The sequence below is a fragment of the Armatimonadota bacterium genome (genome assembly GCA_013314775.1).
Classification (GTDB): domain Bacteria; phylum Armatimonadota; class Zipacnadia; order Zipacnadales; family JABUFB01; genus JABUFB01.
Genome location: JABUFB010000008.1, coordinates 173,014 through 230,684, shown reverse-complemented (window position 1 = coordinate 230,684; position 57,671 = coordinate 173,014). Strand labels below are relative to the sequence as shown.

Below are 57,671 nucleotides of genomic sequence, written 5' to 3'. Positions count from 1 at the left end.
CACGAGTTCGCCCGCAAGATGCTGAGCGTCCGCGGCGCTGCCGCCGTTACCGCAGAAAGCTACGAGGCCGCCGGACCTGAGACACTCGGTCACAGCCTTCGCGAAGACCTGGATCTCGCCACACATCGTGTCGCCGATGTGCGCCTTGAGGGCTGCGCTCTCAGCAAGTTCCGACTTGATCTGGTCCTGTACGGGCTGCACATTGATCACCTCCGCGGGCGCGCACCGGATCTCAGAACCGTGCGAAGAACTGGGTTGCCCAATAGTCCCCGTTCGCATTGACGGACAGGCCGATTCCCACGTGAGTGAACTTCTCGGTAAGAATGTTCGCTCGGTGCCCGGGACTGTTCATCCAGTCCGAGTGGGTCTCACGGGCGTTCTCCACGGTCAGGCTCCACAGCCCGGTTCCGTACCGCCGGGCGATGTTTTCGGCGATGGAGTACGTCTCGGCCTCCGGATATGCCCGGCGGAACCGGTCAAGGATGGTGCGCAGGCCATCCACCGGCGATTCATGGGCGAAATACTTCAGGTCGCGCATCTCCTCGCTGTGCTGGCGCGCAATGACGCACAGGCGCGGGTCCGGAACGCACATCGGCAGGTTGTTCTCCATGCGCGTGCGGTTGAGCTCGATAACCAGCACAGCTTCGCACTCCACGAGCAGTTCGCGCTCCCGGGCCTTTACAGCGTCACAGCCTTCAGGCAAGGGCGGAAAAGAGGACCGCTGAACCGCCCAGTAGTGAGGCAAGGCAGCGGGCAGGTCGCCCTGACGGTGGCAGACCACAGCCATCCACTGGGTGGCTGCGATGTACCCCGGCGCAAGCTCCAGTGCGCGCTCAAAGGAATTGCGAGCGGCATCGAACTTGGCCTCACGGTAGAAACTGGTGCCCTGATTGACCAGGCGGCGCACCGCGTCGCCAGGCTCAGGCTGACAGCAGGCCAGGGCGCACGCGATCAACAGAAGGAAGCAGAGCAGTGATCTATTCGTCGCGGGTCATCCTCTCAGCCCCAACCGATGCAGCGCCGATTGCTCCCACCATCTGGGGCGCTTCGACGCGCAGGGGCTCAAAGCCCAATTCGACTGCAAGGGCGGCGATGATTCCGTCATTGAGCGCAACCCCGCCGGTGGCCATTACCGGCTCCCGGACGCCCACCTGGTTTGCCAGCGCCATGGCCCGCTGGGCAACGGCACGGCAGAGCCCGGCGGCGATGTCCTCGCGCGCCACCCCATCGGCAAGCAGGCCCACCACTTCGGATTCGGCGAAGACCGTGCAGACGCTGCTGATCGGCGCCGGCGAATCAGAGTGCAGGGCGAGTTGCCCCAGTTCCATGAGTTCCACATCGAGCGCCCGAGCCATGAACTCCAGGAACCGCCCGGTACCGGCGGCGCACTTGTCGTTCATGGCGAATGTCTCGGGCTTCCCGTCCGGCGCCAGCGCGATAGCCTTGCTGTCCTGGCCGCCGATGTCGATCACCGTGCGCGTCTCGGGGGCCAGCACATGTGCGCCCTGGGCATGGCAGGTGATCTCGGTCACCCGCAGGTTGGATTCAGCCAGCGCAAACCGGCCATAGCCTGTGCCCACGATGCAGGCGATCTGTCCACGCTCCAGCCCAGCAATCTCCAGCACGCGTGCGAGAGCGCGAGCGCCCGTCTCCGACGGGCTCCAGCTTGTGGGCTCCTGCCAGGTGGCGACAACCTGCATGGCGACCGCATCCAGCACCGCCGCTTTGGTCGTCGCGGAACCCACATCCACGCCAACGGTGATCATCGCAGGAACTTGAACCAGAGATAGATACTGGACAGGATGATCCCCTGAAGCGTGATGGGGATCCCGTATTTCATGAATCGCACGAAGCTCAGTGGGTGCCGGGAACGTTCGGCAATCCCCGCGACCACCACGTTGGCGGACGCGCCCACCAGGGTGAAGTTGCCACCCAGACACGCTCCGAGTGACAGGGCCCACCACAGTGGCAGGATGTCCGGCGCGTGGGCGATCTGGAAGAAGTCGGCGTTTGCGGCGTCCGGGTGCAGGTTGAACGCCATGTCGTGGATAACCGCGTTCATCGTGGCGACAAAGGGAATGTTGTCCACGATGCCCGAAGCGATTGCGGAGAACCACAACACGCCCATGGTCAGGGCGAACCGCTGGCCGCCGTCGAGGCCGCCCGAGATGTCATCCCCGCAGGTCAGGCTGATGATCCCCTGCCCGACCAGCCGCACCACGCCGGTCTTCACCAGCGCACTGACCATGACAAAAAGGCCGACGAAGAAGAAGATCGTGGGCCATTCAACTTCCTTGAGTGTCTCTTCCGGGTCGGCCCGGGGCATCAGAAGCAGTGCCGCGGCGCCGGCGAGAGCGATTGTCGCAGGCTCGAGCCCCAGCTGCCCATGAAGCCCAAATCCGATGAGCACCGCGCCGATAACGAACAGGCAGCGCTTCAGGAGGATCTTGTCGGTGATGGCCCGGGTTTCGTCGAACTCCATCACCTGTGCGGCCTGTTCAGGCGTCACCTTGAGGCTATTGCGAAATGTGAACCAGATCGTCGCGAGGAAGACCGCAATAATCGCGAGGACCACAGGTCCGTTGATGATGAGGAAGTCGTTGAAGCCTATCCTGGCCGATGAACCGATCATGATATTGGGTGGGTCCCCGATGAGCGTAGCCGTGCCGCCAATGTTCGAGGACAGAACCACCGCAATCAGGAACGGGACGGGATCGACCCCGAGGCTCTCGCAGATCAGGATGGTTACGGGGGCGATGAGCAGCACGGTCGTCACATTATCCAACCCCGCCGAGAGTGCGGCGGTGGCGATGGACAGGTAGATCATGATCAGGACCGGGCTGCCCTTGGCGAGCTTGGCAGCCTTGATCGCTATCCACTGGAAGACACCGGTATGGCGCGTGATGCTCACAATCACCATCATCCCGATGAGCAGAAAGATGGTGTTCCAGTCGGTGCCTTCCACTTCCTCATGCCCGTGGAAAGCCGTATGTTGGTCGATGAGTCCGAAAACGAGCATCACTGCAGCCCCGGCAAGGGCCACTTTGGTCTTGTGGACCCGTTCCGAGGCGATCACGATGTAGGCGAAGATGAACAGCGCCGATGCCGCCGACTGGGGAAGCGTGAGGCCGATTGTCAGGAGACCCAAGAATAGCCCGGAGGTGACAAGCGGAACCACGACGGCCCATAGCGGGGCGAATCTCAGACGGCGCAGGAGCAGGGCGGCGATTGGGACAAAGAGCGCGGCCCCAAGGTAGTCGTACAGGGTCACGCCTGCTCACTCCCGTTGCTCTCAATGGTGGGGCGCACGATGATATGCATGAGGTCGCGCCGGCTGATGATCCCCACAAGCTTGCGGCCCTCAACTACGAAGCAGCGGCGTACGTGCTCGCGAATCATGATGCGCGCCACCTCGACCACCGGCTCGTCAGGCGGGACCGCGCGCAGCATCTGGGGGCGGAGTACGGAGGCGACGTGAACGCTGTCCAGGTCCTGGCCACCGGGTATCGGGAAAGTTACGGATTTCGGCAGAAAGCTCAGATCGACCGAGGACAGGTACTCGGGCAGGGTCAGGGCAAGGATATCTGACTCCCCGAACACTCCCAGCAGGTTCCCGTTCTCATCGAGAACCGGGAGTGCCGAGTGGCCGCTCTCCAGCATGACTTCACCCGCGCGCCGAGCGGTGTCGGTGCCCAGGAGTGACACGACTTCGGTCTTCATGATATCGCGTGCAACCATCAGGCCACCCACAGGAATCCAGATAGTCAAAGGCGGAGCCGCATGCAGCTCCGCCGAGCACTCACGGGGGGATTATAGCAGCAGGTCGTGCAGTGGGTCAAACGGTGCAGCAGCCGGGGGTCTGACCGCCGTAAGTAGGTGGGTTTTTGCAGGGAGGTCACCCCTGTATCGAGAACTGTGTGTGCCAGACCAATACAGACCGATACAGGGGTGACCCGTCATGGTTCCACGCGAACAGATGCAGGACCTGCTTGATGGCTTCCGCGCTTGGTGCAAAGAACATTTGTCGGTGAACAGCGTGCAGGAAGCGGAAGAAATGGCGGTCACGATCGGTCGCCAGGTGGCTCAGGTAGTCGTGGAAGAAGGGGTAGAGCAGATCAGCCATCGCGCGAGTTACGAGGGTTGCAGTATCGCCTGCTCGTGCGGTCGTCGGGCGAAATTCATTGATTACCGCCCCAAGTATTTGATGACGCTGGCAGGTACGGTGAAGGTCCTGCGCAGCTACTACTACTGCCGTGGGTGCAAGACGGGACACATCCCGTGGGATGCTCGGCAGGGAGTAACGGGCCTACAATGGACGCCTGCTGTGAAGGCGTTAGCGGGGCATTTCATTGGTCGTGTCACGTATCAGGAGATGTGCGAGCTTGTGGAGTTGACAACGGGTCTGCACATGGTGGAAAGCTGCGCGGAAAAGGTCAGTTATGAGCTTGGTCCGAAGCTGCGGGAGCAGGAGAGGGAACAGATAGCGGCGGTGTTTGATGGGGAAGTTCTGCCCCTTGTGGCGCAAGCCCCAAGACGTGTGTACGTGGCTGTGGATGGCACTCACGCGCATATTGACGGTCAGTGGCATGAGATTAAGGCGGGGGTGATCTACAGAGGGGAACCGGACGCGGAAGGGAACGATGAGGCCATCCACAGCTACTATGTCGCGGCCCAGGAGCCTGCGGAGCAGTTCGCAGAACGAATGTATGCGGCGGCGGTTTTCCAGGGCGTGGAGCAGGCACAAGAGCAGGTGGTGATCGGGGATGGGGCGGAGTGGATCTGGAATCTGGCAGCCCACCATTTCCCAGACGCGACGCAGATCGTGGACTACTGGCACGCCTGCGAGCACATCTGGACACTGCGACGGGCCTTGTATGCGCAGGACAGTGCGGCGGGTGATCGGTGGGCCCGGGAGCATTGCCGGAAGCTGCGTGACACGGGTCCACGCAGCCTGCTGCGTTCCTTGAGACGAATGAAAGCGTCGACGCCAGAAGCAGCCGCGGTGATACGCACCGAGACGGGGTATTTCACCCGGCACCGCAAGCGCATGGCCTACCCGCAGTTCCGCGCCCGAGGGATGATGATCGGCAGCGGACCGGTAGAAGCGGCGTGCAAAGTTGTGATTGGGCATCGGATGAAGCGGGCGGGGATGCGCTGGACGCGATCGGGTGCCGATGCGGTGCTGGCGATCCGATGCGCCCTACTCAACGGTGACTACGACCGCCTCAATAAAGCCGCAAGAGCAGCATGAAACGTCAATCTACCAACAAAATCGAGTCCGACCCAGAAGCCGGACCTCGCGCCCGCGTCTATCCTTCTTCCACACCCGCAATCCCCGCGAAATCACCCGCATCCTCGAGCATTCCGACAATGCGCCACACCGCCGGATCGCCGGTCTCAACGGCCTCCACCAGTCCCCCGGCGAGTTCAACGAAGCCTCGATCAGCATACACAGCGCCAGGCTCAGGCACGGCTGGGAGTTCCCCGGCGATGCGCATGAGATCCAACCCCGGTCCGGCGCATGAAAGGGACTGCGCACTGAGCATCACCGTGGGAGCCGAATGTCCGCCCACAGGATCGGAGTGCACCACCCGGAGCGCCGTCGCTGCTGCCCAGAGGGCGTCTTCATCCCCGCCTCCGCTCCATCCGACCACCACCTGGCCATCCGCCTGGCCGAGGATCTCCCCATCATTGCGCAGAGCCGTGGTCACCACGCGATCCACCAGCGCAGGAATGTCGGGAGATGACTCGCCCGGAGCGGGACTGGGCGGACGGACGAACATCAGCACGGTCTCCCGGGTCTCGGCGGGATCACCGGCACTCTCGCAGCCGGGGACTGCGTGTCCAAGCTGGGTGCTCGCGTAGTTCACCAGCGACCGGCGCAGGGCTCCGCCGAGACGCAGGGCCTCACGCAGATCCTGCAGGGAATCGCCCATCTCCCGCAGTTCGCCCCGACCTTCGGAGAACAACGGCAGGTCCAGTTCGCCACCCGAGAGGCGCTGCATTGAGATCGCCAGGCGCTCCAGGGGGGAAGTCATTCGGCGCACCCAGCCGGACGCAACGGCGATGCCCAGGGCCACCAGCACCAGCACCAGCACCAGGTTGCGGATCGCGATTTCCGCCAGCACCCGGTTGGCGATGCTGCGCTTGCACCCAATCTCCACGTACGGGCTGCGTTCAGCTTCGTGCCCGTTGCCCCGTAGGGTTGCGCGCACCGGGATCAGGTCCTGCCGCCGCCCGAGTTGCCCAGCGCGGGACATTGCTACCAGCTGTTGCGCGGCGCGCGGGTCAGTGGGCCGGTACGGACGCCCATCGCGGGTCACCAGCGCGATATCCTCATTCACCGCGAAGGCGATCACATTGTCGTTTTCGTCCGCCACCACGATGTAGACAATGTCCACCGAGAACAAGTCATCCCGCAGGCGATGACGCACAACGCGGTCGATGAACTGCTGGAGCGAATTGCGCGATATCGGGTCCTCCAGCGATGTCAGCTGAACCAGGACCGCCGCCACCTTGCCCATGGTAAGCCGCGTCTGCTGCCGGACGACGTTGTTGGTGTGCCGGATGGACAGGAGCGTTGAAGCGAGGAGTGTCGCGACGATGATCGAGGCGATGATCCACGTCAGTCGCGCCCGGAGCTGGCCCCGGGTAGGCGGCTCAGGTGCAGCGGCAGGGGCAGGCTCCTCGAGCTCACCCGGGACTGCAGGCGTTTCCCGGGCAGTGCGAATCACCAGCAGGTAGCCGCCGGAGATCAGCACGCCCATACCCGCCACATGGTACAGGTTCAGGGTCTCGCGCAGCACCACCCAGGACACGACCGCGGTGACCACGGCTCCCAATATCTTCAGGCTGACCGCGACATGCACCGGTATCTCGGCGGTGCCGCGGTAATACAGATACATGGACAGGGCTGTGCTGACACCGCCGAGAAGAAGCAGTAGGAAAACGCCCCTCGGGTCGAGTTCCATCAGGTCGGGCCACGAACCGTTCACCAGGGATACACTGGCGGTCACGAGCAAACCGCCGCCGAACCGCCAAAGAGTAACTGTGGAGGGGCTGAAGCGACAAAGAGCGCTCTTTGCGAGGATCTCGGCGGTAGCACGGGTGATACCGGCCAACAACGCGAGACCATCCCCAAGAAGTCGTGTTCGGGCCTCAGAGACACCAAAGGTGAGCTCGCCGAGGCCGATCAGTGCGTCAGCGCCGACCATCGCGCCAACGAGTAGCAGGCGTACGGAACTGACCCGTTCGCTCAGAGTCAGGTAGCCTAGGAACGCGACAAAGATCGGCGCGGTTTTCGAGATGGAATTGACGACGCCGGCGGAGGAAAACTCCAGGGCCGCGGTGAAAAGCAGCGCACCCACGCCCGAACCCAGGGCGCCCACGAGGAACAGTCCAAGCCAGTCCTGGGGTCGCGGCCGCTCGGTGGGCCCATCGCGGCGCTTGTGGGGGATGCCGAAGGGTATCATCAGCGCCACGGCCAGTAGATAGCGGGCAGTGACAACTGACTCCCGGGAGAGGCCGTCCATGAGCAGTAGCTTGGTCAGGACGGGAGACAATCCCTGGAGGATGACACCGGCGACCACGAAGTAGTACGGCGTCAGACTGCGCTGCGTGTCCACCGGCCTCCTGTGTGCGTCACTCAGCTTTCGAGTGCTTGCCGGATGCGCGGGCCTCCGGCGGTCGCGCCAGACTGCTCTCCTCCAACCAGGCGCGCTTGCCGGTTGCGAGGCGAATCTCGGTCCATATCCCCGACCGCCGGATCGGCTCCACCTGCGTGCCGGCCTGCAGATTGCCCGTGACCTCGAAATGCCTCCCCGGGCCGGACCGCATGGTTGCCGGGTCGCCGGTCACAAAAGCGGGGGGATGCCTGTAGTCGTGGTCCCACTTCGCCCAAGCCGAGGCGCCTGTAACCACTGTCGCCAGCGCCAACACCAGGAACACCACCCATAGACGGCGTTGCGGGCCTTCACGCAGGATGAGCAACACACCGGCCACTGTGAGAGCGAGTAGCGCCAGAAGCGCCGCGCCGGCCAGTTCGTTCACCGTGAATCGGAGCACAAGCCCCCCGGCTGCCGCCATGAGCCACGAACGCGGGACCTGAGGCGCTGCGTCGGCACGCATTGCGGTGAGCTGCTCCATATTCGACAGCAGATCAGGGTCGCGCGGCGCGATCCGTCTCGCGGCCCAGTATGCGGCCATTGCCTGACCGGGCTGGTGGGAACGCGCGCGAGCATTGCCCAGATTATAGAGCACATCGGCCCCGTCCGCGCCCAGTTCGACGCACCGCGCGTAGCCGGCCGCCGCCGAGGCGAAGTCTCCTTTGTCGTAGGACTCGTTGGCCCGGGCGAAGATCTCGGCGACATCAACGGAGCTCGCGCAAGCAGACCAGGGCGGCAGGGCGGCCGTCGATGCCGCCAGCAGGAGTGCGAACCGCAGCAGAAGACGGTCAGAGGCGATCATCGGTCCATCGCCTTCTCAAGAGCGTCGATCAGTTCCTTGGCCTGGTCAATAAGCGCCGCCGGTTCCAAGGTTGCGGCGCCCCCAGGGGCGAAGCGCATGTCGCCGCAGGACGATAGAAGCGTGGTGACCCGCCCCACGACAGGAGACGCCAGGCCGCGCCGTTCCAACTCGGACGCGATCTCCTGGAGCGCGATGCCGGTCGCGGGCAGAGCAAAGCGGTCGGCAAGGTACTGCCGGACCGTCTCCGCGACCGCATCCACCACGGCATTGCCGCGGAGCTTCTCCGCAGACGCAAGTGAGCGCCGAGCCTGCCTTGCCGCGGCGGATGCCCGGAAGCCTTGGGGGTCGGACAGACGCCGCTGCCGATTGACCCTGACCGCAGCGGAACCTGCCAGCGCGAGAGCGCAGGCAGTCAGCACTGTGGGGATCACGGGCGTCGAGGGCAGCGGCGGGTGTGCATGCAGACGCGGTCGGTCGGTGTGGATGTGCATCAGCGCGGTATCCCCCGCAGCCGATGTCGCTTCCTCAATAACCTCACCTTCGGTCACCGTCACCGAAACGGGAGCGCTCTGGGCGGTCTTGTATGCGCGAGCCGCGGGGTCGAAGTACCGCAGGCTAGCGCCAGAAATCTCCAGTTGTCCCGCGCGACGGGGCACCACGAGGTACTCGAATTCCGCTCGTCCACCCAGCAGCAGCCGGCCGCCCAGTGTGCGCGGCTCGGAAGTGCGTTTCTCGCCTGACTGGTAGACCTTGCACCAGTCCGGCACCTTGAGGTCGGGCGCCCGGACTGCCTGAATGTTCCCGGTTCCGTCCACGATGGCACGCACCGTGAGACCTTCGCCGGCTTTCACGCGCTGCTTGTCGGCGCTGATCTGGACTGTGAACTGCCCCACCGCACCGCTGAATCCCGCGGGGGGCGTCGGAAGCGGTTTCACCGACACGCGGACCTGGTTGCTTTCAAAAACCTCGCGCTGGTACACAGGGGGCAGCATCAGTTCCTCGGGTGCGGCCTTGATCGTGTGGCTGCCGGGAGTTGCAGGGAAGAGAGCCCAGCGGCGGGTCGCACGCACGTACTGGCGACCATCAACGGTGACGTATTCCGGATCGGGATCCGGAAGGGCCTCGGCGACAAATCCTTCGGCATGCGGCGCTTCCTGGCCCGGTCCATGCGGTAGACGGTAGGCAGTGTAGTATTCCACGATGGCGGTCAACTGCTGGTTCACGAAGGCCTCGCGGGGCTCGACGCGCAGGACGATGGCAAAAGCCTGATCACTGTCGAAAGGCACTGCGCCTGAACCTGACGGCGCCGGTTGGGGCGTAGGCCCGGCAGACTGGGCGCCACCGCCGGCGCCACGTTGGACGCTGACCGTGATCGGCTTGGCGCGCAGCAGCTGCCCGTCCACGACCGCGGTGGCGACCGGCAACGTGAGTTCGCCCGCCCGAAGCGGCTGGAGGGTATACGTCCTGCGGATGTACTTCGTCCCCTTCATATTGACGAGACTAAACCCGCTCTCCCGGCTGGGGACGCCGATGACAACGAAATCGGGGGATTCCTCGAGTTCAGGTTCCTCCACGTCCTGAGACGGGTCGCTGTTCACTGTTACGCTCATGTACAGCAGATCATCCGTGGAGAGCGAGAAACGGTTCACGTCGGTCTCTATGGTTGCCTCCGCCCAGCCTGGCGCCGGAAAGCAGCACACGGCCAAGGTGCTCGCGACCAAAGCCACGAGCGCCATGAAAGGGCGGTAGTCTGTTGAGCTTGCGGTCCGCAGAGTTACCAGTCCTTATCCGTGGGAGCAGGGGGGGTCATGGGTACACGGCGGATGATCTTCTGCACGTTCGCATCTTCCTGCGCCAGGGCCTTGAGCAATTGGTCGGCTTGTTCTTTGTCCATCGGGCGGGTCTCCCGGGCCGCATCCTGCTGCTTGTCCGCGTCTTGCTGGTCCCGGCCTTGCTGATCTTCGCCTTGCTGGTCTTCGGGTTTCGTCTCGTCCTTGTCCTCGCTCTGGTCCTGCGACTGCTGGCCTTCTTGCTTCTCCTTGTCCGCGTCAGTCTTCTGCTCCGGCTGCTTTTCCTGCTTCTGCTGATCCTTCTTGTCGTGCTTGCCCCCGGCGCCCTGCTGCTGTTGCTGCTGCTTGCGCTGGGCGAACTCCAGGTTGAACTTGGCCCGCTCGTCGGTGGGGTCCAGCGTCAGGGCCTTCCTGTAAGCCTCGATCGCTTCGTCCAGCTTGCCCAGGCGAAAGCAAGCGTTGCCGGCATTGTAGTGGGCGAACCGCGCCAATTCTCCATCGGATGCCTTGGCCGCTTCCGAGAAGCCTTTCAGTGCCCCGTCGAAATCTCCGAGTCGGTAGTCTGCGGCGGCGGCGTTGAAGGCCGCTTCGGCGCTCTCGGGATCAAGCTCCAGAGCTTTGTTATACTTTTCGCGGGCAGACTTGAACTCACCCTTACTGTACAAGCGATTGCCGGCTTCCACCAGCCTCGCAAATTCGCCTGGAAGGGACATGCCCATGAGCACGGGCATAAGCGCAAACATCGCGGGTAGCAGGCTGATCAGCTTTGAACGGGTCAATCTATACATGATTGCGCTCCCGTGGGCCGCGCCGGGGTGCTGCCGGTAGGAGTGATTCGATGACCAGAAGCAGGACGGCCAGGCCGAGTGGCCACTGGAAACGCTCGGCGTAGCGTGTGAACTGGTAAGATCCAACCTCAGCGCTTTCGAGGCTGGCGATGGCCTGATAGACCCGGTCGATGTTGATCCCGCTCTCGGAACTGCGAACGAAGACCCCGCCACCCTCCTTCGCAATCTCCGCGAGCACTTTCTCATTCATGCGCGTGATCACGATCTCGCCATTGCGGTCCTGCTTGAACCGCGACTTCACTGTACGGGGGCCATCATCATCGCCGAACAGTTCACTGAACATCCCCAGTGGGTCGCGAGCCGGGTCCGTTTTCTCCCTCTGGACTTCCTCAACCGGGATTGGGGCTCCTTCAGTGCTCCCGAGCGCGACAACATGGATCTGGATGCCTTTCGCCCTCACCTGCTTCACGTCATTGAGCGTGAAGCCCTCGTGGTCCTCGCCATCGCTAAACAACACGATGGCCCGGTACTTGTACTCGGCCTTTTCCAGAAGGCGCACCGCGGACGCCAGTGCCCCCCCCAGGGCAGTTCCGGGAGCAGGCGCGGAGCCGCGTTCGATGCTGGTCACGAACATCGCGGCCGCATCCGGGTCGATGGTGAGCGGCGAGTACATGTACGCGCTGCCGGCAAACACCACGATGCCGATGCGGTCGCCCTGAAGCCGGTTTATCAGCGCCAGTGCCGCCTGTTTGGCCGCCTCCAGGCGGCTGGGCTTCACATCCTGGGCCAGCATGCTGTCGCTGGTATCCAGGATGAAAACCACGTCTGCACCGCGAGCGGGGATCTTCTGGACCTCCGTGCCCAGCTTGGGACGAGCCGCGGCGATCACGAGCAGACACATCGCGGCCACCAACAGGAGCCCCTTGAGCAAACGAAGACGTCGGTGCCAGCGCCAGTCTGCCGGGCGGAACCTGTCCTGCAGGAAGGCGCCCAGGGCTGCCTGGCGTTTGCCGGCGGCGCGGAAGACTATCCACACCAGCAACAGGGCAAACCACAGAAGCTGCAGGACGGCCGGGTTGTTCCACGTGAAATACCCGTGCATAGGTCAGGGCGTCCTTCGCGCGAACACTTCCTCCAGCAGAATGCACATCACAAGAAGAACAACGCCGGGCCAAAGGAAGCGCGTGAACTCCTCCACCACCGGGCGCCGCTTCTTCAGCTCGAACTTGCTCTTTTCCATGGCGCGAATCTCATTGTAGATCGACTGCAGGGCTGTGGCGTCTGTAGCTCGGTAGTACTTGCCGTTGGTGATCTGTGCAACTTTGCGCAGAGATTCTTCATCAATGTCTGTCATCTGAAGGGTTCCGTCAGGATTGGTCAGGTAGCGTTTCCCGAACAGTCCGTCCCCGATGGGGATGGGTGCTCCGCCCTTTTTGCCGACACCCACCGTGTAGATGCGGATCCCGAGAGCCGCCGCCGCACGTGCTGCAGTGATGGGGTCGATTTTCCCACTGTTATTGACCCCATCCGTCATGAGGATAATGACGCGGCTCTTTGCCTTGGAGTTTCGCAGACGGTGGGCCGAAGTGGCGATGGCCATGCCGATGGCCGTGCCGTCTTGTATGATCCCCTGCTCCACTCCACGGACCAGTTCAGCGACCATCTCATTGTCCAATGTCAGAGGACACTGGGTGAAAGCCTGTCCGGCGAAGATCACCAGGCCCAGGCGGTCATTCACGGTCTGGAGTGCGAAACGTTCCAGGGTCTCCCGGGCGACCACAAAGCGGTTCTTGGGTTTGAAGTCTTCCGCAAGCATGCTCCCGGAGATATCCAGGGCGAGCATGATGTCGATCCCCTGACTCGACTCCTTGTCCACAGAAGCCGGCCGCTGCGGGCGCGCAAGAGCAATAATGAGCAAGATCAAGGCCGCAATCTTGATCCACGGCACACTCGCCGACAGGATCCCGCGAAGGGAGACGCCGTCGCTCAAGTCCGCGACGCTGGAGAAACTGATACCGCTTTGGCGGTTGCGGTAAGGGCGCAAGGCCCGCCAGACTAGCAGAGGCACCGCGAGCAGCCCGAAAAATGCCCAGGGAGAAGCGAAGAACATCAACCCGCGTCCTCCTCTTCAGGTTTCGGGTCTGAAGCTCCGGCGATCCAGATAGCTTCGCGCGCGGTCGCCAGGGCCGTGCCGGCGTCTGCAGGACCCACGGGAATACGACCGAAGCGCACGCGGTCGGCTTCTCTCAGCACCGCCATCAGGGGCTGCACGAAGCCCGGATCGGCGCCTGCCCGCCACAAATCGCGCAGCAGGCTTGCGGTCGTGCCCTCGTTGGCGGGCAGATCATATCGCGCCTCAACAAACTCGCGCAGTATTTCCACCAACTCCGCATAGTGCCCGGGGCAGTCATCGAGTGCGGGAAGATTGCGTCGCTCCAGCTCGGCCAGACGAGACAATGCCCAGGACTGCGCGGTGACGACCTTGGGCGGCTCCGGACGCCGGCGGCGATCGCGCAGACGCCGTGCCATCCACAGTCCCAGGACAACCAGCACCGCGACCAGCAGAGCGGCAATCAGGGCCGCAAGCAGCCAATCGGATCGTCTCATGCGGATCGGTACCGGGTCGCGAATATCCTGGATGTCTTTGGCATCGGGAGGCACGACGCCGGCAACCTGAAGAGTCACCCCCGGAACGCGTGCCTGCGCGGCTTTCTCCTTGCCAGGGAGACTGCACGGAATCTCCAGACCGCTGATGGTCCTCTTCCCCACTTCGAAGACCTGCAGCCTGTACGCCAGCGTCACATTGAGCTTGTCTTTGCTGGTTTCGTCGGTTCGCTTGAGGTCACGGACCTCGAGGGGCGCAAGCTTCTCAGCGAGGTCCGGCGTGTCAATGCGCGCGCCTTTTGGCGCGGTGATGCGGATCTCGTAACCGAACACGTCGCCGATGGTAATTCGGTCCTTGTCCAACGTTGCAGTCACCTGGACGCCGGACAGGTCTTCGGCTGCAAGCGCGCGAGGGGGCAGCGCCGGGTCGGACGCCAGGACGAACAGCAAGCTGATGACCAGGAGCCTGGGGACTGTCATGGTGAATCAGTGACGCAGCCGCTTGCGTCGGCGTTCGAAAAACGCGACGAGCGGATCGACCGGCGTTTGCTCTGTGGTGATCGGGACGAGGTCGATGCCCCGGGACAGGAAGCGCTCGCGGCGTGCCGCGGCTTCAGCCTCCGCGCGGGCTGCGTGGCGGCGGAGAAACCCCGGTGCCGAAGTATCAACCAGTGTGAGGCGGCCTGTCTCGGCGTCCTCCAACTCGACCAGCCCGACATTGCACAGCCCGCGTTCACGCGGGTCATACAAGTCCACCGCGATCACGTCGTGCCGCCGCTCAAGAATAGTCAGAGCATCCAGGTAGCCGACGTCCTGAAAGTCCGAGACAACAAAGACCACGGCGCGGCGGGTGAGAGTGCGCGAGACGTGCTCCAGGGCGTTGCGCAGGTTGGTGCCAGGGCTCCTGCGCTGGAAATAGAGGACCTCGCGGATGACCCGCAAGACTTGCCGGCGACCCTTGCGCGGCGGCAGATAGAGCTCAACATCGTCCGTGAACATGACGAGGCCGACCTTGTCATGGTTCTTGGTGGCCGAGAATGCCAAGAGGGCACAGACTTCTGCCGCGGTTTCGGCCTTTGTGCGCTGCTGGGAGCCGAAATCCAGGCTGGCGCTGGCGTCCACCACGAGAACGACGGTGAGTTCGCGCTCCTCGACGAAACTCTTGACGTGCGGGCTGCCCGTGCGAGCGGTCACATTCCAGTCGATGCTGCGGATGTCGTCGCCAGGAGTGTACTCGCGGACTTCATTGAACTCCAGGCCCAACCCCTTGAAGACCGAATGGTAGCCGCCCGCAAACAGATCGGTGGTGAGCCGATCGGTGCGGATCTCGATTCGCCGCACGCTGCGGAGAATGTCAGCCTGATCCACGGTCGATCCTTCCTGGAGGGCGTCAAAGGCACAGGGCACAGCAGGGCTGGATAGGTTCGGCGCTTCTTGACCGAGGCGCTTCGCCTATGCGGCCCCTCAGGTCGGCTACGACAGCGACCAACGGCCGACAGGCGGAACGCCTCCTCAACGCGACGAAAGGCAGACGGCTGGCAGGCGAGTCGCATGCCCCGCGCAACGGAAGGCAGCGGGTCGCCCTTGCCCTAGGGGCTCTCCACCGTCTTGAAGATCCGGTCCACCAGGTCCTCGCTGGTGAGGTCCTCGGCCTCCGCCTCATACGAAAGCAGAATGCGGTGGCGCAGGACATCCGGGCCGACCGCCAGCACGTCATCCGGAACCACATACCCGCGGCCTTCCATGAAAGCATGTGCGCGGGCTGTGACCGCGAGATAGATCGTAGCGCGGGGCGAAGCGCCGTAGTCGATGAGAGCATCGCAATTCTCGAGGGTCTGAATACTCTCTTCCCACGCCCGGCGTTGCTCCAGCGTCAGATCGACCCTGGCGCGCAAGCGGGCTCGGGCATCCTGAGCGGCTCCGCGAGGATCACGGGTGGCGCAGACCAGGTCCACGATGTACTGTTCGATGCGCTCATCCATATAAATCTCGTGGATAACCTGTCGCGCTCGCAGGATGTCCCCCGGTTCGCACACGATCTCCGCTCGGGGACCCTCTGCGCGCGCCCAGCGTCGGAGGATGCCCAGTTCTTCGCTCTTATCCGGGTACCCCACCCGGACTTTGAGCATGAAGCGGTCCACCTGGGCTTCAGGCAAGGGGTAAGTGCCCTCCTGCTCGATGGGGTTCTGGGTGGCCAGCACGAGGAAGGGCTCATCCAGACGGAAAGTCTCCCCGCCGATGGTCACCTGGCGCTCCTGCATGGCTTCGAGCAGGGCGCTCTGGACCTTGGCCGGTGCGCGGTTTATCTCGTCGGCCAGGATAAGGTTGGAGAAGATCGGGCCTTTCTTCACGAAGAAGTCACGAGAGCGCTCGTCATACACCATCGTGCCGACGATGTCCGCGGGGAGAAGGTCCGGAGTGAACTGCAGGCGCTGGAAGCCGGTGTCGATGGCCCCGGCGAGGGTCCGCACGGCGAGAGTTTTTGCAAGACCGGGCACGCCCTCGACAAGAACGTGCCCGTTAGCGAGAAGTGCCAGGATGAGCCTGTCGATCAGGTCAGTCTGGCCAACAATGACCCGCGCCATCTGGTCCCGCAGCGCGCGCACAAACTGGGATTCCTTTGCGATATGTTCATTCAGTTCACTGATGCGAGCGTCCACCCTTGCTACCTCACGCGGATAGAGTGGCCTGCGAACTGGCCGACACGCATGTCATAAACGCGCGGGGGCCGCGAATTGCTCCCGGCAGTCGGAAGACGCACCGGGAGCAGTCGGGCCGTGCCGAAATAAGTAGACTACGCCACGTGCATGCCGCAGTCGACGTGGAGGATCTCACCCGTGATGGCGCTGGACATGTCGCTGAGCAGGAAGACCGCGGCGTTCGCGACCTCCTCCAACGTCACATTTCGGTGCAGCGGGGCGCAATTCTCCACGCCCCGCAGGAGATTGGTGAACTGAGGGATACCCCGAGCGGCGGGGGTGCTGATGGGGCCAGGGGACAGGCAATTACAGCGGATGCCCTTCGGGCCAAGCTCCGACGCAAGATACATGGTGATGCACTCCAGCGCCGCCTTCGCCGCGCCCATCGGGCCATAGGAGGGCACAACGCGCTCGCTGGCCATGTAAGTCATCGAGACGATGCTGCCGCCATTGACCATGAGCGGCACCGCCGGACGGGTCACGGCGATGAGCGAATGGGCACTGATCTCGTTCATCAGTGAGAAGCCCTCGCGCGTGGTGCCGACCATGCCGGCTTCCATGTCCTCAGTCCGCGCGAAAGCCACGCTGTGGACGATGAAATCCAGGCTATCCCACTCCTGCCCGAGCTTGTCATAAAGGGCAGCGATCTCTTGGTCGCAGGTGACGTCGCAGGGAGCGATCATGGCGCCGCCGAGCTCTTCGGACAACTGCTCGGCGCGGCGCTGCTCGCGCTCCCCCCGGTAACTGAGGCAAAGTTCAGCACCATGCTTGTGCGCAAACTGGGCGATGGTCCAGCCGATGGACCGTGGACTTCGGATTCCGTAGATGACGCCCTTCTTCCCTGTCAACATACGCGTGATTTGATTCCGTCCTTTCTTCAGTCAAAGAGTCCCCCGCAGCAACGCCAGAGGCGCTTGCCTGCGCGGGACTCGCATGTCCGTATGATACACGAAACTGTGGAATCGCGCCAGTCACCCGGCGGCACGAATGAGCCAGGGGGGGCGCCCCCCAGGGCAGGACACAGCCCCGGAAGACGCCTCGAAAAAGGCCGCAGAGCCCTGAAAAGGGCCACACGACCGCGCCGGCCGATACTGCATTGTGCGGCCCATCGGGAGGGCTCGAAAGGGCGAAGGCGTCTCCTGGTCCACGAGTTCCCTTTCGCTTCACTCCACCCGTGGCCATAGGCTGACGCTTGCTTCGCAGGCTGCGAGACCAAAGGCCCACCCGGGAGACTTGGACGCGCTCAGGCGAGCGACCGGCCGACGCAGGAATGCCGCAAAGCCCGGGGCTTACTCCGGACCGATGCGGGTGCGGCCCTGTTACTCGCTGCGGGTTTCCTTCGCCCTGCGTGATGCCCTGCGGCGCCTAACTGCCCAGATAATCAGCGCCAGTGGCACCCAGAACACCCACCCGACGATGACCAGGTAGATCACCGCCGTGCCAATGCCCCGCAAGATCCCGATGAGGGCCCGGACCGCGCTGCGAAGATGGAAGCCGGCGTCGTATTCCTGCGTCTCGGCCAGCGCCGCCTCGCCCTTCTCGAATAGAGAAACCGTGATAGTCGAAAGGGCCACCTGGTCCTTGAGCAGGCGCAGTTGCCCCTCAAAACGCTCGATAGTCTCGCGGACTTCGGACAGCCGGGCCTCCACGCGGATGATGTCCTCGAGAGAGCCGCGCCGCTTCATGAGTTCCAGCAGCGCCTCTTCCTCGCGCTTTCGATTGCGGATGCGGGCCTCGAGGTCCACGTACTGCTCGGTCACGTCTTGCGTGTCAGTGGAGATTTCGTGCACCCGGCCCAGTTCCTGCAGGCCCTGGAGCATGGTGTCGAACTGGTCGGTAGGAACCCGGATCGTCACATTGCCCCAATGGCTCCCGTCGTCGTGGCGGGTCAAGGACGTGTCGCCTATGAAGCCGCCCGCTTTGGCGCTGATCTCCCGAATCCGGCGCATGGCGGCCTCGGTGTCCTCGACCTCCACTCGTATCTGACCGGTGCGTATGAGTTTGCGGTTGGCGATGGCGGCGGGAACTGGAGCCTGCGCGGAGCCTTCAGCGCCAGGACCGCCGACTCCACCCACACCACCGGCAGGCCCGGCGGCGTCGTACGACTCATCCACTGACAGGGACTTGTCAGCGGACATGACCATCTCGGCGTCTGGGGGAGCGCCTGCTGAACGCCCCTTCTCCCGCGCTGACATGCAGCCGGCGAGCACGATGAGCGCCGTCAGACAGACACCAACCGCGAGAACTGCGACCTGTCGTGCCAGGGAGCGCTTTTGCATCGTGATCCCCCTCAACGGCGGATTGAGCGTCCGGCTTCAGCCCTTTGGACGCCTGCCTGCATCAATGCGTTCCCGGCGCATCTGGAAGAGCGTGTCCAGTTGATCCTGCGGGATTCTCTTCGGCCCGAGCTGTTCGGCGATGAAGGTGGTCTGGGCGCACAATTCCAGGGACTCCATCTTGAAATACGCGTCGAAAACGTCGTTCCCCACACTGAGGGCCCCGTGGTTGGCGATGAGGAACACGTCGGCGGTGTCGATGATCGGTTCCAGCATTGCGGGAACATCCATGCTGCCCGGAGTTCCGTGTTCTATGAGGGGCACTTCGCCCAGCCCGAGCGCCATCTCGGTCAGGATGTCGATGGGGATGCTTCGACCGCATGAGGAGTACGCAGTCACATAGGGCGGGTGGGCATGGACCACCGCCAGCACGTCCTCCCGAGCGCGGTAGACCCAGGTGTGCATGGGCGTCTCAATGGAAGGCTTCGGGCCGTCCAGCCACTCGCCCTCGATGCTCACCAGACACAGGTTCTCTGGCTGCATGAAGCCTTTGGAGACGCCGGTGGGGGTGCAGATGACCCGGTCGGCGCTGATGCGCACGCTGATATTGCCGTCGTTGGAGGCCACCAGGTTGCGCTGCCACATCATGCGGCCCACCTGGCAGATATCTTCTCTCGCCTTGCATTCATCCATTGAAGATCATCCCGTCGAGTTTCCGGACCAGCTGGGAAAGTCGCCTGCACGCCTGTTCGCCAGCCGACTTGTCACCAGCCAGCCAGCGCAGATGGAGTACGTGCACTGTCTGGCGGAACTCATCACCCAGGGCCCTTTGCACGGGCTCACGCGCCATAGGTAGCTGCAGTGAGCTGATTTCGTCAAAGCTGATGTTAGGTGTACCCACCCCGTTGATGATACGATAAATCTGTGCCCAGACCAGTTCCGTCTTGAGGCAGAGCAACGCGTAGCAGGGGTCTAGTTCCCGCAGGCGAATCAGGTCGACAAAGGAACCGACCACGGCGTCATAGTCGTCCAGGAACACCGCGGCACGATTCTTCCCCACACCAGCGACGCCAGACCGTGGGAAAACAATGTCGCCGGGCATGAGTCTCGCCCGCTCCAGATCCCACGGGCTTCCAGGTGCGACGAAAGGACTTTCGCGGGGGTCGACACCGGTGGGCGCGACCTGCCCCTGATGGATCAGGCGAATGCCTGCGTCCAGGGGTTCGGGCTTCGGACCGGTGATAATCGGCCCGTAAGTGATATGGTCAATGAACTCACCAAAGCGCGTAAGCGGCAGCCGGCAGGTTCCGAGCAGGCGATCCCAGGCCGGGTGATGATACGCCGGGTCAAGGCGATGCGCAAGGCCGCTATCAGATTGCCGCTTGAAGCGTGCGAACATGGGTGGGCTCCGTCTGAAGGCCTTTGATTAGCTCGGGTCTCTGGGTTGTTTACGCCCGGCACAGGGTGGGTTATAATCTGTGGCCGAGCGGAGCACAAGCCGCAATCCCTCTCAGCGGGGCTGTTCGTATGTCCTTGTTCTTCCGGTTTCTTCGGTTCGCGCGCCCCTACCGTGTGCCCCTGGCCACTGCCATCTTCCTGGTCTTCGTGACCACGGGCTTCACCATGCTGTCTCCGTACCTGATGCAGCTGGTAATCGACAACCTTACGCCTCTGTACGGCAAAGGATGGACGGAACTGTCGGCGGCGGAGACACAGAGCACGCTTGCCGAAGCCCGCCGCTTGTTGTTCCTGGTCGTGTCAGTACTCATTGGCGTCTCCGTCCTGGGAGCGGCAACGGGCTACTGGCGGTCGATGCTCCTGCTCTTCATCGGCAACCGTGTGGTCTTCGATGTGCGCCAGCGATTGTTCAGGCACCTGCAGCGGCTTTCGATGAGATACTACGAACGGAACCCCAGCGGTCGCATCATGGCCCGGGTTCTCTACGACGTGGATGCCGTGCAATCGATCCTCAGCAGTGGCATCGTGGACATGCTCACGAATATCGTCACGCTGATTATCGCCATTGGGATCGTTATCGGATACGGCATCAAGACCAACTCCCTGCATCTGCCGCTCATCGCCGTCGGGGTTCTGCCCCTGTACGCCATCAACTTCCTGGCAATGCAGAAAAAGATCCACCATGCGGCAGCGGAGGCGCGTGATCAGTATTCGGACGTGTACGCGACGCTGTCGGAAGCCATCGCGGGCATCAAAGTGATCAAGGCTTTCGCGCGCGAGCAGTACGAAGCTCGGCGTTTTGTGCGTGAAGTGCGCGACACCATCAAGTTGAACATCATTACCGGGCGCCTGCGGACTATTCTCAACATCAATGCCCACTTGATCACCAGCCTGGCGGGTCTCGTGGTCCTGCTGCTCGGAGGCCTGCTGGTCATCAACAACCGGATGAGCCTGGGGCAACTTGTTGCTTTCCGCACGTACATGGGCATGATGTACGGCCCGGTCATCGCTCTCGTGACAATCAATGACATGCTCAACTGGGTCATGACCGCGGTGGAGCGCATCTTCGAAACACTGGACACAATGCCCGACGTGCAGCCGCCTGAGAAACCTGTGCGCCTCGAGAAAGTGGAGGGCCTTGTAGAGTTCCGCCACGTGGACTTCCACTATGACCCTGGCGAACCTGTGTTGCAGGACATCAATATCATCGGTCGACCGGGCACCGTCACCGCGCTGGTCGGTCCCAGCGGCAGCGGGAAGACCACACTGGTGCATCTCATCCCGCGTTTCTATGATCCCACAGCCGGGTCAGTGTCCGTGGACGGACATGACCTGCGAGACATCCAGATCAGCAGCCTGCGCCGAAACATCGGCATGGTGCTCCAGGAGAATTTCCTGTTCCAGGGCACGCTGCGTGAGAACATCAAGTACGGGCGGCCCGAGGCGACCGACGAGGAAGTCGTGCAGGCAAGCATTGCCGCCAACTGCCACGACTTCATTATGGAGTCGCCTGACGGCTACGAGACCATCGTCGGCGAGCGCGGGACCAGGCTTTCCGGGGGACAGAGGCAGCGAATCGCAATCGCCCGGGCTCTGCTGCGCAATCCGCGCATCTTGATCTTGGACGAGGCCACCAGCGACCTGGACTCCGAATCTGAAGCACTGATTCAGGACGCCCTGGACAAGCTGATGAAGAATCGCACTACGTTCATCATTGCCCACCGGCTTTCCACGGTGATGAACGCGGATGAGATCGTGGTACTCGACCACGGGCGCATCGTTGAGCGCGGGACCCACGCCGAGCTTGCCACCGCGGGCGGCCTGTATGAGAAGCTCTGCGAGGTGCAGTTCAAGCGGGCACAGGAGAAGGTGGAAGAGCACATTGCTCAGATGAAGGCCGACGCTCCGGAAGCCGAGGAGAGCAACGAAGCCGAAGAGAGCACTGATGCCTGAGCCGCAACGGACACCGAAGCGACTGCGGACGACACGGCGGACACCGACGGCGCCCAGAAGGACGAATGACGGTGAGTTCGGTCATCGATTTCCACGCACATTTCTTCGGAGATGCCACCAGCGCCGATGTCATCGCACTGGAAGCAGGCCGGCTTGGCGTGGACTGCCTGTGCGTGAGCAACGTCTCCAGTTACATCCCTGCACCTGATGAAGTTGAGCGCCTCAATGCGGTGGTCTACGAGGGCTGCGCACGGCACCCCGGGGTGCTGCTTCCTTTCGCCTACGTCAACCCCTTGCACGGCGACCGTGCCCTCTCCATGCTCAACGATGGGTTGCGCCACGGCGTCTGCGGCATCAAGCTCTGGGTGTCGGTCTGGGCGGATGATCCGTGTGTCGAACCTGTTGCGCGCTGGGCCATCGACCACGACCTGCCTATCATGCATCACTCCTGGATGAAGTGGAATGGGAACATCCCCTCGGAATCTCAGGCACACCAGGTGGCTCGGCTCGGACGCAAGTTCCCGGACCTGCGCCTGGTGATGGCCCACGTGGGCGGAGACTGGGAGTTTGGAGTGAAAGCCGTGCGCGACGTGGAGAATGTGAGCGTGGACACCAGCGGCTCATACGGCGACTCGGGCATGATCGAGATGTGCGTGGCAGAACTGGGCGAGGACCGCGTTCTCTTCGGCAGCGACGTGCCCGGCGTGGACCTGGCTTTCACTCTGGCGAAGATCACCGGGGCTGATATCAGCCCGGAGGCCAAAGAGAAAATCCTGGGGCTCAACGCCCTGCGTGTGCTCGGCGCCCCCTGTAGCACAATGTCACCCCGACGTGTTGCCCCGGAGGCTGGCCGTTGACACCCATACGCGCCGCGTTCCCCATCGTGTTTCTGTTCATCTCCATCACCGCCCGGCCAGACTCCCCGCCGGCCCCAGTGGTCGTGATTGAGGGAGACCTGCTGGGCACTGGTGGGGAGAGCATGGCTCCCCTGGCACGTGAGCATTTCCGGGTTATGTGCGAGGCCCTCAGCCGCGCCCGCATCCCCTTCACACCCACAAAGGACACCCTCGTCGCGAAGAGCGGCCTCCCAAGGACACGTGTTGCAGTCCTGCCCTACAACCGCGCGGTGTCAGCGGCTGAGGAAGCACACCTGCTCGAGTTCCTGCGCGGGGGTGGGAAGCTGGTCATCTGCATGCTGGCGCCCCAGTCGCTCCTGAGTGTCCTTGGCGTTCGCGGGAACGCGGTGGCGGAGGACAGAACCGGCCAGGCCTTCTCGTCCATGCGCTTCAGCCTGCCCGCCATCGTGGGCCTGCCCGAGAAGGTCTCCCAGAAGACGCCGAGGATCCGCGGCTGTGCAGCGCTGGACGGCGCACAGGTTGCGGGCTGGTGGCATGGGGCTGACGGAACGCGCGGCGCACACCCGGCGGCGATCGTTTCGGGGCACGGTGCATTCCTGAGTGCCCCTCTGTCAGAAACTGGCGACCGGGACGCTCAGGCGGCCCTCATGCGTGCGCTGTGTGGTCATTTTGATGCGGCACTCTGGAGCTTGTGCATCCCCAGCAGCGCCAGTGATATTCGCCCCCTGGGCAATTATGAGTCCCTGGCGCAGATGCGCGACGCTCTGATCAACCGCCAGCGCGCCGGAGAAGACGTGAGCCGAGCGCTCGCGGCGGTGCGCGATGTGGAGGCGCTGCTGGGTCAGGCGGGCTTCTTGCTGTCCACGGGGCGCATTTCGGAGGCGGTCAAGACCGCGGATGCTGCCCGTCCACAGGCGCAGAAGGCGTACTGGATGAGCTACCCGTCCGTGAACGGCGAACTGCGTGGCGTCTGGGCCTGTAACGATGTCCCCGGCGGCTGGGACAAGGCCATGAAGACCCTGCGGGCGAGCAATTTCAATGCAGTGTTCCCTTACTTCTGCTCCGCGGGGGTTGCCTGGTACCCCAGCGATTACCTGCCGAGGTTCTCCGGCACCGACTATCTCGCTCAGGCGGTTGACGCAGGCAGGCGGCAGGGAATCGGCGTACATGCGCGGATGTTGGCCCTGTATGCCATGTGCGCGCCGAAGGAGCACCTTGAGGCGTTGCAGAAGGCAGGACGCCTGTGCAGGACCGCATCAGGCAAGACCACCCCCTGGCTATGCCCGACAAGCCCCGAGAACCGCCGGCTGGTGCGACAGGTCGCGCTGGAGATGGTCACGCGGTATCCGGTCGAGGGTCTCCAGGTGGACTACATCCGTCTGCCCGGCGAGAGCTACTGCCTGTGCCCGCGATGCCAGGCCCAGTTTCGGGCGGCAAGCGGGGTCAGAGCGGAGAACCTCGCGGAAGCGGTGCGCAGTGGCCAGACGCGGCAGAAGTTCCTGGACTGGCGCCGCAAACTGATCACGGACCTCGTCCGCGAAATAGGCGACGATGTCATGGCGGCGAGGCCCGACCTGCTCTTTTCGGCAGCCGTCTTCCTGAACTGGGAGGATCATCGAGACGCTTTCGCGCAGGACTGGAAGAGGTGGGTAGACTGGGGGCTGGTGGACATGGTCTGCCCGATGAATTACACGCCCAGCAATGACCGATTCTCGCTCTACGTGCAGAGGCAGGTTCAGTGGGTGGCAAAGCAGGTGCCACTGTGCCCGGGAATCGGGGTCAACGCAGACAACATGGATTTCCCTGGTCCTCAGCGGCTCCTGGACCAGATCACCATCGCCCGGAACATGGACACCGACGGCTGGGTGATCTTCAACTACTGCGACGGGCTGGTGACCCAATACCTGCCGTACCTCGCGCTCGGAGCCACCAGCACGCGCTCTGCCTTCGACCCCTTCCGGCGCGTGCTCGCACCGAAACCTCGCGGCTAAGAAAAACGGGGCCCGAAAGATGTCTCGGACCCCAAACTAAACTGCCGGCTGCTGCCCGGCTTAGTCTACCGTGGGGCTGAGCTTCCAGGAGACGTTGTTGTACACGCCGTTCGCCGATTCCCACTTCGCATGCCCATCCACATAGCCGATGTTCACGCCCTCATTGTGGGGAACCAGCCACTTCTGGGTAGTCGCCACGTTCTTGCCGCAACTCCACTGGCCGCACTCACTTGATGTAAGAATGGCGCGAGCATCGCCCAGGGCAGGGTGGTTGCTGTCAAACAGCATGTACTTTTCGGCCGGCTTCTTGATCTGGGCAAGGGCCAGACCGCCGGAGGTCTGCCACAGCGCGTTGGTGACCCCGTAACAGGGACGCTGCGGGTAGGTAGTGCCGTGGTAGGTCATGGACTGCCCCACGTAAGGGCTGCTCGGGCAGCCGTAGACCTGCCAGTTCTTAGTGTAAGGCTCCCACTGATGCGGCCAGAAGATCCAGGGATCCACGGTGTAGCTGCCGCGTGCATAGTACGGGAACCGCTCGTCGTAGTCCTGAATGTACATGAGACCGGCAAGGGTGATCTGCTTCACGTTCGACAAACAACTGGACTGCCGCGCTTTCTCACGGGCCCTCGCGAAGACAGGAAACAGGATCGCCGCCAGAATGGCGATGATCGCGATGACGACCAACAGCTCGATCAGGGTAAAACCAGTTCGTCGCATAGGACCTGAGCCTCCTGTCGTAGTAGCGTCGCTGTCTCATTCGCCACCGATTCACATTCCCCTGCCGGGATTTTCATCAGGAACGCAAGAAGACTCCTCAAGATTTCCTGAATGCCCCCGTATAGTGTGGGTGGCACGTGCCAACCTGGCGGCGATCCCGGTGCTTCCCCCCTCCCGTCGTTGGTGCTCGCACACCCGACGGGCGCATCGGAACGCCGCCAGCGCCAATTCCCGCGCCGAAAGGATTCCATGTGGCGGGTGTAGAACCCCTTCTGTCACCAATTACCCCTAACTGACGGTCCGGAGGCTGCCATGGACCTGCCCGATGTCTCGCGATCACTGGCCCTCTATGAACGCGCGAAGCAAATCATCCCCGGTGGCACTCAGCTTTTCAGCCGCCGCCCCGAACGCTTCGCGCCCGGCGTGTATCCCCCATATCTCACCCGCGGCGAGGGCTCGCGTGTCTGGGACCTGGACGGCAACGAGTACATCGACTTTCTTGCAGGAGTGGGCCCTGTTATTCTGGGTCATGCCTACCCCGCGGTAACCGAAGCGGTCATCGAGCAAATCCGCAAGGGCAGTTCGTTCTCCATGAACCACCCCGTTGAAGTCGAGCTTGCGGAACTGCTCATCGAGACCATTCCCTGCGCCGAAATGGTGCGCTTCTGCAAGTCCGGCGGCACGGCAGATGAAATGGCGATTCGCATCGCCCGGGGACACACAGGGCGGGACAAGGTGGCTTTCTGCGGCTACCACGGCTGGCATGACTGGTACCTTGCCGCCAACCTGAGCAAGAGTGACGCCCTCAATGCCCACCTGCTACCGGGCCTGGACATCCGCGGAGTGCCGCGGGCGCTGGAAGGCACAGCGATCCCCTTCGAGTATGGCAACCTGGACTCCCTGCGCGCAGTGTTTGAAGCGAATCCAGACGAGATCGCGGCCGTGATCATGGAGGCCTCGCGGACGGACATGCCGCCCGAAGGCTACCTGCAGGGGGTGAAGGACCTGGCCCATGAGTACGGCGCAGTGCTGATCTTCGACGAGGTCATCACGGGATTCCGCCTGGCCATGGGCGGGGCTCAGGAGTTCTACGGCGTGGAGCCCGACATGGCGACTTTCGGAAAGGCCATGTCAAACGGTCATCCCATTGCCGGCGTCTGCGGGCGACGCGAGGTCATGCAGGATGCGGCGACAATGTTCATCAGCAGTACCTACTACAGCGATCCGGCGGGGATGGCGGCGGCGTTGGCTACCATCCGGGAACTGAGGGCGAAGGACGCTCTGAAGCACATCTGGACCATGGGGCAGATGCTGAAGGACGGTTTTGCTGAACTTGCAGGGAAGCATGGACTGAACGCCTCTTGCGATGGTCCTCCACCGGTTACCCACCCGCATTTCTCGGTGCCCGCGGAGTGGGCACGGTCCATTGTCACTCTCTACCTTCAGGAACTGCTGCGCGGCGGAATCCTGGGCTGCACGGTGAATTACATCATGTACTCGCACACGGAGGAGGACATCCGGGCGTACCTGGATGCTTCGGACGGCGCGTTGTCGGTCATCAGGAAGGCGCTGGATGAGGGCGACCCGCGAAAGTACCTCGAGGGGCAGGAGCGCGGGGAAGATCTTGGGCGGATGGTCAGGTGAAGGGCGCGGCCCCGAGTGCAGCTTGCGCTGCCCCTGCGTGTGCGAGACGGCCGCGCCACGGGGGGATGAACGCAGAAGGCAACAGGCAAGCTTGTCTGTCCCCCTGACGACAGAGTCGCTAGCCCGGCGAGAAATCGTACATCGGGCGCTGGAGGATAACGCTCATTGCGCTCCAGAACGCGCCGACTGCGTACTCGCCGATAATCACGCCATAGACAACGGGCATGAACCGCTGGTAGGCCTTGTGCCCCGCCCAGTGCAGGATCGCCCACTTCACCAGCCACGCCACCACCAGACAACTCCAGAAGTACTCCACCCCGAAAACCATGCTCAGCGCGTAGCCTGCAGGGTGCAGGGGCCACCACATGAAGCGGATCCGGGCCCAGGTCATCAGGCCGGTCAACAGCGCACCGACACCGATGAAGCTCATCTTCTGCCAGCTCGGGTCCTGCGGGTAGTTGATCCAGTTGGCGAGTTGGCTCCATTGGCCCTGGTTGTGCAGGATTAGCGGCGAATTCCCGTGCAGGTAGGTCAGGTGAATCGCCGACCAGTACGAGAACAGACCGCCCAGCAGGAAGGCAATGACCATGCCCAGCGCCAGTCGGTCGGGCTCGGCCCCGGAGACCTCGGCCATCTTGAAACCCTCGAGTTGGACCGGCATCGGCGAGGTGCGGTAGCCCCTTCCGGTAAGCCACCAGAAGAGCGGGAAGATGGTGAGATTCCGGACGCCTACATTACGGGAGCCCGCGAAGATGGTCTCGAGATGGGCCGCTGTCATGTTTCCGGCCATCTCGTGTGCAGGCGGGCCCAGTTCCGCGCGCACGCGGGTCATCGCGGTATGGATCATGAAGGCGAAACCCAGCAAAGGAATCATCGCCCAGACCGTCATTCCCGCGCGCAGGAGGAAGAAGACGAGGAAGGCCAGGCCGGCGACGATGGCGATGAGTGCTCCGCGATGGCTCACCGGGTCGCCTGCCTGGGTGTCCGCGGAGACCCTCCCAGTCCACACCGCCCGGGCGATTTCCGCGAAGTACCTGCGCCCCACCCACATGGCGTAGCCGAAGATCACGAACCAGGCGCCGAAGGTCTGCTCGCTGAGATACGGCAGTTCGGGCATCATCTGGATGGGGACCGCTGTGGCGGCCACTTGCTGGAGCTTGCGGAAAACGAAGAAGAACCACATCGAAAAGCACAGGTCCAGAGGGATGAGGAAGCCCAGAGCGGTCAGGAATGGGTAAAAAGGCAACGGAATGCGCCCCATGGCGCTCCAGGGCCGACCCCACGACCAGGTGTCGATGTAGTGGTTGCGGTCATGACGGACATCGATGATCGGGAGCGCCGGGATGAACCAGTGCAGGCCATTGTAGATGTCCAGACCGGCCGCCAGGGCAATGCCGATCCAGAGAGCTTTGTTCGCGAAAAACCCCGAGCCGCCGCCATCTTTCGTCATCTCCAGGGGAAGCTGGACGATGGGGTATCCGAGTTTCTCGCGCTCCGTCCATTGCTTACGCAGGAGGACATTGATCCCGATCATCACCAGGCCCACCGCAAGCACCACACCACACCACCAGAGCACCGGACCATACCAGGCGGCTATGCGTTCGGGACGGTAGAGAGTGGAATGACCGTCGTAATAGTCCTCGAGGATGCCCATATCGCTTACCGTAGCGAAGGCCGGGAGCTCCTTGTGGAACAGGTCGGCCCACTTGTTCGCTTCAGTGGCGAACCACCAGCCGTGGGAGAGATTGGGCACGCCAAGCTGAAGGGTGTCATGACCGGCCAGCATGACTGCGATGCAGACCATCACATACACCGTGACAAACTCGGCCTGGGTGAATGCAAAACGAGGGGTGAATCTGCGCAGACCTGCGTTGATTGCCAGCAGGACAATGATATTGAACACCACGCCCCACGGCAGGGCCATAACCGAGGGGTGGCCGGTATGCCAGATTCCCTCGACTGTCATGACCCAGTACACGTTGAACGGGATGAGCACGGCCCCGAGCACCAGAGATCGGAGGGTAACTGCGGGGCGCGTCGGGTTTCGCGGGGCGAGATCAGACGACTTGATCCCAATCACTCTCTCATTGTGGCGTGATAGTTTCTGCGATCCGCTCCCAGACCGGGCGCATGGCGGCGATCATATCGAGATAGCTCTGCTCCAGTTCACGGCAGAAGTCCTGTGCAGACGGATCAGGCTCGCAACGCCGGGCAATCGGCGTCTGTGCCACGGCGGTCTCCAGGTCCGGCAGCACTCCGGCCGCAACGCCCGCGAGAAGCGCCGCCCCATACGCCGCGGCTTCGCGGACAACCGGCAGCACCACGGGCGTCCCGGTGAAATCGGCGACGATTTGCGCCCAGTACTCGCTTCGCGCACCACCGCCGATCATGCGAATCTCCTCGGGCGCGGCCCCGATTGCTCTAAAGGTCTCGAGATTGCGGGCGGTTTCCAGCGCGATTCCACGCAGGACACCCAGGTATAGGTCTCCCGCGCTTTGTCCGAGGGTGAGGCCGGCAAGTATGCCCCGGGCGTCGCGCATCCACGGAGGCGACGCAGACCCATAAAAATGGGGGAGCAGGAGAAGTGCACCGGCGGCGCTCGATTCCGCGTCATGCGCCCGCTCCACGAGCTCCTCGTACGGCGGCAGATCGCCGGAGACGAGGTCGCGTGCCCAGGCGAAAACATTCCCCCCTGCCTGGGCCGTGAGAAGCGCCCAGCGGTCCGGCGCGGCGTGACGGTACGTCTGCGCACGGTGTTCGCCGGCGTCCATTACAAGCTCGTCGGTACAGGCCAGCAGGACCCAGGCGGTGCCTGTGGAGAGCATGAGCGAGCCGGGCCGAATCACCCCGGCACCCACAGCGGCGCAGGTCTGGTCATGCCCACCGAGCACTACCAGGCAGTCCGGCGAGAGCCCGAGTGCTTCGGCGGAATCAGGGGTGAGATTGCCGGCAATGGTCCCAGATGGCGCCGCAGGACTGAAGGCGGCACGATCCAGCCCGAGGATGCCGAGAAGCCGGTCAGACCAGTCCAGAGCGCCAAGGTCGAAGGCTACCGTCCGCGAAGCATTGGGGTGGCTGAGCAGAGGTCTGCCCGTGAGGCGCTGGACGAGGAAGTCTTCCACCAGGGCGAAACGCGCCGTGTCGCGAAAGACATCCGGGTGAACCTCGCGCCACCACACCGGAGTGAGCGCGGCTGCGAAAGGCCCCAGACGCGACCCGGTGAGGCCGAACCACTCCTCCGGCGCAAGCTCTGTCTCGAGCGCCGGGACCAGGGATGCAGTCCGAGTGTCCATCCAGGTTCGCGCCGGGCCAAGCGGTCGGCCTTCGGCATCTACAGGCACGGCGGTGTCGCCCTGGGTGGAAATTGCCAGGGCGTCGATACGCGACTCAGCTCGCGTGGACACTTCTCGGGTAACGGCGCAGACGCAACGCCACCAGTCATCCGCATCCTGCTGGCTCCAGCCGGGTGCAGGCTGACTGATGGGATATTCCAGGCCGGCTTCAGCTACGGGCCGCGCCCGGGAATCCACGAGAAGCGCTTTGACGGCGGTGGTGCCGACATCGAGTCCAAGCAGCACGGCGTGTCATCTCCGCATGTTTGGGCGGCGTTATTCCTCGTGCGTGTCACTATTCCTTCCGGCTAGTAACCTTTAGGCAAACTTTGGTTGACAACGATCCGATCTGACTGTAGTATTCGCACTCTCCGTGGCAGGGGCGAGGGAGAGCTCGAGACACGGGCTGGTGCGCCGGGGTAGACCAACTTCCTTCTTGCACCGATAATCCCCCCTTAAGCCGTCCATAATGCCTGCCGACAATGATATTGACGCGGCTGACCGGGCCGGCGTCGCACGTTCATCGCTGCGTGGCCCGATGCGCGCATGCGGCAAAGGGTGCCCGTTTCCATCGGATAGGACCCAACAGCCAGCAAATGCCGGGACCATCCGGCACATGAGGAAGGACAAGTATGCCAGGAGTGGGAGCGAGAACACAGTCCATATCAGGTCAGAGCCTGAACGGGGCGGAGATCATGAGCCTCGCGTGGTTGCTTCGCGCCGCCCGCGACTGCACAGGCCTGAACGTCCTGCTCATGCTGGGGCAGGACCCGATGATGTGCGACACGGCGAAGGGCTTCGCGATGCGGCTGAACCGCCCCGTCGCGGAGGTTGAAGCGGCGCTCGCTCACCTGCAGGAATGTGGCGTGCTGTGCTCCAGCAAGTGTATCGGCGCGTGCCAGAGGGTGTCCTACTGGCTTGCCGAGGACCCACACGTGATGTTTGTTCTGCGGCGTCTGGTTGAGACATACATGAGCGGCGCAAGCCACCGGGGCGATCTGCTCAAGGGCCTCCCCGCATTCCAAACGGCCTGAGCGAGACGAGCCTGGAATGTTTGAGAGCCGGCCCCCTACACGGGAGCCGGCTCTGATGTTTGTGCGCAGTTCGTTTGCGCCTCAGGAATCCGCCAGGAACCGCCGCATGGCTTCCTTATAGCCTTCTACCCCCTCCTGCTGATAAGTCAGTTCCTTCGGCGGGTTCACTTTCCAGTCTCGGTCGATGTGCAGGCTCTGCAGACGCCCTTTGACTGCCACTGCATCCATGAGCACCCGCATCAGGAAGAAGAGGCTCTCCGCGCTGCGGTCAGGGCAAGAGATAGCAAGCGCGGGCACTCCCTGGTCGCGGAAGTCTGCGAAGGTGCCCTCAAAGGACGCACGGTTCAGTCTGGTCATCTGGCGGTTCATGAATGTCTGAAGACTTCCCTCGATGGACGAGTCAGCAGGAACGTAGAGGTCCTCGCCCATGTCCTGCCAGTCGACGAACAGGATCACCTTGTCCCGTGGGCCATTTACCACGCCGTTGAGAAGCGAATGGTTGCTTGTGGGCCCCCGCGCGCCCGTGACGTTCAGACCAGCCCCGCGCTCCTGTATGGACTCGGTGTACAGCTGCACCAGCCAATCGCCAAGCATCCGGCAGGCCGAATAGTCATACAGAACCAAAGTGCCTGCGTCGCCCTGCTCCTCAGCGTATTGGAGCCACGTAGCCAGTCGGAAGGCGAAATTCTGGAGATTGGGATTCCCGTCTTGGTCAAAGGGCGCTTTTAGCCCTGCTTCGTGGGCCATCCCGTACCCTCGCAATGCAGATTCGATGCGTCCGCGAGGCGTCTCCCCCACTCCGGCGGTGACGGCCAGCGGAAGCAGACCCACCGGTGATGGCACCGAGAACCTGCCGCCGACACCATCCGGCACCGGCAGAAGGCCGACGAGTTCCTCCACACGCCCGGCGGCGAGGTCGTATAGAATGCTGCTGCCGGGCACTTCCCCCGTGGTGAACACCATTTGGCGCACCCAGTCCGGCCCCAGGCGGTCCTTGATGGCGAGGAATGCGCAGAGGGTCTCCGGTGTTTTGCCGGATTTGCTCACGATGTTGAACACGGTCTTGTGCAATTCGCCGCGGCTCTCCAGGAAGGCGAGGAGTTCCCGCAAGGGGCGCGGGTCGAAGGTATCCCCCGCGAAATACACTCGGGGAGCGCCGCGAATCTCGGGAGGCAATTCGTTGTAGAGCGTGCTGTTGAGAACTTCATGGCAGACGCGTGGTCCAAGATCTGATCCGCCGATACCAACGTGGACGAAGACCTCGAATTCACCGCGAATCCGTTCGGCTACGGTCACGGTGCGATCGATTACCTCGCCGTAATCGCTTGGCAGGTGCAGCGTGGTCCAGGCGCGCCAGTTCTTCTGGAGCGTCACAAGGCCCTGGGCCTGCTCATCCAGAAACATCCTATGGATGGCCTTCAGGGATTCGCGGATCTCGGCTCGGCGGCCATGAGGAACGCGGGCACCGAGAAGCTCAGGACAGTTACCGTCGTTGAGTGAAAAACCGGAGGTCTGCGTCATATTCATCACCCGATTGGGAAGATCGCGTATGAAGGGCTTGTATAATAGCCGAAGACCGCATGTCGGGCCAACACCTTGCAGGTCACGCGACTGATGGCAGGGAACCTGGCGGCATATTTCCCAGGAGGAACGCAGAATGCGGATCTACATCCATACAGACCTCGAAGGCGTCAGCGGAATCGGTCGTGGCGAGATGGTCCCCCGGGACAGCACGGACTACGAACTGTGCCGCGAGCTGCTCATGGGTGACCTCAATGCCGCGGTGGACGGGGCCTTTGCAGGCGGAGCAACCGAAGTGATGGTGCTGGACAGCCACGGAGGCGGCAACAATTTCATTCTCGAGAAGCTGGATCGCCGGGCGATCAATGACACAAAGCCCAACCGCAAGTGGTGGGGCGTCATGGACCAGCGCTGCGACGCCACATTCTTCATCGGCGCCCACGCCATGGCCGGCACGATGAACGCGTTCCTGGACCATACACAGTCATCGCTGACGTGGCACCGGTATTCCATCAACGGCCGAGAAATGGGCGAGCTGGCCCAATGGGCGCTGGTGGCGGGTCACTTCGGCGTGCCGCTGGTCATGGTGAGCGGGGATGAGGCGGCGTGCGTGGAAGCCCGCCAGTTCTTTCGTCCCTGCAAGACCGCCATCGTGAAAACCGCGTCGGAACGCCAGCTTGCGGACTGCCTGCCCCTCGACGAAGCTCGACAACTCATCTGGCAGGCGGCCCATGATGCCATCGCGATTGTGCGCGAAGCCCGGCCTTTCCGGCTCCAGACGCCTATGGAGATCATCACCGAGTTCAACCGCTGCGACTATGCAGACAATGCCGCGCGCAGCCGAAATGTGGAGCGCATCGGCCCGCGAACCGTGCGGAAACTGACCAGCGACCCGCTGGAGTTGTTCCCGTGGTGAAGCGTGCCTCACCCCCTCGATCCCCCTCTCCTTCGCGGCGACCGCAGGCGGTCGCTCCGCTCACGATGAGGGGGAGGAACGGCTGCGGTGCAGGGATCCAATGCGTGCCCCTGCTTTCGTCGAAGCCGAAGCAGCCTGGTGTGGCAGCCCGAACGCATTGGGTACAGGCACCGAGTTCTTCACGACGCGAACTCGGATGCCAGTCCCCCAATGCGCGCCGCGACATGGAGGCGTAACATGCGATTTCCCCTCGGGGTTCTGACGTTGGCACTGGCCTCGATTGCAGGCGCTGCCCCGATTTTCCAGGCGGACTTTGAGCCCGGGCCGGACGGAACCGCGCCCGAAGGCTGGCAGTTCGTGTCCGCACGGGGCGACTGCAGTGGGAAGCTTGACACGGAGCACGCCTTCGCCGGCAAGCAGTCAGCGCGGCTGGCCATCCCAACGGATGAGACGGCTCGCGCCCACTGGCGCTACGGGGCACGGATCCCGATCCGGCCCGACACCGCGTACCGGTTGTCGGCGCGAATGATGGTGGTCAACGTCACCGGTGAAGCCTATGTGATCGCCTACGAGAACGGGCAGGAGGTCCCGACACACTGGCATGACACGAAGCACATCGGCGGGAGCCAGGACTGGCGGGAGTACGCGATCGAGTTCAAAACCCGCCCTGACGCGGAGTTCCTGATCCTCATCTGCAAGCTCCGGCATGGCACGGGCTACGCCTGGTTCGACGACCTGGTTATCGAGGAGACCGATCCGAGCCGCATCGCCAAACCCGATGTCCGGGTGATTCCCGAGGACGACGGTTTCCCCATACAGGCCATGTGGCAGCCGGCACAGTGGAACCAGCATGGCGTGTTCCACCTATCCCGTGGACACCTGAACCCGCTTGCAGTCTACTTCTATGGCCCGGACAAGGCCGCGGTGGTTGATCCGGCTCTTGTCATCGAGGCGACCGAAGGCATTTCCCTGCGCGGGCCTGTGGTGCGCGGCAGAGGGCCTATGCCCGAGGACATCCGCGTTGAACCCGAGGCCGTGACGGTGGAGGGCAAGCCGTACACGCGCTGGCGATTTCCGATCCCGCCGGGGCCGATGCTCAACGGTTTCCGCGGCAAGCCTGACTGGACCGGCTACCACCACGTTTACGCCGATGTGGCGACCGACGCCCCGGCGGAGGGTGCCCTGGGTTGGCGGCTCGAGTGCGCGGGGGAACTGGGACCACGGCACGAACTGCGGGTGCGGGTGAGCGATGCCATCCCCGAGGCGCTGGATTGCCCCGACAGTTTCCGCATCTACACCCAGCACTCGGGCGCAATGCGGCACCCGGATCCCGCGGTGCGTGAACGGATCGCCGACTTTCTGGCTACCGCGGGCATCTGCGGCGCCTTCAGCATGACCTTTTACGAGCCGGAGCGGATCGACCTCGACCGCCAGTACCAGAGCCGGGGGCTGGAACTTCATACCTGGCGATTCGAGGGCTTCGACTGGGCAACCCCGGAAGAGGCCCGTCTGCTTGGGGCCGACGGCAAGTACATGGCCGGGAAAATCTGCCCGCAGGCGCAGATCGAGGAATACGGGCCCTGGGTGGAGGCCGTGCGCGCAGATTACCGCAAGCGTCTGGCATCTGGGTTGAAACGCCTGATTATCGACTACGAGCCCCCCATCGGCGCTGCGTGTTTCTGCGCACGCTGCCGGAAGGCTTTTGCGGCTCAGAGCGGCCTCCCGCTGGATGAGTGCCTGAACCTGCCTCCCATGGAACTGCGGGACAAGTACCGGGCACAATGGATGGCTTTCGGGGCAGCTCAGCACGGGAAGATCGTGGCCCTGCATTGCCGACTGATTCACGAGATTGACCCGGAAGTGGCGGTGGGCCTGTGCAGCTGGCATGGAACTGAGGAACATGAGCGCGCGGGCGGAGATATACGGCTGTTCGATCCAGTGGCGGCTTTCCACGCGCCCATGATCTACACCCATGGATTGGCCTATCACGACATCGTGCAAGAGACCTGCGCGCGCGTCTCGGCGCCGGTGCTGCCTTTCATCGAACTCGCCGACATCTCCCAGCCCCGCAGCCTTTCCCCCGCCCAATTGCGGATGAACATACTTGCGACGGGACTCAGCGGCGGCGCGGGAGCGTTCATGTGGGTGGGCATGGAGTGTTTCGATGCCGAGTACATGGAGGCCATCGCGCAATCGGTCCGAGAAATCGCCGCGTTGCGAGAAGCGGTTCCATTCTCGCAGGAGACCTGCGGCTGGCTGACGCTCGTGGCCCCGGATGAGGACCGCAGAAAGATCACCGTGGACGGCCGCGTTATTGACCTGTTCGCGGCCAACCCGGTCTACGCTTTGCGGGTCCATTCGTGGTGCGAGGATGACAAGGCCATGCTGGCTGTGCTCAACTATGACGAAGAGCAACCCTTCAAGCAGCTTGTGCGTCTCACACAGGGAACCGGGGGCCAATATGAGGTAGTTCTAGACCCCACCGACAGGCGCGAGAGGCATGTGTGCAGCGCCGCCGAGCTTGAGAAGGGCATCCCACTGGAGATCCCCCCACAGGGATTGGCCGCTATGGCCGTGACCCGCATCCATTGAGCCGCTTCTTGCGCCGTCTTGATTCGCATGAAATGGGCACGGGGAAGATCCTGCCCACCCTCGTCACGCTTGGTCTCCCGGCAGCTGCCGGTGGGATCATGCAGACGTTGTTCGAGGTCGCAGACACCCTCTTCGTCAGCCGCTTGGGCAAAGAGCAGATCAGCGGTGTCGGTCTTATCGGCCCGGTGATGTTCACCGCCTTTGCCGTCTCGCAGGCGGTGAATGTGGGTATAGCGGCATCCGTGTCACGGCACCTCGGTGCGAAGGAGCCCCATAAGGCCCGGGACATCGTGAACCACGGACTGATCATCAGCCTGGTTGTCGGGACCGCGCTGACCCTCCTGCTCCTGGTCTTCCTTGAACCCATCCTCCGCTGGATGGGCGGAGAGCACGCCATTGTAGAGTACTCCCGGCAGTACGCCGGGATCATGTTTGCCGGCATCTTCCTGATGCACCTTGGAACGGCGGCGGACGGCGCCCTGCGGGCTCAGGGAAACACGGTCTCCCCGATGAAAATCGGGATCATTGCCAATGTCGCGAACATCATTCTGGACTGGGTGCTCATCTTCGGTCTCGGCTGGGGCGTTCGTGGCGCGGCGGTGGCCACCGTCTTCACCCGCGGCGCCATGGCCCTTGCCCTGGTAGCGCGGCTGTGCTCCCGGAAATCCGAAGTTCGCCCCGGCAGAGTACCCGGCCTGACCGGCTTCTGGCGCTGGCCGGTGGTATTGAGCATCTACTGGCTTGGGCTTCCGGCGAGCATCGGCATGGCGGCCATGTCCCTGTCCATGGTGTTCATCAACGCGCTCATGGTTACTATCAACCCGTTTTCCGTGGGCATGCTGGCCATTGCGTTCAGGATAGAGGGGTTCGCTTTCACTCCGGTCTTCGGCCTGTTCTCGGCCGTGGTGCCGATGGTGGGCTACAACCTGGGCTCGGGAGCGATCCAACGCTGCCGGGCGACGATCTGGACGGCAGCGGGCCTCGCGGCAACACTCATGGGCGCGGTTGGAGCCATCATCTTCGCCTTCCCCGCTTTCGCATTCGGATTGTTCACGAGAGACGCGGAACTCCTGCCCATGGGCGTGGAATACCTGCGAATCCAGATGCCGGTGTACCCGCTGATCGGCGCGAGCATTATGATGTCCGCAGGCTACCAGGGCCTGGGGATTACCTGGATGGCCATGCTCTCCCACCTTCTGCGCAATATCGTGCTCAAAGTGCCCATGGCCTACTGGTTCGCTGCTGCGTGGGGGCTTACAGGCGTCTGGTGGTCATTCCCCGCGTCCACCGTAGTCACCGCGGTGATCTTCGTCTGGGCGATGTACATCATCCTGGAACGACTCGACCGGCGGCATTCGATAGCCGTCGAGACTCAGAACGAACCGCCGCCCGCGAGGGCATGCGAACCTGCCTGTTGTGGCCCTGACTCGGATGCGACGGACCAACCCTAGCTGACACTTGAGGTGACTCGATGATTCTCATGCCATCACTCATCGCGATGCTCGCAACAGGAGCCATCGCCGCGCCGGGCCAGAAAGTGCTGCTCGTGGCCGAATCGGGTAACTTCGTGACCCGCGGTCTCGAAGCCCTCGGGGTGGAGCACGAGCGGGTCTCGAAGGGCGCGTTCGCCGGGATCTCCCCCTTCGGATACGACCTCATCATCTGGGGCATGGACGAAGACCGGGGTGTGCTCAACGCCGATCCCTCGCTTATGGATGCCTTCGTGGCTTCCGGAGGGGTCTTCCTGGGCTTCCGGGCGAACCAAAACGATCCGTGGCTTCCGATCCCGATGCGCCGGGATAAGGCGTATGAGCTGGGCGACATCCTCGACCCGCAGCACCCGATCTTTCAGGCTCCCCACCGCATCGGGAAAGCGGAACTCGCCAACGTGCACAGCGGAAGCATCTACGACGCGTTCTACGATCTCGGCCCAGGCTGGAAGCCGCTTGTGAGCACCGGGCGCGAGCAGGCGTGGGACAAGCGGGAGGCCCAGGACCAGGGCCCGCATTACGGGATCGTTGAGCTGCGCCACGGCAAGGGGCTCATCGTCCTGACCCAGATGATCCCCGAATATCACTGGTTCAACGACACCAAAGGCGACAACGCAAGTGAAGGCGCCCGGCTGTTCGAGAACCTGGTGGTGTACGCGCTGAGCCAGGCTGGAACGGTGGCGGCGAGTCGGCAGAAGGGCGTCGTGCCCCCGGACTTCCGGCGAGAGTTCGCCGATCTCATGGCGACCCCACGCGGCACTGACGGCCTGCGCCTGGACGACGGCTGGCAATTCAGCGCCAGTGGGCCTTACTCAATGAAAACCGACCGTCGCGGAGTACTCACTTTTACCCACGAGGACAAGCCCTCCGTAGCTGGGAGCTTCGCGCAGGTTTCCAGGAGCGTGGACGTGCCTGTGGAATCCGCGCGGATCATGTTGCGTTGGTATGAATCTGACACGTACTGCGGCGGCCGCGAGATCGTCCTCGGAGGGGCAGCCCATGGACAGACGGCGCTGCAGAACTTCAAGAAGGACGCCCGCTACGCGCAGGTGCTTGTCAATGGGACGCCCATCTGGGAGGAGGACGTGCTGGGCCACAATCCTCAACCGGCGAGAAGTCGGGTGCGCCTCGCGGACATCACCCAAGCAGTCAAGGACGCAGGGGGCAAGTGCGAGGTGACGCTTCGTGTCGAAGACCGGCAGGGGTCCGGCGACGAACCCTTCGCAATCGACGTTTTCTGGGCCGCGGTTGATGTGTTCGGCGACCTGTTGAAGAGCGCGGCCGCAGAGGCGCTCGAGGCAGAGGGCTTCTCGCCCCAGACGGACGGAAGCCTGCTGCTGGATGCCGACCAGGGCAGGCTGAGCCACAGGTTCGGGGGACCGGCCGGACAGTACCGGATTGCAGCGCGCCTGCGAGACGGCGTGGACGGGCGGTCAAAGGTCACAGCACACGCAGGCGGCGTGCGGCAGACGTGGCAGTTGACGGCTGATGACCACCGGTTCTACTGGGTGGCAACAGATGCGATCGACCTCTCGCCCGGGCAAACGGTGGAGCTGCAGTTCGAGCGCGACCAGAAAGAACCAGTGCTGGTCACCGAGTTCGCGCTGATCCCGGAGCGGCTCGCAGCCCGGCCTGCCCCGGAACCCAAAAGGCCTCCGCTCATGGGCGAGCACACCCCGCGAGTTCGATTCACACTGACCGTCCCAGAATCCGAGAACGTGGCGCGGAATGGCGAGATCGCGAGCCAGGGCGTACCCTTCCCGGCGGGGTGCCTGGTGGAAGGCGCCGGGGTGCGCATCACAGACGAGGCCGGCAATGTGGTTCCCGTGCAGGTGCGACGAATCCACAGCTGGCCCGACGGAAGCGCGAAAGTGGCGCTGCTCTGCTTCCCCGTGAGCGTGAATGCAGGAGGCAGAGCCGTCTTCACAGTCGAAGCGGGATCAGGCGTGGCTCCCTCTCCCCCACTGGGCGCTCTCACGGTGCGTGAAACCGACGACCAGGTGCTCATCGAGACCGGACCGCTATCAGTCACGCTGAGCAAGACAAACGGACGCATTGTCGATGAGGTGCGCCGGGACGGGCAGGTTGTGAAGGCCGCGGATCAAGTATGGGAGCTGGTGCTGGAGGACGAGACCGGCCGCATTGTGGGGACCGCTGGAGAGACGGTGACAGAGACACAGATCGTAGATGCCGGGCCCCTGCGGGCACTGATTGTTCGGAAGGGGTCTTTCCGCGACGCAGAGGGCAGCCTCGTGGATTTCCGGTTGCAGCTTGAGGCTCAGGCCGGGTCGGATGCACTCAAGCTGGACGCCATCATCGTCAACCGCGAAGAGACGCCCGAGGTTTACTTGAAGCGGTGGTCGATGCAACTCGGCGGCCAGGGCACCGGGCGAGTGTGGCTCACCACGGACCAGTCCCGGTCGGCGAACCCCGGCGACGTGCTCTACCAGCATACCGAGAAGATTGTGACGTGGACCGGGCAGGATGGAGGAATATCACGGGGCGAGTTCAGGTCCCCGGGGTTCGTGCGACTTCCGGGGATGGCCGTCGGAACGCGGTGGTTCTGGCAGCGTTTCCCCCAGGCGATACGCTTTGAGGACCGCGGACTGCGCTACGACTTCATCCCGCAGGCCTTCGATGAACAGGACCTGCCGACTCGCTGGGCGGAACGCATGAGGGAAATGACGGACAAGTATGCTGTGGGCGGGGTCGGGTACCCGCAGTCGCCGGGGAAGATGGGGCTGTTCCGGCTGGCGCGCGGCGAGGCATTGAGCAACGAGGTCCGCTTCGTCTTCGACGGCGCACCGGTCGATGCCCCCGTTGCGGCGGCCTTCGCTCCTCTGACCGACCGCCTGCGCGCCGTGCCAGACCCGGTGTACACCGCATCAACTATGGCCTTCGGGGTGTTCCAGCCCAAGGACGAGACGCTCTTCAGCCGATATGAGAACTCCACCGACAGCCTGTACGAAGGGTACCTGGGTAAGCGCGAGGGCCGACGAGAGTACGGATTTGAAAACTTCGGCGATGACACCTTCGAATGGGGTTACGGCCCCAGTTACACTTACTGGAGCAACAGCGAGTACGACCATCACCACGGGTTCCTCCTCCAGTACTTGCGCAGTCAGGACCCGCGCTGGCTGGAGATCGGCGAACAGCAGGCGCGAATGTATCAGGATGTAGTCGTGGTTCACGATGCCCCCGAGGGAAGCAGGCAAGAGGGCGGGCCTCGGCATCACAACGCAACTTCGGTCTGGATGCCCTCGCACCCCGAACAAGCCTGGGTGGCGGACCATACCGCCGCTGGAACCAGCGCGGGGCACAGTTGGGCCGAGGGAATCGTGGATTACTGGTACCTGACCGGCGACCCATGGACCGGCGAGGTAGTTCGGGAGATGGCCGACTGGTACTGCGACATCGTGGAAGCCAACAGCTTCGGCGCGGGTGGTCAGGAGCGAGGTCCGGGATGGGCACTGATCGCTCTCTCAGCGCTGAACGGAGCCGTGGATGACGAACGCCTGCGGCGCGCCGGCTGGACAGTGGCGAATTGGATCATCGATTACCAGGACCCCATTCGGGGCGTTGTGTCGGTGCCCATCTCGGAGCAGCCCAGCTACGAGGGCGGGTCGACCTTCATGCACGGGATCGTCGGCCGAGCTCTGGGGCGCTGGTACGACACCACCGGCGACGAGCGCGTCAGGCAGGCCTGCATCAGAATCGCGGAGTGGATCACTACCGAGCCGATGGGGCCGATGGCACGCTTCTGGTACAAGCAAAGTCCGCAGAACTCCCGCAACTATAGCGCGGACGGGCAGTGCATCACTGCACTGTCATACGCCTGGGCGCTTAGCGGCGACCCGTGGTTCGCGGCAGTGACTCACTCCCTGTACGAACAGACCGGGGCGTCCTCGCGATCCATGAGCTGGTATCCGCAGGCCCTGGCACACCTGTCGACCTGGCTGAGACCGCTGACCGTGCACGCATCCGCCGACACGGTAGTGACCACTCCCGAGCAGCCCGCGACCTGGGAACTGACCATCACGAACACATCTGACCGGGCACTGAATGTCGCTTTCTCGGCAGACAGTCCCGAAGGCTTCAGCGCTGAATGCCCCTCCGAGATGACACTTCCGCAGGGCGAGACGAAAGTCGTGAGCGTGGCGGTCTCCGCGACGAATGCCCCCGCGAGCGGAACCATGGTCGTCACTGTGAAGGCTGAGGCAGCTGATGGCACGAGCGCGATGCGGCGAATAGCTGCGCCGGTGCGCTCCGTGGAACAGGTGGTCACGCTCGATTTGCCTGTGGAAATCGGCACGACTCAGGCGCCAGTCTGTCTTGCGAGTGACGATGGCCGGACTTACGCCCATGCCCCGCGTGGCGCGGATTTTGTGGCCGCCCCCAGACCCCAGGATGGTGTCTCCGGCGGATGGATTGACCTGCCGGTGGCCATTCCGGTGGCCGGCGAATATCAACTGTCCGCGGAAGTGTACTGGCTGGATGAGGAGGGCAACTCCCTTTTCGTGTCGGTTGACGGCGGGCCAGAGACGCTCCTGGGCAACACCGGGAACCTGCGAGAATGGATACGAGTGACCGGGCCGAAATACACACTGACGGCTGGAGCACATACCATCCGGGTTCGGACAAGAGAGGACGGGGCGCGGTTGCGGTCGGTCAGGCTCACAAACCACGCGGGTGCCTGATCTTGGGCGCGACGGCGACATCCTCCCACCGGTCCGCGCGAGGGGTACGGTCAACTTTCGTGCCCAATAGAGCCCGTGCATCTCGCTTGCTCAGATCCGAGCAAGGGCCGGTAGCCAATTCTCAGACCTTGTGGTACCCTCTGCAGAAAGTTCGCTGTCCAGTGGGCCGCCATGTTCCGCCGATCACGCCGGGGTGAGTTGATTGCTGAAGGTCCGCACCGAGCCGGAGTTCATTCAGGAGTTCAATACCGACGAAAGCGGCATCTTCCAGGCCTCCGGCGTGGAGGCTATCTGGTGCCCCGAGACCGAGGCGGATGTGATCGACGCGCTGCGCCAAGCCAATGAGAAGGGCGTCCTCGTAACCACATCCGGTGGCGGAACCGGGATTACAGGCGGCAGAGTGGCAGTGCACGGTGGCGTCGTCCTGTCCACCCGAGACATGTGCGAACCACTACCCAGGGACGCCGAAAGGCTCGAAGTCGAGCGCTTCGGCACCACGTATGCCGTCTATATTGACCGGGAGCTCAAGGAAGCCTGGGTACCGGCGGGCATTCCCCTGGAGGTCCTGGATGACCTGCTCCCCGCACCTCTCTTCTACCCCCCCGACCCCACCGAAAAGACCGCGCTGGCCGGCAGCACCGTGGCGACCAACGCCTCCGGCGCCCGCACTTTCCGCTACGGGCCCACGCGCGACTGGGTCCTCGGCTTGCGCGTAGTGCTCCCCAACGGCGACCTCGTGGTCGCTGAAAGGGATCAGGTCAAGGCGGATGGCCTTACTCTGAAGTTCGCCAGCCAGTCGGGCACGGAATATGAGGTCGCCCTTCCCACCTACACGATGCCCTCCGTGAAGAACGCCGCGGGCCTTTATGCCGTGCCAGACATGGACCTTGTGGACTTGTTCATCGGTAGCGAGGGGATTCTCGGCGTCATCACCGAAGTCCATGTGCGACTTGCCGAGAAACCCGCTGAGCTCGTGGGACAGATCGCGTTCTTCGAGACCGAAGACGATGCCCTCGGATTCGTGGAGGACATGCGCGAAGCCGCCAGTGCCGGCACCCCGGTGCTTTCCATCGAATACTTTGACGCCAACTCCATCGAGTTCATGCAGTATGAGCCCACGGCGGGCAAAGGCTACTGCGCCGTATACGTGGAGATTGCCGGCTCGCTGGACGATCTGGAGCCGCTACTCGTGGCGCTGGAAGAACACAACTGCGTCCATGACTGGTTCACGGAAACCGAGCGCGACGCCAAGGAGCAGAAGGAGTTCCGGCATTCGCTGCCCGAAGGCGTCAACAGCTACCTTCGCCAGCACGGGAGCCACAAGCTGGGCACGGACATGGTGGTGCCTTCCGATCGGTTCAGGGAGATGCTTTCCCTGTACCGTGAGGCCGGGGAGCAAATGGCCCGTGAATTCGCGCGGGACGGCAGCCACGTCCTGATGTTCGGACACATCGGCAATGACCACCTGCACGTCAACTTTATCACACACTCACCGGAAGAGCTTCAACACGCCGAGGAGCTTTACGGAGAGCTTGCGCAGAAGGCAGTCAGCTTCGGGGGAACCATATCCGGGGAGCACGGAGTGGGCAAGAAGACGATCCTCGTGGGTGGCAGGCGCATTCCGTATCTCGAAGTGATGTTCGGTCGCGAGGGGCTGCTCGAGATCGCGCGGGTCAAGAAAGTCCTGGACCCGGCGCTCGTGCTCGACGTCGGCAACATGGTCCCGGCCGATTATCTGGCCGAAGTGTCGAGCAGTAGCGCCCGGCACCATACCTGAGAGGTCACCACGGCATGGCACGCAGAATCGCAAGACCGGTGGATCCGCAAGCCCGGCGTCGAGCTGTGATCCTGAGCATCGCCGCAGGCTGTGGAGGGACGGCCGGCCTCTTGCTGCTTGTGGCCCTGGTCGGCTATGCGAAGCTCACTGCGAAGCCGCCGCAGCCGAAAGAGGCGGAAGTCGCCGGAGCCTCGCTGCCGTCGCAGGGAGTGTCCCTCGGCCAGCAGGTGCAGGACATCAGCAGGCGTGCCTCCTCCGGCCAGGCCGTGCCCTTTCAGTTGGAGCTGTCATCGGCGGACATCAACGCGAACCTGGGCCCGGTGCTCCAGCGGCAGGGCCTCGAGGATATTCAGATATACCTGGGCGACGGTACGGCGGTGGCTCAGGGCAGGGCAGAGCTGTCGGGACGGAAACTATGGACGACGCTGCGAGTCAAGCCGTCTGTAGCGAACGGGAAGGCGCGCTTCGAAGTGGTTGAGGCCACGATCGGCACAGTCCCGATGCCCAACAGCTTGCGCCAGAAGGTTCAGGAGGAGATTGACGAGGCGATCGCCAAAGACCCCATGCTCGGACAGTCGGTCTGGCTCAGCGACCTCCAGATCAGAGGGGGCAAGATGTACGTTCAGGGCACCACAACGGGGCGCAAATAGCGGCCATCCTGCCGGCATCTTGCAGTTGAGACGCGAACATTCGTCTTTGCAGGGAACCCCTTCGCACTTTCCGCTTGTTACACCCTCCGGTAATGTCCGAGTCACGCCCGCCCCTGGGTGGTGAACCGGACTGTTCTCCCTGTACGACCGCCAGACGAGAGGATGATGGCGCTTGCCCGAAGACCGTCCCCCGCACGACGCGCCGCTTTCCGAGGGCGAGGTTCGTCTCCAGTACCCGCCGCACATCCGACAGGCGCCCGATCTCTTGATGCCTCTTGGTCTCGCAACGCTGGGTGCAGCGGCCTTCGCCGGGTTGAACGCTCTCCTCGGTCCCGTGCGCGATTCTGTTACTCTGTGCGCAATTATCGCCATGCAGGCGCTTGCGGCGGTGCTTCTCGGCGCCGCCGCCGTGACCACAGAGTACCGTAGGCGCGTGATCGCCGAGGCCCTGCATATCGCCGAGCTTCAGCGTGAGCGCCTGCGCCGCCAGGAAGAAGCCAGCCGGTCCATGTTCGTTTCGGACATCCAGATCGACACGGAGCCGATCTCCACCACCCGGCTTGAGCACTACGGGCGCACGGTCCAGCCGCTTGTTCTCATCTGCTATGCGCTGCTCGCGGGCGCGATCCCGGTGCTTGCTCTCTGGAAGTCAGGGGCCGGGGGGATGTCCACGATTATCTACGTCCTGGGAGTCATCAATCTCGTGGCGGCGTTCGCTGCGATGGTCGGCGCCCGGTGGTTCGGGGAGTACGAGCCCGAGGCCCTGCCCGAAGCCGCGGAGGTCTCCAGCATCCTGCGCGCGGTGCAGTGGTACAGCCTCCTGGGCGGACTGGTCCTGCTGGCTCACGGTTTCCAGCTGTTCGCCGTCGACCTGTGGGTGGGGCGCCTCCTGCTGCTGATCGCTTTGGCGCTGGCGGGCGAGCAAGTTGCGCGCGCCACCCTCAGTTTTGTTGGCCGCCGCCTGGACTGGCGGGAAATCCGAGCACCCATTGGACTCGTCATCGCCGAGAGCCTGTTTGCCGGCGGCAACCCCATTATCGGCACTCTCGAAGTTCTCGAAAAGCGCTTCGGCGTCAGCGTGCGGTCTTCATACGTGCTTCGTTACATCCGCCAGACCGTTCCGCTCATGCTCCTTGGCATGCTGGCGGCGTTCTGGCTGATGAGCTGCCTCGTAGTGATCAAGCCGGACGAAGTGGGCATACGGACGACTTTCGGTAGCCTTCCCGACCGTTGCTGGATGTCGCCGGGACTGCGGGTCAAGTGGCCCTGGCCTATCGACCGGGTGACCGCGATCCCGGCGACCAGGATTCAGTCATTCATCATCGGCCACGAGGAGGAGCAGCAGTCTCCCTACCTCCTGTGGTCCCGCGAGCATGCCAAGGATGAGTACAAGCTGGTCCTCGGTGAAGGACGGGAACTGGTCTCACTCGAAGCGGAAGTGTTCTACTTCATCCACGACCCGGTCAAATATGTGTTCAAATGCCAGAATCCCCGAGAGATGCTGAAGTCCCTGGCCTACCGTGTCCTTATGCGCGAGACGGTTACGACCAACCTGGACACTCTCTTGTCTCAGAGCCGCGACAAGTTCTCGCAGCGTCTCCGTTGGGGCCTGCAGGCCGAAGTGAACGCCCAGGACCTGGGCATCACCGTGGTGAGTGTGCCGGTCCGTGGCATTCATCCCCCTATCGACGTGGCCGAGAGCTACCAGAGCGTGGTGAGCGCACAGGTTGAGCGAGTGACGCTCGAGACCCTTGCTCGCGCGAAAAAGGCCGAAGCTATCCCTGCCGCCCAAGCGGCAAAGGACACCGCGATCAAGGGTGCTGAAGCCCACGCCGCCGAACGTCTTGGCGCGGCGAAAGGCGAGGCCGTTCAGTTTGAGAGCATCGTCAACGCGTACAACGCCGCACCGGGGCTGTACAAAGAGCGGCTGTGGCTCGAAAAGCTGGAGAAGTCCGTGGCGGGAAAGCAAGTCTATCTTGTTGAGGGCAAGACCACGACGCCACGTGACTACTGGCTGGACCTGCGCCCGTCAGGCGCCGCTGACATACCGTAACCAGATACGCGCCCGCGCGTTTCGCCGGACAATAGTTCCAGGAGGTTGCAGTGCTCATGGATCCCACCAGCCGGAACCGCTGGATCGTCGCCATTTCCGTGGCGGCCGTGATCATTCTGTCCAGCATGCTCTTCAGTGTCCCCGAGGGGCGTATGGCTGTCATAACCCTGTTCGGCAAGCCGGTGCGGACGTACACCACCGCGGGTCTGAAGGTCAAATTGCCTGTGCCCTTCGAGCGCGCCATCATTCTGGACGCGCGCAGTCGGCTGCATGAAACGCGACTCACCGAGACGCTGACTCGTGATAAGAAGAACGTGATCCTCGTCACCTATACTGTCTGGAAAGTCGCGGATCCGGTTCGGTTCGTGGAGGCCGTCTGGAGTATTGAAGGCGCCGAATCCAAACTCGACGGTGTGGTGACAAATGCGAAGAACGCAGTGCTCGGGCGCTACGACTTCTCGGCGCTGGTTTCCAAGGAGCCGGACGAGCAACAACTCGACAAGATCGAGGCAGATATGCTGTCGGATGTGAAAGAAGAGGCCAGGCAGCGCTATGGTGTGGATGTGGTGCAGATAGGCATCCAGCGTCTGGCCCTGCCCGAGGAGAACATCCGCTATGTGTTCGACCAGATGAAGGCCGAGCGCGCACAGTACGCGGCCAGGTTCCGCGCCGAGGGCGAAAAGGAAGCAGCGAGAATACGCGCCGAGACCGATCTTGAGGCAGCCAAACTTCGTGCCGAGGGCGAAGAGAAGGCGGAGCGGATCCGCGGGAATGCCGAAGCCCAGGCGGCGAAGATTTACGCTGCAGCCCACCAGATCGACCCGGCATTCTACAAGTTCCTGCGGTCACTGGACTCCATGGAAAAGATCCTCGGCAAGAATGCCACCGTCGTGCTGGACACGGAAACACCGCCGTTTGACGTGCTCAAGAAGCCCGGCGGCAGCGCACCTGCGCAGTAGCCATTGGAGGTGACCCAGATGACCGAAGACAGGCGCAAGGCCGTGGCTGACAGCCTCGATTCGGCCTTCCGGTTCCTCCGGTGGGCCGCCATCGCGGCGCTCGTGCTCATCGCGGGCTCGGGGATCACTTTCGTCAAGTCCGACGAAGCCGCATTGGTCCTGCGCTTCGGGAAGCTCTCCGGGGCGACCCCAGCGGACCAGGTTCACGGTCCCGGGATTCTCATTGCGTGGCCCTACTTGATTGACCAGGTTATTCGCGTGCCGGTGAGACGAGTGCAGGAAGTGGCAATAACTCAGTTCAGCGGCAAGAAGCTAAGCGAACAGGAGTCTGAACGCGGCGAAGACGCGGTCCTGGTGGAGAACACGCTGGACCCGCGCGAGGTGGGTTACTGTCTCACCGGTGACCAGAACATCGTTCATGTTGACGCCCTCCTGAAGTACGAGATCACCGACCCGATCAAGTATGCCCTGTACGTGGACGACCCACAGGCGCTGATCCGCAATGTGGCCAGCGAGGCACTCTGCCAGGCCGTGGGGGAACGGTCAGTTGATGCCGTGCTCGCCGAGGGCAAGAAGAACCTGGCTGCGGCGGTGCAGCGACGCACCCAGAAACGCCTGGACGAGGCCGGTGCGGGAGTAGGCGTGATCGCCGTGGAGTTCCGGGAGATCGTGCCGCCAAAAGCCGTGGCGCCGGATTTCGAGGCGGTCGTGAGCGCTTACGTGGAGCGCGAAACGCGAATTCAGAAGGCCAATACGTACCGCGAAAAAGAGATCCCGAAGGCTCAGGCGGAGCGCGAGCGGATGATCAGCGATGCTGAGGCCTTCGCGGCAGACCGACTGGGCCGCGCGCGCGGTGAGGTCTCTTCCTTCCGCAACGTGGTGGCCGAGTACAAGGCGAATCCCAAGGTAGTGCGCGAGCGGTTGTACCGGGAATCGGTGGAACGCATGCTGGAGAAGGTGGGGTCGCGGGTTCTCGTGCCGGCGGATGCAGGCAGCGGGACCCGGGTGCTCCTGCCCGTTGAGCCCGCCGCGAAAGAAGACGAGAAGAAGGGCTCCGAACCCAAGCAGTAAGCGCAACATTACCGACTGCGTCGCGCGGTATCTCCCATCGAGGACTAGCGGCTCATGGCTGAAACATTCGGAATAAGCTCCAACCCCGCGGCAGACAGGCTTCGCAGTGCGCTGGAGCCGGTCTTGACCGAGGAGGAACAGCGGAACATCAACCGGCGCATCGGCAGCGCCCTTCTGGCTACGGGCTTGCTGGTCGTCGGCTGGCTCTATGCCCGACTCTTCCCCGACCAGAAGGACGTCGCCGACGTGGTTCTTTTCGCGGCATCCATCGTCGCCGCCGTTCCCGTCTTCAGGGCAGCGATTCAGGGTCTGAGCTGTCGCGGCTGCCAGCTTGAGGCAGCGATCCGCGGAGCCGAGAGCGAGACGTGTGCGTGCGGGAACGATCACGACCACGACGAGACGTGCTGCGCAGGGCGTCCCCAGCACCGTGAACACGCCGGACATGGTGACCATGCGCACAACATCATGGACCAGCTTGTGAGCATCGCGGTCCTGGCAGCAATCGCTACCGGGGAGTATGAGACTGCGATCCTTGTCCCGCTGCTCCTGGCGTTGGGACACTTCCTGGAGGAGCGCAGCGTGCTCGGGGCCAGGGCCGCGATTGAGGGCCTCAAGCGCCTGCGCGCCCGCAGCGCCACCCGTGTCGCCGCCGACGGAACCGAGGAAGAGATCGAGCTTGATGAACTGCGCGTGGGCGACACCATCCTGGTTCGTCCCGGTGAGGTCTTCCCGGCTGATGGGTCGGTTATCGAGGGCCACTCCGCTGTGGACCAGAGCGCGGTGACCGGCGAATCTGTACCTGAAGACGTGGGGCCCGGCAGTCCCGTGTTCGCGGGCACGGTCAATGTCTCTGGACTGCTGCGGCTGCAGGTGACCAGCCTTGGAGAGGAAACCGCGATGGGACGGGTGCTCGATACCCTCCGGGCTGCCGAGCAGTCTCGCGCGCCGATCACCCAGCTCCTTGAACGCTATAGCGGCTACTACATGCCGCTTGTGCTGGTCGCTGCCGTTGTCGTGGTCTTGTTGACCCGCGAGGTCGGGCGTGGGGTCGCTCTGCTGGTGGTGGCCTGCCCGTGCGCGCTGGTGCTGTCCAGTTCCACCGCGATGGTGGCATCACTGGCGCTCGCCTCGCGCTGGGGCATTCTCATCAAGAACACCCGGTTCCTCGAAGTGCTCTCCGAGGTGCGCACCATGGTGCTCGACAAGACGGGCACCGTTACCCTCGGGCAATTGGATGTGGTGGGCGCCCGCACCCTGCACGGCAACTCCGAACGGCTGCTTTTCGAGACCGCCTTGTACTGCGCCCACGGATCGCGGCACCCGATTTCGCGAGCCATCTGCCGCGATGCCGAACAGCGCGGGATCACCATCACTGACCCGCAGCAGATCGTGGAGCATCCCGGCAAGGGCGTTGAAGCCCGTGTGGAGGGTCATGTTCTGCGTCTTGGCAGCGCAACGTGGCTCGGAGTGCAGGAGCGGGACCAGAAGATTCTCGACGACCACGTGGGTCCGGCAGTCTGGGCATCAAGGGACGGCGAGGTTCTGGGCGCTGTACTGCTGGCGGACCGCCCTCGACCCGAAGCCCGCGAAGCCCTGGACGACTTGCGCTCCCTGGGCATACGCCGCATGCTCCTGCTCACAGGGGACCGTCCGGAAGTCGCTCAGCACCTGGCAGAGCACCTCGGGGTGGACGAGTATTTCGCCGGCATGCTGCCCACACAGAAGCTGGAAGTCGTCGAGGCTGAGGGCGCCGGAGGGGTGCGCGTCCTGGCTGTCGGAGATGGGATCAACGACGCTCCCGCACTTGCACGCGCGGACGTCGGTGTCGCCATGGGCGCGATGGGGTCTGACGCTGCAATTCAGAGCGCGGATATTGCCCTCATGAGCAATGACATCCGGCGTATCGCCACGGCCATTCGCCTGTCGCGCATCACCCGCCGTACCATCAACACGAACGTAGGCATTGGCGTCGGCACCGCACTTGTCATGATCGTCCTGGCGGCCCTCGGATACGTGGGCGCGATCGTGGGGGTTCTGTTGCACAATGTGGGCTCCGTGGCTGTCGTGTTCAATAGCGCCCGGCTGCTTCGCCTGGAGCTTGGCGACGAGTAACGCATCGGTCAATGCTTCCAATCGGGAGAGTACCCTATGTCGCGAGTGGCAGGAAGTCGCGGATGGGCCCCGTCCACCGTCGCCATTGTGATGCTGGCCCTGGCCTCATGTATTCCGGCCTTTGCCGCCCCTCTGAAAGTCGCAGTGTCGCTCTCGGATATCCTGCCCATCGTGGAGGCTGTCGGCGGCTCACTGGTTCAGGCCAAAGAGATCATGCCCGCGGGCGCAGATCCGCACAGCTTCACGATCACCGCACAGATTCAGTCCGACCTGGCATCAGCGGATCTCATCGTCTACGCGCGCACGGCATTCCTGGAGTTCGAGAACACGATCAAGCAGGCCCTGCCGAGCAAACCATCAGTGGACTGGCCCGACTACGAACCCTTTGGAGCGAGATTCAAGGACTTTGTGGGGAATCCGGGCAATCCCCACGGCTTCTGGCTCGATCACGAGAATGCAATCGCCATGGCGAAGGGGATTGCAAAGCGACTCAAAGAAGCAGGCCTCGACCCCGCGGCCATCGATGCTAATCTGGACCGCTTCGTTCTCGAAGTCGAAGCTATGCACAAGACTTCTCAAGAGCTCGTGCATAGAGCCGGGCTCGAGGGAAAGAGCGTCGTCGCTACACTGGCGTGTGTTGCTTACATCGTGGAGAACACGGGGCTGAAGGTGGGGCGGATACTTCTGCAGGAGGGTGGCGGCACACTGAGCGGGCAGGAACTCAAGGAGACCGTGGACGGCCTGCGCTCCGGGAAATTCAGCGGCATCGTCTGCCCACTCAGCATGAAGGAGGCCAAGCCCGGCGAAGTGGCCCGGCAACTTGCAAGCGAATCAGGTGCCCGCGTGATCTATGTCAAGTTCCTGAGCGGCGGAGAGAAGACGGACACCTATCTGGCGCAGGGGTATTTCAACGCGGCCGCGCTGGCGGCTCCGGTTGCGGAAGCCGGTTTCCACGGCTCCCCGCCGACCACCATCGCCCCCGGGACCGAGGGAAGTCCGGCTGCGGCCACCCCAACAGGCCTGTACGTGGCGGTCTACATCCTGACCGCCCTCGTTATCCTGCTGCTGGTTCTTCTGCTGAAAGCGCGTTCATCCGTTGGGAGCTCCTCGGGAGGAGCCGGGATCTTCGACTGATGCGCCGACACTCTTTATGACGCTGATCGAACGCCGAACCGGGGGAACATGTTCTGGATCTCTCGCGCCAGATCGGCGGGGATCTCAGCAGGAAGGGCGTCCGAGGCAGCCAGGTCCGTGTCCGCGCAGCCCTCGCCCCGGAACTGCTGGATGTAGTACGCCCGGGCGCCGCTGCGCTTCAACCATTCCGCGATGGCGCGCAAATCTCCCGCATCAAGCAGGTCCGGGTGCCAGGTCGTCCGGAACTCGTGGTCGATCCCTGATTCGACGATGACCTCGATGCTCCGGGCTGCTGCCCAGCCACTCTCCCCCACCCCCGTTACTCGCGCGTACTTCTCCACTGGTGCTTTGACGTCCATTGCGAGGTAATCCGCGAGCCCCTCAGCCACAATCGCCTCGAGCAGTTCGGGATTGCATCCGTTCGTGTGCACTGCAGTGGCGAAGCCCATCTCTCGGACCTGCGCGAGAGCAGCGAGGAGCGCAACCTGACAGGTTGGCTCACCACCGCTGAAGACAACTGCATCCAGGAACCCGGTGCGTTCGGCCAGCAGTACAGTCAGGCTTGCCCAGGAGATGGCTCCCGGGACGCGGGGGATCAGCTCTGGGTTGTGGCAGTACGGGCAGCACCAGGGACAGCCCTGCACGAACACCACTGCGCACAGGCGGTCTTCCCACTCAACCGTTGTCAGCGGCACAAAGCCGCCGACCTGCAGTTCCCCGTTCTCTTTCATGTGATAGACTCGCCCCCTCCGGCCCGCATACATATTCAGAGTCCCTTATACCCGCCCCAACCTTCCCAGAACTTCGCCCTTCCCTCAGGAGACACGCGCTGGCCAATCTCTTCGCGCGAGCAGCCTTCATGGACCAGCCGTGCGGCTTCTTTGCCGGCGCGGATGAAGGCATGGACTTTCCGCACGCCGACCTCAGTGCAAAGCGACTCTTCGACATAGGTCACCACAGAACTTGCGCCGTCAGCGCAAGACTGGTAGACGAAGTCCTCCACGTCCTGCTCACTCATTTCCCAGTAGTGGAAGCTTCCCAGCCGCCACAGGTAAGGGACCCGGCACGCAGCTGACACGATCTTCGGGTGCAAGGCAGTCGAGATCGATGGGTCGTAGAAGCTCAGGCCGATCTCCTCGAGATAGGGCAACTGCTCAGGTTTCAGGTTCTCGATGTGTGCAGTCCGTTTGCCCGTGGTGAGCGCGCTGTAGTACCTCTCCCAGGCCGGCATCACCAGCGAGCCGAACAGGCGCGGGAGGATGAAGCTGGCAAGGTCGTCCACCATCCCGGCGCCCGAGGGATTAGGCAAGGGACCGCTGCCGTGGACTTCACCCATGAACCGATGAAACTCGACAATGCTGTCAGTGACGAGTTCCACAAAGCGCACGGCAAGCTCCGGTTCGTCGAATATGTCGGTGAAGAAAGCCTCGCCGCGCAGTTCGTAGCAAGTGGTGATTGGCCCCTCGGCACCGTACGAGAACACCACGTTTTCGCCAGGAAAGGCTTCCTGAATTTGCCTGCGAAAGTCCAGGAAGAACGGGGCCATTCCCGCGGTGGCATAGTCCACGGGCTCTTGCAGGCGCCGGATTCCTTCCTCCAGCGAGCCATAGATGTGAGTGTGAGCCACCTCGCCCCCTTCAGGGAAGATCAGTTCGGAGCCCAGCGCGTTCACGTGCCCGTAGCTGATGGCAGGGGTCGCCAGTCCGGGGAGTGACACGTCTTCACCGAACATCTCGCGCAGCATCGGCCTGCCCCGGCGGTAGCAGTCGATCAAGGCGTCGGGGTTGAGGTTGAAGTCTCGGATCGGCGTCCCGGTAAGTGCTCGCAGCGCTGCCTGCGAGCCCCCGGCGGACCAGCTAAACCCGGCTTTCGCCCGGGCGGTTTCGTAGTCGGGGCGGATGTACATTGGCTTTGCCTTCGGTCTCCGGAATATGATGCCGGCCTGTCCCGGCCCACCTGCCCGCGCACGTTCGCCATCTTTGACTCTGGTACCTCCCGGGCTGTTCAAGGACAGGGAGGTCCCCCGCTTGCATTGCGCGAACACCGCCAGACTACTGACGGAGGTGCACCTATGTCCGAACTGCTCGCTATCAATGGCGGCGCACCCGCGATTCCCGCGGGTTTCCTCAAATCGTGGCCGCCGGTCGACGAACTCGACCGCGAAATGATCCTGGCTTCCCTCGATCAGGCGAACCATGCTTTCGGCCCCAACTGCCAAGCCCTGCAGGAGGAGTTCGCCCAGTGGAATGGCAACCGCCACTGCCTCACCACGAACTCCGGAACCGCCGCTCTTCACATGGGCCTGGTGGCCTGTGACTGCGGCTGCGGAGACGAGGTGATCGTCCCTGCCTACTCGTGGTCCAGTTCGGTCACCTGCGTCTTGCAGCACAATAGCATCCCGGTGTTCGTGGACATCGACTACGATACCATGAACATCGATCCGGCGAAAATCGAGGCCGCCATCACTCCGAAGACCCGGGCGATCATCGTGGTGCACCTGCACGGCCTGAGCGCCGAGATGGACCCCATTATGGACATTGCCAACCGCCACGGGCTCAAGGTGATTGAGGACGCCTGCCAGGCGCACGGGGCGAGGTACAAGGGGCGCAAGGTCGGCACCATCGGCCACTGCGCGGCCTTCAGCTTCAACCAGAACAAGCTCCTGTGTTCCGGCGAAGGCGGGGCGTTCGTCACGGATGACGATGAGATGCTGGCTAAGGCCCAGTCGCTATGGTCATTCGGGGAGACCCGTTCCCCTGCCGAAAGCCGCGACTACCACGTGTATGCCATGGGCTGGATGTACCGCAACAACGATCTCACCGCCGCCTTCGGGCGCGCCCAATTGAAGAAGCTTGACGCGAACCTGGCAAGCATCGCCGCGCATGCCAAGCTGTTCACAGAAGAGCTCCAGGGCGTGCCGGGACTGATCCTGCCCACCGCTCCCGCGCACTGCGACCACAACTGGTACAACTACACCTTGCGGTTCGATCTGGAGGCCCTCGGGCACTCGGAGGACGCCCCGGTATTCCGCGACAAGATCGTGGCCGCGATGAACGCGGAGGGGGTGCAGACCGGCCTGTGGCAGCGCTTCATTCTCCCGGCCATGACGGTCTTCCAGGCCAAGAACGGCTACGGTCACGGCTGCCCGTGGGACTGCCCGAACGCTGAAGCGGTGGACTACGCACCCCATAACTACCCGGTGGCTCAAAAGCACTGCGACACCCACACGGGAATCACTTACCCGCTGCGGCCGCCAAACGGCCCGGAGGCCGTGAAATACATGGCTGCGGGAATCCGCAAGGTCATGGCGAACCTGGACCAGCTCGAACAGGTTCCGGAGGCGAAGTAGCCATGCGCGCCGGGTTCGCCGAGGTCGACATCACGCCACCGCTGGGGACGGCCAAGATCGGTTGGCTGAAAGAGATCATCCCGACTGCGGTTGCGGATCGGCTCTTCGCCCGCGCGGCGGTGTTCGAATGCGAAGGGCAACACATCGGCTTCATCCAGCTGGACACGCTTTCGGTGCGATGGAGCACGGTTGAGGAAGTGCGTCGGCGCATCACGGATCAAGTCGGGTTTCCCGGCGAGCGGATAATGGTGTCGGCGACCCACACTCACGGCGGCCCGGCAGTGGCCAACTGTGGGGATGTGCGACGCGATGAGAAATACCTGGCGTTCCTGACGGGCAGCATGGTGGAGGCATTCGGGCGAGCGCTTGATTCCGCCGTTGAAGCCGAGATCTGCTTCGGACGGACTGTGGACTTCGAAATCGGCCACAACCGCCGCCTGATCATGCGCGATGGGACGGTCTGCACGCACGGAAGCTTCGCCAATCCCGATGCCCTTTGTTTCGAGGGGCCCATCGACCCGGAAGTGCTGGTCCTCGCAGCCCGCGACACGGCAGGTCAGATGCTGGGTTGTCTGGTGAACTACGCCTGCCACCCCACTCACCATGGGGGCGACGAGTACTTCTCGGCGGGATGGCCGGGAGTGATGGCAGCCACGCTGAAGCAGCAGGGGATACCGGTGGCGATGTTTCTGAACGGTGCGGGCGGGAATGTCCACACCTCGAACCCGGTGGACCCATCAGCCTCGTTGGACATGGACCAGGCCGGGCGGAAGCTTGCGGAGGATGTGCTGCAGGCGGTCGCGACGGGACAGTGGCGCGCCAGTTGCCGAATCTCAGGCAGGCGGACAACGGTCCAGCTCCCCTACCGTAACGCGACGGAGGATGAGGTCAGGGGCACGGCTCCCGGCGCACAGAGATTCGTCGACCCGCAGATCTATGACCGCCACATGCCCGCGCTTCTCGGTCGTATCGAAAGCCGCAAGACCCAGCCCGCGGAGGTGCAGGCGCTCTCGATGGACGAGTTCACTTTCGTGAGCATTCCGGCAGAGTATTTCGTGCAGTTGGGCCTGCGGATCAAGGAAGAGAGTTACCCGCGCAAGGCGGTTGTGGTCGCCTGGGCCAACGGAATGGTGGGATATGTCCCTCATCGCCAGGCATTCGACCGCGGCGGATACGAGACCACATTCGCGGGCAGTTCGCGCATGGCCCCGGAGACGGGAGACATGCTGGCTGACGCCGCAATCGAACTCATCAGGCAGGAGGGTTCTGAACAGTGAAGATCGCTATGATGTCATACACCCTTGCCCGCGGAGACTGGGGCAAGAACCCGGATATTGCCGTGTTATGCCGACTTGCAAATGAGCTTGGGCTCGAGGGTGTGGATTGGGTCACCACATACGGGCATTCCCCGTCTGAAGTTCGGAAGATCACTGCCGACTACGGCCTCGTGAGCGCTTGCTACACCTTCAGCGCGCGCATCCAGGACCCGGACCCGGAAGCGCAAGCGAAGGGCATGGACGCGGTACGTGAAGGGCTCGATGCCGCTGCGGAACTTGGGGTGGACAAAGTGATGGTGGTGGTGTCCGGCATTCCCGGCGTACCCCGGGATACGGCGCGGGAGGTGGCGATCGGGAACCTCAAACAGATCGTTCCCATGGGTGCCGCCCTTGGGCTCGCAGTCACTGTGGAGCATTTCCCTGGCGCCGACAGCCCTTTCGCGGTTTCGGCTGACGTCAACGCC

General features: G+C 63.2%; 44 protein-coding genes (2 of these 44 only partly in view). 20 read left to right on the top strand and 24 right to left on the bottom strand.

Annotated elements, in window-relative coordinates; all coding sequences use genetic code 11:
- From HPY44_08435 to HPY44_08415, 5 genes are all read right to left on the bottom strand, one after another.
- A protein-coding gene (locus HPY44_08435) for a D-sedoheptulose 7-phosphate isomerase (protein NSW56026.1) crosses the window boundary here: on the bottom strand, nt 1-279 show its beginning. Its footprint begins 387 nt before the window's first position; only the first 279 of its 666 coding nucleotides appear in the window; it begins with the start codon at nt 277-279; its stop codon lies off the left edge, out of view.
- Entirely contained in the window at nt 233-610 is a 378-nt protein-coding gene (locus tag HPY44_08430; protein ID NSW56025.1) for a CAP domain-containing protein, read from the bottom strand. The genes HPY44_08435 and HPY44_08430 overlap by 47 nt, the downstream gene beginning before the upstream one ends.
- Nucleotides 611-977: 367 nt before the next feature.
- A complete protein-coding gene (locus tag HPY44_08425) occupies nt 978-1,766 on the bottom strand; it encodes a 2-hydroxyglutaryl-CoA dehydratase (GenBank protein ID NSW56024.1) in 789 nt (262 codons plus the stop codon).
- Nucleotides 1,763-3,133, bottom strand: coding sequence for an ArsB/NhaD family transporter (locus HPY44_08420; protein NSW56023.1), 1,371 nt, complete (start codon nt 3,131-3,133; stop codon nt 1,763-1,765). Before HPY44_08420 ends, HPY44_08425 begins: the two co-directional genes overlap by 4 nt.
- 134 nt (nt 3,134-3,267) lie before the next feature.
- Complete coding sequence (locus tag HPY44_08415) at nt 3,268-3,738, bottom strand: CBS domain-containing protein (GenBank protein ID NSW56022.1); 471 nt, start codon at nt 3,736-3,738, stop codon at nt 3,268-3,270.
- A gap of 220 nt (nt 3,739-3,958) precedes the next feature.
- On the opposite strand from HPY44_08415, the gene HPY44_08410 reads away from it, so the two are divergent.
- On the top strand, nt 3,959-5,251 hold the full coding sequence (locus tag HPY44_08410) for an ISKra4 family transposase (GenBank protein NSW56021.1): 1,293 nt from the start codon (nt 3,959-3,961) through the stop codon (nt 5,249-5,251).
- 58 nt (nt 5,252-5,309) lie between these two features.
- Here the strand turns inward: HPY44_08410 and HPY44_08405 are convergent, their stop codons facing one another.
- The 13 genes from HPY44_08405 to HPY44_08345 all read right to left on the bottom strand — a co-directional run bounded on the left by HPY44_08405 (nt 5,310) and on the right by HPY44_08345 (nt 20,022).
- Nucleotides 5,310-7,625, bottom strand: coding sequence for an EamA family transporter (locus HPY44_08405; protein NSW56020.1), 2,316 nt, complete (start codon nt 7,623-7,625; stop codon nt 5,310-5,312).
- A gap of 16 nt (nt 7,626-7,641) precedes the next feature.
- Complete coding sequence (locus tag HPY44_08400; GenBank protein NSW56019.1) at nt 7,642-8,466, bottom strand: SH3 domain-containing protein; 825 nt, start codon at nt 8,464-8,466, stop codon at nt 7,642-7,644.
- Complete coding sequence (locus HPY44_08395) at nt 8,463-10,115, bottom strand: BatD family protein (GenBank protein NSW56018.1); 1,653 nt, start codon at nt 10,113-10,115, stop codon at nt 8,463-8,465. Before HPY44_08395 ends, HPY44_08400 begins: the two co-directional genes overlap by 4 nt.
- 125 nt (nt 10,116-10,240) lie before the next feature.
- Entirely contained in the window at nt 10,241-11,044 is an 804-nt protein-coding gene (locus HPY44_08390) for a tetratricopeptide repeat protein (protein NSW56017.1), read from the bottom strand.
- Complete coding sequence (locus HPY44_08385) at nt 11,037-12,146, bottom strand: VWA domain-containing protein (protein ID NSW56016.1); 1,110 nt, start codon at nt 12,144-12,146, stop codon at nt 11,037-11,039. Before HPY44_08385 ends, HPY44_08390 begins: the two co-directional genes overlap by 8 nt.
- Before the next feature lie 3 nt (nt 12,147-12,149).
- Nucleotides 12,150-13,154 (bottom strand): VWA domain-containing protein, encoded by a 1,005-nt coding sequence (locus HPY44_08380; GenBank protein NSW56015.1) that lies wholly within the window; start codon nt 13,152-13,154, stop codon nt 12,150-12,152.
- Complete coding sequence (locus HPY44_08375; protein ID NSW56014.1) at nt 13,154-14,128, bottom strand: hypothetical protein; 975 nt, start codon at nt 14,126-14,128, stop codon at nt 13,154-13,156. Before HPY44_08375 ends, HPY44_08380 begins: the two co-directional genes overlap by 1 nt.
- Before the next feature lie 6 nt (nt 14,129-14,134).
- Nucleotides 14,135-15,016 carry a DUF58 domain-containing protein gene (locus tag HPY44_08370; protein NSW56013.1) on the bottom strand — a complete coding sequence of 294 codons (882 nt, stop codon included), beginning with the start codon at nt 15,014-15,016 and terminating at the stop codon, nt 14,135-14,137.
- A 221-nt stretch (nt 15,017-15,237) separates the two neighbouring features.
- Nucleotides 15,238-16,233, bottom strand: a complete 996-nt coding sequence (locus HPY44_08365; GenBank protein NSW56012.1) for an AAA family ATPase — start codon at nt 16,231-16,233, stop codon at nt 15,238-15,240.
- 209 nt (nt 16,234-16,442) lie between these two features.
- Nucleotides 16,443-17,198, bottom strand: coding sequence for an enoyl-ACP reductase (locus tag HPY44_08360; protein NSW56011.1), 756 nt, complete (start codon nt 17,196-17,198; stop codon nt 16,443-16,445).
- Between the two features lie 468 nt (nt 17,199-17,666).
- Complete coding sequence (locus tag HPY44_08355; GenBank protein ID NSW56010.1) at nt 17,667-18,626, bottom strand: DUF4349 domain-containing protein; 960 nt, start codon at nt 18,624-18,626, stop codon at nt 17,667-17,669.
- 36 nt (nt 18,627-18,662) lie between these two features.
- Nucleotides 18,663-19,316: a class II aldolase/adducin family protein gene (locus HPY44_08350; GenBank protein NSW56009.1), complete on the bottom strand. Its 654-nt coding sequence runs from the start codon at nt 19,314-19,316 to the stop codon at nt 18,663-18,665.
- Nucleotides 19,309-20,022 (bottom strand): hypothetical protein, encoded by a 714-nt coding sequence (locus HPY44_08345; GenBank protein ID NSW56008.1) that lies wholly within the window; start codon nt 20,020-20,022, stop codon nt 19,309-19,311. The genes HPY44_08350 and HPY44_08345 overlap by 8 nt, the downstream gene beginning before the upstream one ends.
- A 128-nt stretch (nt 20,023-20,150) precedes the next feature.
- On the opposite strand from HPY44_08345, the gene HPY44_08340 reads away from it, so the two are divergent.
- The 3 genes from HPY44_08340 (at nt 20,151) to HPY44_08330 (ending at nt 24,882) form a co-directional block, all read left to right on the top strand.
- On the top strand, nt 20,151-22,034 hold the full coding sequence (locus HPY44_08340) for an ABC transporter ATP-binding protein (GenBank protein ID NSW56007.1): 1,884 nt from the start codon (nt 20,151-20,153) through the stop codon (nt 22,032-22,034).
- Between the two features lie 65 nt (nt 22,035-22,099).
- Nucleotides 22,100-22,891 (top strand): amidohydrolase family protein, encoded by a 792-nt coding sequence (locus HPY44_08335; protein ID NSW56006.1) that lies wholly within the window; start codon nt 22,100-22,102, stop codon nt 22,889-22,891.
- The gene (locus tag HPY44_08330) at nt 22,888-24,882 is read left to right on the top strand and encodes a family 10 glycosylhydrolase (protein NSW56005.1); all 1,995 of its coding nucleotides are present in this window, start codon (nt 22,888-22,890) and stop codon (nt 24,880-24,882) included. Before HPY44_08335 ends, HPY44_08330 begins: the two co-directional genes overlap by 4 nt.
- A 60-nt stretch (nt 24,883-24,942) precedes the next feature.
- Here HPY44_08330 and HPY44_08325 read toward each other — a convergent pair whose 3' ends face one another.
- Complete coding sequence (locus tag HPY44_08325; GenBank protein NSW56004.1) at nt 24,943-25,599, bottom strand: DUF1559 domain-containing protein; 657 nt, start codon at nt 25,597-25,599, stop codon at nt 24,943-24,945.
- A 312-nt stretch (nt 25,600-25,911) separates the two neighbouring features.
- On the opposite strand from HPY44_08325, the gene HPY44_08320 reads away from it, so the two are divergent.
- On the top strand, nt 25,912-27,243 hold the full coding sequence (locus HPY44_08320) for an aspartate aminotransferase family protein (protein NSW56003.1): 1,332 nt from the start codon (nt 25,912-25,914) through the stop codon (nt 27,241-27,243).
- 118 nt (nt 27,244-27,361) lie between these two features.
- Here HPY44_08320 and HPY44_08315 read toward each other — a convergent pair whose 3' ends face one another.
- Nucleotides 27,362-29,239 carry a hypothetical protein gene (locus tag HPY44_08315; protein ID NSW56002.1) on the bottom strand — a complete coding sequence of 626 codons (1,878 nt, stop codon included), beginning with the start codon at nt 29,237-29,239 and terminating at the stop codon, nt 27,362-27,364.
- Nucleotides 29,240-29,327: 88 nt separating this feature from the next.
- A complete protein-coding gene (locus HPY44_08310; GenBank protein ID NSW56001.1) occupies nt 29,328-30,821 on the bottom strand; it encodes a hypothetical protein in 1,494 nt (497 codons plus the stop codon).
- 386 nt (nt 30,822-31,207) lie between these two features.
- Here HPY44_08310 and HPY44_08305 point away from each other — a divergent pair, with 386 nt between their 5' ends.
- Nucleotides 31,208-31,609 carry a hypothetical protein gene (locus HPY44_08305; protein ID NSW56000.1) on the top strand — a complete coding sequence of 134 codons (402 nt, stop codon included), beginning with the start codon at nt 31,208-31,210 and terminating at the stop codon, nt 31,607-31,609.
- Between the two features lie 81 nt (nt 31,610-31,690).
- Here the strand turns inward: HPY44_08305 and HPY44_08300 are convergent, their stop codons facing one another.
- Nucleotides 31,691-33,130, bottom strand: a complete 1,440-nt coding sequence (locus tag HPY44_08300) for a hypothetical protein (protein NSW55999.1) — start codon at nt 33,128-33,130, stop codon at nt 31,691-31,693.
- Between the two features lie 136 nt (nt 33,131-33,266).
- On the opposite strand from HPY44_08300, the gene HPY44_08295 reads away from it, so the two are divergent.
- The 11 genes from HPY44_08295 (at nt 33,267) to HPY44_08245 (ending at nt 52,581) form a co-directional block, all read left to right on the top strand.
- Nucleotides 33,267-34,046 carry a M55 family metallopeptidase gene (locus tag HPY44_08295; protein NSW55998.1) on the top strand — a complete coding sequence of 260 codons (780 nt, stop codon included), beginning with the start codon at nt 33,267-33,269 and terminating at the stop codon, nt 34,044-34,046.
- Between the two features lie 237 nt (nt 34,047-34,283).
- Nucleotides 34,284-36,638 (top strand): hypothetical protein, encoded by a 2,355-nt coding sequence (locus HPY44_08290; protein ID NSW55997.1) that lies wholly within the window; start codon nt 34,284-34,286, stop codon nt 36,636-36,638.
- 8 nt (nt 36,639-36,646) lie between these two features.
- Nucleotides 36,647-38,089, top strand: a complete 1,443-nt coding sequence (locus HPY44_08285; protein ID NSW55996.1) for an MATE family efflux transporter — start codon at nt 36,647-36,649, stop codon at nt 38,087-38,089.
- A 29-nt stretch (nt 38,090-38,118) separates the two neighbouring features.
- Nucleotides 38,119-42,825, top strand: a complete 4,707-nt coding sequence (locus tag HPY44_08280) for a hypothetical protein (protein NSW55995.1) — start codon at nt 38,119-38,121, stop codon at nt 42,823-42,825.
- A gap of 202 nt (nt 42,826-43,027) precedes the next feature.
- A complete protein-coding gene (locus tag HPY44_08275) occupies nt 43,028-44,602 on the top strand; it encodes an FAD-binding oxidoreductase (GenBank protein NSW55994.1) in 1,575 nt (524 codons plus the stop codon).
- Between the two features lie 14 nt (nt 44,603-44,616).
- Nucleotides 44,617-45,252 (top strand): hypothetical protein, encoded by a 636-nt coding sequence (locus HPY44_08270; protein ID NSW55993.1) that lies wholly within the window; start codon nt 44,617-44,619, stop codon nt 45,250-45,252.
- Nucleotides 45,253-45,424: 172 nt separating this feature from the next.
- A complete protein-coding gene (locus HPY44_08265; protein NSW55992.1) occupies nt 45,425-47,305 on the top strand; it encodes a protease modulator HflK in 1,881 nt (626 codons plus the stop codon).
- A gap of 56 nt (nt 47,306-47,361) precedes the next feature.
- A complete protein-coding gene (locus HPY44_08260) occupies nt 47,362-48,264 on the top strand; it encodes a protease modulator HflC (GenBank protein NSW55991.1) in 903 nt (300 codons plus the stop codon).
- 18 nt (nt 48,265-48,282) lie between these two features.
- Complete coding sequence (hflK, locus tag HPY44_08255) at nt 48,283-49,335, top strand: FtsH protease activity modulator HflK (GenBank protein ID NSW55990.1); 1,053 nt, start codon at nt 48,283-48,285, stop codon at nt 49,333-49,335.
- Nucleotides 49,336-49,389: 54 nt separating this feature from the next.
- Nucleotides 49,390-51,447 (top strand): cadmium-translocating P-type ATPase, encoded by a 2,058-nt coding sequence (cadA, locus tag HPY44_08250; protein ID NSW55989.1) that lies wholly within the window; start codon nt 49,390-49,392, stop codon nt 51,445-51,447.
- Nucleotides 51,448-51,483: 36 nt separating this feature from the next.
- Nucleotides 51,484-52,581 (top strand): zinc ABC transporter substrate-binding protein, encoded by a 1,098-nt coding sequence (locus HPY44_08245; GenBank protein NSW55988.1) that lies wholly within the window; start codon nt 51,484-51,486, stop codon nt 52,579-52,581.
- 14 nt (nt 52,582-52,595) lie between these two features.
- Here the strand turns inward: HPY44_08245 and HPY44_08240 are convergent, their stop codons facing one another.
- A complete protein-coding gene (locus tag HPY44_08240) occupies nt 52,596-53,312 on the bottom strand; it encodes an anaerobic ribonucleoside-triphosphate reductase activating protein (GenBank protein ID NSW55987.1) in 717 nt (238 codons plus the stop codon).
- Between the two features lie 35 nt (nt 53,313-53,347).
- A complete protein-coding gene (locus HPY44_08235) occupies nt 53,348-54,487 on the bottom strand; it encodes a hypothetical protein (protein NSW55986.1) in 1,140 nt (379 codons plus the stop codon).
- 165 nt (nt 54,488-54,652) lie between these two features.
- On the opposite strand from HPY44_08235, the gene HPY44_08230 reads away from it, so the two are divergent.
- The 3 genes in view from HPY44_08230 to HPY44_08220 are tightly spaced (at most 2 nt apart) and all read left to right on the top strand, a layout consistent with a single transcriptional unit that may run on beyond the window.
- Nucleotides 54,653-55,930, top strand: coding sequence for a DegT/DnrJ/EryC1/StrS family aminotransferase (locus HPY44_08230; protein ID NSW55985.1), 1,278 nt, complete (start codon nt 54,653-54,655; stop codon nt 55,928-55,930).
- Nucleotides 55,931-55,932: 2 nt separating this feature from the next.
- The gene (locus HPY44_08225) at nt 55,933-57,207 is read left to right on the top strand and encodes a hypothetical protein (GenBank protein NSW55984.1); all 1,275 of its coding nucleotides are present in this window, start codon (nt 55,933-55,935) and stop codon (nt 57,205-57,207) included.
- A protein-coding gene (locus HPY44_08220) for a sugar phosphate isomerase/epimerase (GenBank protein ID NSW55983.1) crosses the window boundary here: on the top strand, nt 57,204-57,671 show its 5' portion. The gene runs 363 nt beyond the window's last position; 468 of the gene's 831 nt are visible here — the first part of the coding sequence; it begins with the start codon at nt 57,204-57,206; its stop codon lies off the right edge, out of view. The genes HPY44_08225 and HPY44_08220 overlap by 4 nt, the downstream gene beginning before the upstream one ends.

Excerpts from the sequence above, each read along its gene's own strand:
- HPY44_08290 (NSW55997.1), top strand. The coding sequence starts at position 34,284 with ATGCGATTTCCCCTCGGGGTTCTGACGTTGGCACTGGCCTCGATTGCA.
- HPY44_08270 (NSW55993.1), top strand. The coding sequence starts at position 44,617 with ATGGCACGCAGAATCGCAAGACCGGTGGATCCGCAAGCCCGGCGTCGA.
- HPY44_08245 (NSW55988.1), top strand. The coding sequence starts at position 51,484 with ATGTCGCGAGTGGCAGGAAGTCGCGGATGGGCCCCGTCCACCGTCGCC.
- HPY44_08335 (NSW56006.1), top strand. The coding sequence starts at position 22,100 with ATGACGGTGAGTTCGGTCATCGATTTCCACGCACATTTCTTCGGAGAT.
- hflK (NSW55990.1), top strand. The coding sequence starts at position 48,283 with ATGACCGAAGACAGGCGCAAGGCCGTGGCTGACAGCCTCGATTCGGCC.
- HPY44_08225 (NSW55984.1), top strand. The coding sequence starts at position 55,933 with ATGCGCGCCGGGTTCGCCGAGGTCGACATCACGCCACCGCTGGGGACG.
- HPY44_08350 (NSW56009.1), bottom strand. The coding sequence starts at position 19,316 with ATGGATGAATGCAAGGCGAGAGAAGATATCTGCCAGGTGGGCCGCATG.
- HPY44_08300 (NSW55999.1), bottom strand. The coding sequence starts at position 33,130 with ATGACGCAGACCTCCGGTTTTTCACTCAACGACGGTAACTGTCCTGAG.
- HPY44_08365 (NSW56012.1), bottom strand. The coding sequence starts at position 16,233 with ATGGCGCGGGTCATTGTTGGCCAGACTGACCTGATCGACAGGCTCATC.
- HPY44_08430 (NSW56025.1), bottom strand. The coding sequence starts at position 610 with ATGGAGAACAACCTGCCGATGTGCGTTCCGGACCCGCGCCTGTGCGTC.
- HPY44_08260 (NSW55991.1), top strand. The coding sequence starts at position 47,362 with ATGGATCCCACCAGCCGGAACCGCTGGATCGTCGCCATTTCCGTGGCG.
- HPY44_08235 (NSW55986.1), bottom strand. The coding sequence starts at position 54,487 with ATGTACATCCGCCCCGACTACGAAACCGCCCGGGCGAAAGCCGGGTTT.
- HPY44_08425 (NSW56024.1), bottom strand. The coding sequence starts at position 1,766 with ATGATCACCGTTGGCGTGGATGTGGGTTCCGCGACGACCAAAGCGGCG.
- HPY44_08345 (NSW56008.1), bottom strand. The coding sequence starts at position 20,022 with ATGTTCGCACGCTTCAAGCGGCAATCTGATAGCGGCCTTGCGCATCGC.
- HPY44_08355 (NSW56010.1), bottom strand. The coding sequence starts at position 18,626 with ATGCAAAAGCGCTCCCTGGCACGACAGGTCGCAGTTCTCGCGGTTGGT.
- HPY44_08295 (NSW55998.1), top strand. The coding sequence starts at position 33,267 with ATGCGGATCTACATCCATACAGACCTCGAAGGCGTCAGCGGAATCGGT.
- HPY44_08320 (NSW56003.1), top strand. The coding sequence starts at position 25,912 with ATGGACCTGCCCGATGTCTCGCGATCACTGGCCCTCTATGAACGCGCG.
- HPY44_08385 (NSW56016.1), bottom strand. The coding sequence starts at position 12,146 with ATGCACGGGTATTTCACGTGGAACAACCCGGCCGTCCTGCAGCTTCTG.
- HPY44_08400 (NSW56019.1), bottom strand. The coding sequence starts at position 8,466 with ATGATCGCCTCTGACCGTCTTCTGCTGCGGTTCGCACTCCTGCTGGCG.
- HPY44_08410 (NSW56021.1), top strand. The coding sequence starts at position 3,959 with ATGGTTCCACGCGAACAGATGCAGGACCTGCTTGATGGCTTCCGCGCT.
- HPY44_08230 (NSW55985.1), top strand. The coding sequence starts at position 54,653 with ATGTCCGAACTGCTCGCTATCAATGGCGGCGCACCCGCGATTCCCGCG.
- HPY44_08240 (NSW55987.1), bottom strand. The coding sequence starts at position 53,312 with ATGAAAGAGAACGGGGAACTGCAGGTCGGCGGCTTTGTGCCGCTGACA.
- HPY44_08375 (NSW56014.1), bottom strand. The coding sequence starts at position 14,128 with ATGACAGTCCCCAGGCTCCTGGTCATCAGCTTGCTGTTCGTCCTGGCG.
- HPY44_08305 (NSW56000.1), top strand. The coding sequence starts at position 31,208 with ATGCCAGGAGTGGGAGCGAGAACACAGTCCATATCAGGTCAGAGCCTG.
- HPY44_08280 (NSW55995.1), top strand. The coding sequence starts at position 38,119 with ATGCCATCACTCATCGCGATGCTCGCAACAGGAGCCATCGCCGCGCCG.
- HPY44_08390 (NSW56017.1), bottom strand. The coding sequence starts at position 11,044 with ATGTATAGATTGACCCGTTCAAAGCTGATCAGCCTGCTACCCGCGATG.
- HPY44_08340 (NSW56007.1), top strand. The coding sequence starts at position 20,151 with ATGTCCTTGTTCTTCCGGTTTCTTCGGTTCGCGCGCCCCTACCGTGTG.
- HPY44_08415 (NSW56022.1), bottom strand. The coding sequence starts at position 3,738 with ATGGTTGCACGCGATATCATGAAGACCGAAGTCGTGTCACTCCTGGGC.
- HPY44_08360 (NSW56011.1), bottom strand. The coding sequence starts at position 17,198 with ATGTTGACAGGGAAGAAGGGCGTCATCTACGGAATCCGAAGTCCACGG.
- cadA (NSW55989.1), top strand. The coding sequence starts at position 49,390 with ATGGCTGAAACATTCGGAATAAGCTCCAACCCCGCGGCAGACAGGCTT.
- HPY44_08325 (NSW56004.1), bottom strand. The coding sequence starts at position 25,599 with ATGCGACGAACTGGTTTTACCCTGATCGAGCTGTTGGTCGTCATCGCG.
- HPY44_08380 (NSW56015.1), bottom strand. The coding sequence starts at position 13,154 with ATGTTCTTCGCTTCTCCCTGGGCATTTTTCGGGCTGCTCGCGGTGCCT.